This window comes from Sulfurimonas marina (assembly GCF_014905095.1).
Taxonomy (GTDB): domain Bacteria; phylum Campylobacterota; class Campylobacteria; order Campylobacterales; family Sulfurimonadaceae; genus Sulfurimonas; species Sulfurimonas marina.
Genome location: NZ_CP041165.1, coordinates 1,210,255 through 1,267,925, shown reverse-complemented (window position 1 = coordinate 1,267,925; position 57,671 = coordinate 1,210,255). Strand labels below are relative to the sequence as shown.

Below are 57,671 nucleotides of genomic sequence, written 5' to 3'. Positions count from 1 at the left end.
GAGAAAATTATAGATCAGGATTTGAGTATTGAGAAGGGTGCTATTAAGATCGTATACGGTTTTAACAAAGGGTACTACTTTACATTCTTAAAAGGGTTCTGTGAAGCGAATGAGATCGATATCACTATCCCATACTCTGAACTTGAAACGCATCAGCAAAAAGCTATTTTACACGGAACTATCGGTGAAGTGGAATTTTTATGGAAAAAACATAAAGTAAAACGTATCTGGCCGGGAATTGTCCGCATCGCTTACGATATGTTCAAAGATGAGAAAGAACTCAATGATTATATGAGTGAGAAGGTGTGTGATGTTTGTGGCGGACACAGACTTAAACCTGAATCACTAGCGGTAAAAGTGGGTGAGAAAAAGATCCCTGAACTTTTAGATATGCCAATCACCAAAACGTATGAATGGTTTGCCGCAGAGGATAACTTCTCTTACATGGACAAGCAAAATGAGATGGTTGCCGCACCGATCTTAAATGAGATTCGTGAACGTCTTTTCTTTTTACATGATGTTGGACTTGGATATATCACTCTTGGACGTGATGCACGTACGATCTCCGGTGGTGAGGCACAGCGTATTCGTATCGCTTCACAGATCGGCTCAGGTCTGACAGGTGTTATGTATGTACTTGATGAGCCGAGTATCGGTCTGCATGAGCGTGACACGTTAAAACTGATCAAGACCCTTCGAAACCTTCAGGAAAAAGGGAACAGCGTGATCGTGGTTGAACACGATAAAGAGACGATTGAGCATGCCGACTTTATTGTAGATATCGGTGAAGGTGCAGGAAAATTCGGTGGAAGTGTCGTATTCTCAGGGACACTCGATAAGCTAAAAAAAGCAAAAACAACGACTGCTGATTATCTTTTTGGAAGAAAAAAGATCGAGTATTTTTATCGCAGGGAACAAGAGAAGTTTATAGAGATAAAAAATGTAACTCTGAACAATATTCAAGACCTGAGTGTAAAAATCCCTCTTAATAACTTTGTATGTATTACCGGTGTAAGTGGAAGTGGAAAAAGTTCCCTTATTTTACAAACACTTTTACCGACAGCAAGAGAGCTTTTAAACCATGCAAGAAAAGTAAATAAAGTAGCGGGTGTAGAGATCACGGGACTTGAAAATGTAGATAAGGTGATCTACCTCGATCAAAGCCCGATCGGGCGAACTCCGAGATCAAATCCTGCAACTTATACGGGTGTGATGGATGAGATCAGAAATCTTTTTGCACAAACAAAAGAGTCTCAGATCCGCGGTTATACGGCATCAAGATTCTCTTTTAATGTTAAAGGTGGGCGTTGTGAGAAATGTCAGGGTGAGGGTGAGATCAAAATTGAGATGCACTTCTTGCCGGATATTATGGTGAAGTGTGACAGCTGTCAGGGACATAGATACAACCAACAAACTCTGGAAGTATTCTATAAAGGGAAAACTATCTCTGATGTTCTTAATATGGCGGTAGATGAAGCGTATGAGTTTTTCAAACCGATTCCTAAAATTCATCAGAAACTAAAAACACTTGTAGATGTAGGTCTTGGATATATTACACTCGGACAAAATGCGGTAACGCTTTCAGGCGGTGAAGCACAGCGTATCAAACTCTCTAAAGAGTTAAGTAGAAAAGATACGGGAAAAACACTTTATATCTTAGATGAACCGACAACTGGACTGCATTTTGCCGATGTTGACAGACTGACGGGTGTTCTTCATAAATTTGTTGAACTCGGTAATAGCGTGTTAATCATTGAACATAACCTTGATATGATTAAAAATGCCGACTATATTGTAGATATGGGACCTGAAGGTGGTTCAGGCGGTGGAGAGATTATAGATGTCGGAACACCGGAAGAGTTAGCTGCTAATTATGAGAAGTCAGGATCGTATACAGGTAAATATTTAGAAAAAGAGTTGCTTTTACACAAGTAGATGGTATAATAGTTTCTACAAGACCAAAATAAACGGGTAGAAACTATGAGTATCAAAGATGAAATTTTAATTGTTGATGACGTAATTGAACACACGAAGGATATAATCGAACTTCTAAGAGATAACGGATATGGATTCTCCTATGCGTTAAACTCTCAAGATGCTGTAGAACTTTTAAAGACGAAGCATTTTGATCTCATTTTAATAGCTCTAAGGATGTCAGAAGTTGATGGTTTGGAGTTATGTCAAATTATTAGAAGTCATCCTGAACTGCAGGAAATACCTATTGTTCTTATGGTAGAAGAGGATGATTACGACGAGCTTGATGAGGGATTTGAACTTGGTTGTATCGACTATATACGAGCCCCAATCCATAGAGCTGAACTCAAAGTCAAAGTAAGACATCATACAGAATTTTACCGTTATAGAAAATCATTAAAACTCTCTAGTACACAAAACCGTCTTTTATCGGAAACTGAAGATGCTCAAAAAGAGATGGTGTATATACTCTCGGCGATGGTAGAAGAAAACAGTATAGAGGCGGTCGGTCATATTAGAAGAGTTGCTGATTTTGCAAAACAGCTTGCTATTTTAGACGGAACGCTGACAGAAGAACAGATAAAAATGGTTTATTTGGCTGCACCGCTTTACGATATCGGTAAGATTTTTATCGAAGATGCCATCGTTAATAAACCTGACCAACTTACCACGTATGAGTTTGAAGTGATGCAAAAACATCCAAAGCTTGCCTTAAATGTCTTGAAAAACTCAAGTAAAAAACTGATTAATGCTGCTGCAATTATTGCTTATGAACATCATGAAAACTTTGACGGCTCAGGTTATCCTAGAGGGTTAAAAGGTGATGAGATCCACATCTATGCACGAATAGTTGCAATTGTAAGTGTTTTAGATGCTCTTTTAGAGAAAAAGATCTATAAAGAGGCTTGGTCTTTTGAAGATGCTGCGAAGTATATTTTAGATGAGAAAGGGAAAAAATTCGATCCTAGACTCGTTAACCTGTTTGCAGAACATATTGAGGTATTTAAAGAGTTAATTGACGGAGAATAAACTTGATAGATATTGATCTTCCTATTGTAATAATATTAGCCGTTTTTATCATATTTAGCGGGATTATTGTTCTTGTTTTTTTACATAGTACCTCTAAGAAAGATAAAGAGATAGAGCGTTTAAAAGGTGAGATAGTTAGTTTACACTATGAAGATAATCACCTAAAAAAAGAGTATCAGTCAAAAAAATCGTATCAGGGGATGGAAACAAGCCTTATCTCTGAACAGCTGAAAAAGATTGAACACTTGGAAAATGAACTGGAGAGACAACGAGATAAAGTTGAAAATGCCAAGGAGATTGCTCAAGAGGCGGTAAAAGTAAAATACGATTTCCTTTCAAAAGTAAAAGATGATCTGAAATCTCCTGTAAAAACTATTATCGCATACGCTACGATCCTAGCTAAAGACCTGCAAAACGAAAAGCTTAACTCCCACGCAAAAGATATTTTAACATCGGGCAATCAGCTATTGGAATTGATAGAAAGTATGATGGCTCTTTCAAAGATCGATGCAGGAAGTTACGATATCAATGAAAATGCGGTTGAACTCTCTTTCTTATTCAATACTATTGTAGATAGTTATAAAAACAGTGCTGCTAAGAAAAAGATAAAGTTAACGCTCGATATAGATAAAACTCTTCCCGAATCATTAATCTTTGATGCAAGTAAAATAAAGTTGATCGTTGATAATCTTGTAAGTAACAGTATCCGTGCTACAAAAGATGGCAACGTTAATGTTTATGTAAAACCTAACGGAGCTAATATTGCTCATAATACTATCAATCTTCAAGTGATTGTAGAAGACAGCGGTACAGGGATAAAAAAAGAGGATCAGCCAAAAATATTTGAGATGTTTGAAGCTGACGGTTTGGGATTATCACTCAATAAAAAAATTGCTCAATTGATGAACGGGGATCTTACATTTTACAGTGAGTATGGTAAAGGTGCTACATTTATCTTGTCTCTTAATGATATAGAAGTTGTACTTCCAAGTGCAGAACATGAGAATCACGATCTAGAGATAAATTTTGCGCAAATATCACCAGATGGTGCAAACATTTTAGTTATTGATAGTGATCATGATAGTGCACAGGTTATTATGGAGTCATTTTTAGAGAGTCATGTGCGAGTGCTGCACTTTGAAACTCCAAGAGATGCTATTGAAGAGCTCAAGCGCTCCAAGTTTGATATGATACTTATAGATATAGAAGTGCTTACAAGTGATGAAAATGCAATCTCAAAAGTACTCGCAAAAATCAGTGATGCACCTGTTGTAACATTGACCCATTCAAGTGTTAAAGATGCACACATCAGTGAAAATGGAGCAAGAGTTGTAGGACACTTGAAAAAACCGCTTTCAAAACGTGAACTTTTCAAAATCTCTTTAAAAGTATTAAATTTTCCGGATTTGTTAAAGAATAGTGTATAATTCGAAAAAAATTTAAAGGCTAGAATTATGTCAGTATATGCATTTGGACACAAAAATCCAGATAGTGACTCTATTGTAGGTGCAATTTCACTATCATACTTAAAAAATCAAGTAGAAGATGAAGAATATATCCCGGCACGTCAAGGTGATATTTCTGCTGAAACACAGTTTATTTTAGACACATTCGGTTATGCAGACAAAGTTCCTATGTTAAAAACTTCTGTAGCTGGTGAGAAAGTATTTATTATTGACTCAACAGATAAGCCTCATTTTCAAGACGATATTGATGAAGCTACAATCGTGGGTATTGCAGACCACCATAAACTAGGTGATCTTATTACTGATGCTCCACTAGAAGCTTGGATCAGACCAATCGGTTGTTCAAATACGGTAATTTATGAGATGTATAAATCTTACGGTGTAGTACCACCAAAAGATATCGCAGGGATGATGATGCTTGCTATTTTAAGCGATACTGTAATTTTCCGTTCACCGACTTGTACAAAAGTTGACACAAAAGCTGTAAAAGAGTTAAGTGAAATTTGTGGTGTTGAAGACTACAAAAAAATGGCTATGGATATGTTCATTGCAAAATCTGCAGTTGACGGTGCATCTGCTCGTAACTTAAATACACGTGACTACAAAGAGTTCGATATGAATGGTACTAAAGTTGGTATCGGTCAATTAGAGATGGTAGATATCTCTGTACTTGAACCACGTGAAGATGAAATCATGGAAGATATGCAAAAGATGAAAGAAGAGGGTGGCCTACACACTGTTTTAATTCTTTTAACTGATATTATCAAAGAGGGTTCAAAACTTTTCGTAGTATCTGATGATGCTTCTAAAATCGAAGCTGCATTTGATGTAAAACTTGAAAACAACAAAGCTTGGTTAGAGGGTGTTCTTAGCCGTAAAAAACAAGTAGTACCTTTCGTACAACCTCAATTTAAATAATTTAAAATATTATTGGTAATGGACACTGTTTCTTCCATTGTTTTTGGAAGCATAGAGTCCATTATCAGCTTTTGCAATTAAACTCTCTATAGTACTCCCTTTTTGATAAATCGTTGCCCCGATACTAACGGTAATATTGCCTACTGTATCAAAATTATGTTCCTCAATCACCTTACGAAGTCTATCAGCAAACGTTATAATTGCCTCTTGAGAAGAGATCGGAGTTATGACTAAGAACTCTTCACCACCCCATCTGCCGACACTATCACTCTCTCTGATATAGTTTTTAAGAATATTTGAGAACTCTTGTAAAATCTTATCACCCTGGATATGTCCGTAGTTGTCATTGATGTTTTTGAACTTATCTATGTCGAGCATGAGAAGACCGAAATGTGTATCGTATCGCTGAGCTCGATGAATTTCACTATTGAGAACCTCTTCAATTTTATAACGGTTGTACAGATTGGTTAACTTATCTGTAATAGAGAGTTTTTCCATCTGCTGTAATGCTATAGTCAGCTCTTTTGTTCGTTCTATCACTTTTTGTTCTAGTTTTTCATTAAGCTCTTGGAGTGTTTGTTCAGCCTTTCGAATAGGTGTGATCTCTCTTGATACTCCAAGAATTCTAATAATTCCACTTTCCTGATCGGTAACCGGTAATATAGTAGTTATCCAAAACCTCTCGCCACTTTCATCTATGAGATGTTTCTCTTCATAAGTTACAGGCTTGTTTTTTTTAATACACTCGTCATAACGATCTATAATCTTTTTGTAGGTCGTTTCGTCTAGAATCTCTTTAAGCGCTATTCCATCCATTTGATTAGGAAGAAGGTGAAATGTTTGCTCTAAAGATCGGTTGCTCTTTTCACTGATATACTCCCCATTTGTATCTCGTCGTACAATGAAAAGATTGTCGTTTGAAGTATGCCAAAGCGTTCTAAAGAGTTGTAATTCACCCTCTACGATTGCTTCGTTATCAAAATGATGTTCAGTCATTGGAATTGTACCAATCCTCTGTTATTAATTCTGCTTCATTATAGCATTTTCCAAATACGAGTAGATTACGCTGTATAGAGGTAGCGTTTTATCTTCTTCGTAGGAGTTTTTACAAACGGCTCAATCTGCTCAATAAATTTTGTAATCTTAGAAAATGATGCCATTTGCGTATTTACTTCAACTCTCATATTTTCCAAATACTCTGTAATCTTTTGTTTGACAACATCATCTGGTGTATGGTTTGCTTCAAACATTTTATCGATTAACTCATAATCAAGATGAATACGTGCCACTAGTTTTCCGTCCTGCTGCATAACAAGTGCATCTAAAACCGCTTCATTCTGATTAATAATCGATTCGATCTGTTCAGGGTAAATGTTCTCTCCGCTAGGGCCCAGAATCATATTTTTACTTCTACCGCTTATAAAAATGTAACCATCTTCATCTATATAGCCAAGATCACCTGTGAGAAAATAGCCATCCTCATCAAAAACCTCTTTTGTTTTCTCTTCATCTTTATAGTATCCCAACATAACGCTAGGCGATTTCGCGACAATTTCCCCTTCGCCGTCAAACGGGTGAGGGTTTTTAATTTTAATCTCGATACCCGGCATTGCAAGACCTGTAGAACCTATTTTATGCTCCATCCCCATTCTAGTTCCGGCAAGAAGTGGTGCTGTTTCTGTAAGACCGTATCCCACAAGGTAAGGAAAGTCGGAGTCTATTAGAAACTGTTCTACATAACCTGCAAGAGGTGCCCCTCCTACTGCAAACATTCTTAGTCTTCCACCAAAAGTCTCCAGCAGTTTTTTCCCTGCTAGTTTATGCAGTTTTTTACGCATAAATGGAACTTTATAGATATGTTTCAGAACAAAAGAGTGGTGGAATTTTGCAAGAATTTTATTTTTAAATATCTTCTCAATGATCAGCGGTACAGAGAGTATCATTGTCGGGCGGACTACTTCAAAAGCTTTTAAGAGCACTGTCGGAGTAGGTGTTTTATCAATATAAACTACGCTTGACCCGTGAACCATAGGGATTAGCATTCCAACCGTACACTCAAATGTGTGTGCCAAAGGTAAGATAGATAAAAAGATATCATCAGGTGTGATCTCAATATTTTTATATGAAGTAAGTGCATTTGTAACTAAGTTTTTATGTGTAAGCATTACCCCTTTTGAATGTCCTGTCGTCCCTGAAGTGTAAAGAATGGCAGCAAGAGAGTCTTCATCCGGTTTAGGCAACTCTTTTTTTGGAGAAAACTTTTGTTTTATCAACTCCATGTAAGAATGGTTTGTGAGATGATCTACAAGTTTTAGAGTATCGAGCTCTATAACAAACTTTATTTCAGAGTTTCCAAGATCTTCGATCGTCTGAAGATGTTTTTCGGATACAAAAACAGCTTTGGCCTCAGAGTGTCTGATGATATGATGGACATCTGAAGGGTTAAAGTCGGGTAAAATAGGAACTACAATAGCTCCGAAATATGTAATAGCAAGATAGGCAACAGCCCAGTTTGGCATATTTTCACTAAGGAGTGCTACTTTATCACCTTTTGTGATCCCTCTTTCACTTAACAGCTCTACCATCGCTTTGACTTTTTCATCAAGTTCACGATATTTTAACGGCTGTTTTCCTACAAATGAGAGTACATCTTTTTGCCCGAAAAGTGTAGTTGAGCGATCAAGCAGTGCTTTAAGTGTAAAATTTTCTAAGTTTTCATAAGGATAATTCATTTTTATTCTTTGTACATATTTTCAAGTATTATACAAAAAAATTATATTCATGGAACCATAAATGAGATTTTAAAGAGCTTTTAGACGGTTTGTAGTATTATTAAGTAGCAAAACTAAGCAAGTGGGGTGAGAATGCTTTTACTGATTACAATTTTATTGTTGATAATATTACTTTCCCGTTTGACTGAAGAGATGACAAAAATCCCCGCTACTTTAGCAACTATTTTTTATGCCTTTCTCCTTTCTCTCTATTTTCCTCAACTTTTTTCTATCAGCAAGCAGGAGTTTAATGAGGTCCTTTATCTGATGCTCCCCGTTATCTTGCTTCCTGATATTTTAAACATATCGGTAAAAGAGCTGAAAAACTACGCAAAAGAGATATTTTATCTTGCAGTAGTGTCTGTTGTTGTCTCCATAGCTATTGCGGTTTTTGTGACGCCATATCTCTTGCCTGAGTATGGATTTACCATCGGGATGCTTGTGGCACTTTATGCAATGCTAATGGCTACAGATGCAATTACGGTAAGTGCAATTATGTCTAGGTTTACTCTGCCGCAGCGTCTGAAGATCTATGCGGAATCAGAATCTCTTTTTAATGACGTGACAGCCTTGATCCTTTACTACTTCGTAGCCTTGCCTCTTTTACAGGGGAGTTCGGTTGATGTTCTCTCTATCAATTTTACAGTCTTAAAAGTTTTAGTGCTTTCAAGTTTGATAGGTGGTGTCAGTGCATTGTTTGGTTTTTTAGCCCTGAAGATGTTGCGTAACCCTTTTGATCAGTTCCTTGTTATCTATCTGATCGTGATAAGTTCTTTTTTATTAGCTGAACATTTCCACATTGCAGGAATCTTATCTATTGTAGTTTCGGTAATAGTATTTAAAATGTTGGTGGAGCGTGAAAACAGGCTCCATCCTAAAACTTTTGAATTTTCAAATACGGTAAAAACTTACGATGCCTTTATCGATCTGTTGAAAAACATTCCTGCTATTACTAAACATGAGTTCCGTGAATATAAAAAAGAGGCGATGTTTCTGGGAATCTTTGCCAATGCAGTTGTGTTTGTTGTAATCGCAAATATTATAGATTTGTCATTATTAAGTCATTATATCTATGAAATTGTTGTTGTGTTTCTCATCACAACTGTGATCCGTTTTGGAAGTCTGAGTGTTCTGGTAATTAGTTCCAAGCTCCCTTTTTATTGGACATATGCACTTACACTCTCAGGGATGAAAGGTGCACTGGCGATCATTATGGTGCACTCTTTGCCAAAAGATTTTGTATATTATGACCTTTTTACCGCTGTGGTTATCGGGAATGTACTTATTAGTACTTTTCTTTATACTTTTAGTTTGATGTTTCATATCAAAAGATATGCAAAACTTTATGAAAGCGACTCCTCAACGAATGGGACAAAAGATACTAAGATCTCTGAACTCTCTAAAGATCTAGTTGAAGTGCTTGAAAAAGATCCTATCTCTCAAGCCTACAACCGTATCTTTATTGAAGATGTACTTTCACGTGAAATAGCACGTGTACAGCGCTATAAAGTTGAATTATCTGTTATAGGGTTGAAATTTGATTTTTCTGCCATTTCTGAACAACAGCAGAGAGCTTTTCTCCAAAGAGCAGGTGAAATTATTCAAAAAGGTATTCGTCAGAATGACTACTTTGGAAAAGTGGAAGAGGGGCATTTTATAGTTTTAGCAAGTAATACTTCGCTGGGCGGTGCACATCGTTTAGCCCAAAAAATCGCAGAAGAGTTTGTAGAAGTGCTTGATGGAGATATTAAATACAACTTTGGTGTTACGGAACTTAGTGAAACAGATAGCATTGAAACACTTTTTGATAAGCTCAAAGATGCTATATACAAAAGTATCCAAAACAAGCAGACTATTGAGATAGTAGTGTAAAGCTGACTTGTTCAAATTAACCAAAGAATAATGCAATAATTAAAGCATTGACAATGTATGATACAAAAAAATTATATATCCGGGTATAAAATTGAGCAGACGTAATAAAAACCGCAACCAACACAATCAAAACAGAGACACAGTAACATTCAAAGAGAAAGACTTTTTACCGACAACAAGAGCTGAAATGGAGGCTCGCGGTTGGGATCAGTGTGATGTAATCTTGGTAAGCGGTGATGCCTATATAGACTCGCCGTTTATTGGTGTGGCAATGGTTGGGCGTATGCTAGAGCGTATGGGTTACCGCGTAGGTATGATAGGTCAGCCAGATGTTAAAAGCGATGTAGATATTAAACGTTTGGGAGAGCCACGTCTGTACTGGGGAGTAAGCGGCGGAAGCGTTGACTCTATGGTTTCAAACTATACCGCAACTAAAAAATTCCGTAACTCAGACGACTATACACCCGGCGGTGTAAATAACAAGCGTCCCGATCGTGCGACACTTGTATATACTAACTTAATCAGACGCTATTTTAAAAATACAGTACCTATCGTACTTGGCGGGATCGAAGCTTCACTTCGCCGTATTACCCACTACGATTACTGGCAAAATAAACTAAAAAAGCCTATTTTATTTGATTCAAAAGCGGATGTGATGATCTACGGTATGGGTGAGATAGCTCTAGAGCAGCTTACTCGTGCGATCGATGAGGGACGTGACTATAGAGATATACGGGGAATTTGTTACATCTCTAAAGAGCCTGTGCATGAGTATATTCAACTCCCTTCACACCAAGATTGTCTCGATAACAAAGAGAAGTACATAGATATGTTCGATATCTTTTACGACAATAACGATCCGATCTCTGCAAACGGTCTCTGTGAAGAGGTTGACGGCAGATACCTGATCCAAACCCCTCCGTGTGACTACTTAAACGAAGAGGAGATGGATGCAAACTCGAAGCTTCCGTTTACAAGAGAACTCCACCCGTACCATAGAAAAGATGGAAAAGTAAAATGTTTGGAGACTATCAAGTTCTCGATCATGACCCATCACGGTTGTTGGGGTGAGTGTAACTTCTGTGCGATCGGTGTGCATCAGGGGCGTACGATTAGAACCCGTTCAGAAGAGAGCATCCTCGGTGAAGCAAAAGATTTTAACAAGTACAAAGACTACAAGGGAATTATCTCAGACGTAGGTGGTCCGACGGCAAATATGTATGGGTATGAGTGTAATAAAAAACTCAAACTTGGAACGTGTGCACACCAAAGATGTGTAGATGCAAACCACCTGTGTAGCTCTATGAAAGTGGATCACAGCAGAAACATCAATCTTTTACGTCAGGTAAGAGAGGTTGAGGGTGTAAGAAAAGCGTTCGTAGCTTCTGGTGTTAGATATGATCTTATCAATGCAGACAAAAAACACGGATATTCTTACCTAAAAGAGATGGTAAAACACCATATCTCAGGTCAGATGAAAGTTGCCCCTGAGCATACACAACAACGTGTACTTGAACTTATGGGAAAACCTGGTAAGCAAGAGCTGATCGACTTTAAAAAGATGTATGACAAGCTGAATGCGGAAGAGGGGAAGAAGCAGTTCTTAACGTACTACCTCATCGCAGCACACCCTGGTTGTACAGAAAAAGATATGCATGAGTTAAAACGTTTTACGACAGATGAGTTGCAGATGAACCCAGAACAAGCACAGGTATTTACACCGACGCCTGGAACATACTCAGCTGTAATGTACTACACGGAAATGGATCCAGTAACTCGTAAAAAGATCTTTGTGGAAAAAGATACAAAAAGAAAAGAGAAGCAAAAAGAGATCGTTGTTAAAAAAGATAACTTTAGATCGGGGTTTGCTTCTTAAGTTTTAGATATTTAAGTGCCCATAAGGAACAGATGCATAGCGTCTTAGACAATGTTTAAAATGAGCAATCAAAAAGCCGCTTGTAGGTTTTTGATTGCCTCTCCTCTTATTTGTTATAGTTTACTCGGCCATCCACACTAATTTTGCCGTATTTTGAGGTATCTTGACCCACTTTGGCATTTGAGTTTTCCAGAAGATACGAAACTCATCTTGCCACTCATCTTCTTTAGATTTTAAAAAGTGATTTCTTTGATGATCATTGGTGTATTCACAAGGTTTCATTATTCCTTTACAACCTAGTTGCTTGTCTATTTTTCTTCGTGTTTTTTTTAGATTTAAAATCTTGACACATGCCCTTTTCCCAAGTCTTCCAGCTGTGATCTTATCAAAGTGATTGCAGAATGAGAGGATAAGGCCATCCTCGGTATAGTAATTGGCATTATAAAGATCTGGAAGGCGAATTCCATTTGAATAGTTGTCAGTGAAAGTTAAACCTTTAACATTTTCAAAATGGTATCCATGCTGTTTAAGACTGGGAATTGGCACAGCCGACTCATGTACTAAATTTTCATCTGGAGTCATGATTCCTTCTCTGGAATCTGACAAGTATGAGCTTGCGAGGCTTATTGGTATTTCCCCACCTTCAATCCATGCTTCTGTCCAAGCTGGCTCTGTTAAATATAAAAATATCTCCATCTTCTATCCATTGACATATAACTATTTATTCAAGGAATATTATATATAGATTAGCTTGATGTTCACTAAAGAAATACAAAAATGTTAATTATAATTGAATTGTAAAAGAGAAAAAACTACTTTTTCTCTTTTAATTCAGCTCTCATAGTAAGGCGAATGTTTTTTCTTTTGGCGTGGTACCCTTCTGAGTCTCCAAATTCAAGGTAGTTGTCATATCTCTCATGTTCAAATTCTAATTTTTTTGCATGTTTGATCGGACACCAGAACTCTTCGGTTCTAGCGGCAATCTCTGAAACGTATTGCATCACACCGTTAAAGTATCCGCAGTAGACACAAAAGAACTTCTCCATAAAGTTGAGATAACTCAGAGCATGTCTGTCTATAACTATGTACTTTTTTCTCTCTACTAAAGGGATCTCATAAGCTTTAAAATTTATTAGTTGATAGAGTGTAGCCATCATGTCTAAGAAAAATGCAGGTATCACCATGATGACAATAGTCGGTATTGTAATTAAAAAGCCAAATCTGGCTCTTGCGAAAAATTTATATGAAAATACACCTATGTTTGGTTTTTGAGAGTTTTTTATCATCTCTTCCCTTTTGTAATAAAATCGAATGATTATATATCTATTTGATTAATCAAGCACTATTGTTTCTTTAAATGAGACGATGTGTGCATCAAGGTTTAGTTTCTCTTTGAGTGTCTCTTTAAAAGCAGTCTGGCTCTCCAGTTCACCATGTACTAAAAAGACTTTTTTTAGATTTTTAATATCTGAGATCCACTCTAAGATCCCGTCTTGATCAGCATGGGCTGAGAATCCGTTGATGGTATGGATGGATGCTTGGACTATTATGTCCTCCCCTAACACATTGATCCATTGTGCTCCGTCAACTATCTCACGTCCAAGAGTTCTTTCTGCCTGGAAGCCTACAAAAATAACCGCATTGTTTTTGTCCCAGATTCTGTGTTTAAAGTGGTGTACGATCCTACCACCGTTACACATACCCGCACCTGCGATTATAATGGCACGACTTTTGACATCATTGATGCTTTTTGATGCTTCAGGCGTTTCTGTATATGAAAGGAGCTCAAAATTAAAGACACTCCCGTTTTCTTTGATATTTTCCTGACACTTGGGTATTAATTCTCTTGCAAACTGTTTATAGACCTGAGTTGCGCGTGTAGCCATCGGGGAGTCTAAAAATACTTTACACTTTGGCAGTTCACCTTTTTCATACATATCTCTTAATATACATAAGAGTTCTTGTGTACGTTCTAAGGCAAAAGAGGGGATTAAAACATTTCCACCTTTGTCTAAAGTTGCCAAAAGGGTTTCTTTAAACTCTTGTATAGTTGCCTCTATGGGCTGATGATCTCTTTCTCCGTATGTTGTCTCAACATAAAGTGCATCTGTTTTTTTACATTTTGCCAAGTGGGGGAGTACTAAGTCATTGTTGTTCCCTATATCTCCAGAGAAAACTATAGAGCGGGAATCGTTATTTTCCATATATGAGATCTCTATAAAAGCAGAACCTAAAATATGCCCGGCATTACGGTAGACAAAACTGATCCCTTCACACAGATCGTAGTATTGGTCATATTCAGGATTTACCCATTCGACCATCTCAAATGTTTCTTGAACATTAATAGGATCATATAAAGGCTTTTCAATCTTTTTACTTTGACCTTTACGTTGCGCTTTTCTGTATCGTGTTTGAAAATCTTCACTCATGATTTTGGCACTGTCTATAAGGATGATCTCCGCTAACTCCATAGTTGCAGCAGTGGCATAGATCTTTCCTGTAAAGCCCTCTTTTACAAGTTTAGGGATACGCCCGATGTGGTCAAGGTGTGCATGGGTAATTAAAATGTAGTCTATAGTGGAAGGTTCAAAATAAAATGGATCTTTGTTTTTCTCTTCCTCTTCCCCTTGAAACATACCGCAGTCAATCATGATTTTTACATCATCAATCTCAAGAACATGGCATGAACCAGTCACCTCTTTTGTAGCACCGTAAGATCTTACTACTGCCATTGCAGATCCTTTATATATGATTTACTATATAGATTATACGCCCTCAATTCTTAAATTTGCAAAAGCCTTTGGAGATAAACCGAACATTCTTGAAAATTCCCTGCTAAACTGCGAAGGGGATTCATATCCTACCGCAAATGCCACTTCGCTGATCTCTTTGTTTTGTAACTGCAACAGCCGCTTTGCTTCTTCAAGTCTCAGTTTTTTTTGAAACTGTATAGGGGAGAGGGTTGTAATCGTTTTAAAGTGTTGGTAGAGGGAAGACTCGCTCATATCTATACTCTTTGCCAAAGTGTTTATGTTCAGCTTTTCGTTAAAGTGATCTTTGATATATGTTATCACCTGAACTATTTTGTTTGAAACACTTCCCTCCATACAAAACTTGCTTAAAAAAGCTCCCCCTTGGCTTTTGACAAGGTTGTAGAGGATCTCTTTTGTAAGGAGGGGATATAAAAATTCTATATCCTTTTTTGAACGTTCTAAAAGTTTCATAAATCTATAGAGTGATTCGTAGAGCTGTATATTCATATCATCGAAAAACAAACCTTTTTCGGCATTTTCATCTAAATTTGTTTGTTGAGAATCAAGTGCTTTTAATACTTCGTAGATATTTTCAAGTGTAAATTTTATTCGTAGTGAGATGTATGGTGTTTCGTTGGAAGCTTTAAGTATTTTCATTTTTGCGGGAAGGTGGGTTGAAGAGAGGAGGTACATTTTATGATCGTATCCGTAATTGTTCTCTCCAAAACCTACAGCTTTATCCCCTTGGAGGATTACACATAAAGAGGGCTCGTACATAATATTGATCTGTTCTGTAAGCTCTTTGGAAAAGTAAAAATCCAAGTTTGGGATCTCACTTTGTACGGCACCGTTTAGTTCGTACCGACTTGTAATAAGGTTGATCATCTCCGACCTGTAGTTTTCAAACCTTTGATCCATACGTTACCCTTTTATGCTTCGTTCTCACTTATTGAAATATGTACTTTCTGTAATAATTTTAACAACACTTTTGCTTCATCTTCATTAAGATCTTTTGTAAGCTCCTTGTTAACCTCTCGCGCACACCCTATGATCTCTTTTGATAAAGTTATGCCGCTTTTTGTAAGCACTAAACTCTTTTTTCTTTTGTCTTCTGTTGATTGCACACGGTTGAGGTAGCCTTTTGATTCAAGCCTGTCGATAAGTCTTGTAATACTCGCTTCATCCCCATTTATATACTTTAACATCTCTTTTTGTGTTGTTACGTTGTTTTTATAGATGTTGATCAAGATGCTAAATTGTAAATGTGTAAGATTGTAGGGTTTAAGCTTTATTTCCATCATCCGTTTTATATTTACAAAGATGATGTTAAAGTGGTATCCGTATGACTCGGGTAAATTAAACTCTTTATTTTCCATACAAAATTATAACATAAAAAACTAAATACTTGTCTTTAACAAGTTTTAAGAATTTCAGTAATATACTTGCATTTAACAAGTAAATTTAAAAGGATAAAAAATGACAAAAAGAAATGTACTTATCACAGGTGGAGCAAGAGGTATTGGTGCAGCAACTGCAAAAGAGTTAGGAAAAAACGGTTACAGAGTTTTTATTAACTACGTAAATAGTGTTGAAGTTGCAAATGAACTGGCAAAAGAGATCAACTTTGAAGGTGGTGAAGCTTATGCCATCCAAGCTGATGTAAGAGATGATGCTCAAGTGGCATCTATGTTTGAAACTATTGCAAAAGATCATGGCGGTGTAGACATTTTAGTATCAAATGCAAATATGAACTTTACACAAAAACCTTTTGTGGATCAAAGCTGGGAAGAGTTCTCTCAAAAGTTAAACGATGAGATGCATGCATCGTACGTATGTGCAAAACATGCAACAGTTTCAATGATCGAGAAAAAGTTTGGTCGTTTGGTATTTATCTCTAGTACATTATCGGAAACTCCAGCTCCTAGTTTCATCGCTCACGGATCTGCAAAAGGGGCACTTGATACATTTAGTAAGTACCTTGCTCAAGAGTTGGGAGCACACGGCATTACATCAAACATTGTAGCACCGGGCTTAGTTTTAACAGATGCAACAAGTGAAGCTCCAGAGGAGTTTAAAGAGTTTATCCGTTCAATGACACCAACACAGACGATCTCAAAACCTGAAGATGTGGCTAATGCTATCAGTTTTCTTGTAAGAGATGAGAGTGCTCAGGTAACGGGTGCTTATCTTTCGGTAAGCGGGGGAGCATACCTTTCATAATATTAATTTAACCCTTTACTGTTAAAGATTTAAATGCTATACTTCTCCAGAGCCTATTTTTATCTTTTTTGATTTAACACTTAATTAATATTTTCTGCAGCTCAGTCCTTTGGAGCTGCAATATGAAAAAACAACCCACTATTAAACTCGACTCTAGTGAGAGTGATGATTATCTTAATCTAGCCAACTCTTATAAAAATAATAAAGATTACAAAAATGCACTTGTATATTTAAAAAAAGCAATTAAAGTAGATAATAATTGTTATAAATGCTATCACCAAATAGCTGACGTCTATGATAAACTTAATAAGTACGAACAGTCTCTTTTTTATTTACAAAAGGCAATAAAAATCTTCCCTGATTTTTATGATGCTCTTTTTTCAATGGCACAATGCTATAGAAAAATGAAAAATGAACAAAAAATGCTCGAGTATCTTCATAAAACACTAGAAAAACGACAAGAGCATCCAGGAGCAAATCATCTATTAGCATCGCTAAATAGAGAAACAAGCAGTAAATACTCTTCAGAATATGTTGAAGATCTATTTGATCGTTATGCTGATCATTTTGAAAACCATTTAATGAATTCACTAAACTATCAGGTACCAACTATTATAAGAAAAAAATTACAGTTTTTAAATCCTCCTAGAGATTCAAAAGTTTTGGATTTAGGATGTGGTACCGGACTATTAGGAAAAAACATTGTAGATTTGTTTCCTAATTTAGTTGGGGTAGATATATCTACTAATATGATAGAGGAGACAAGAAAAAAAGAGATCTATACTACACTTTACATAAATGATATTCATGATTTTCTTTTTAAAAATGTAAAAAAATTTGACCTAATTATAGCAGCAGATGTTTTCATATATATTGGAGACCTGCAAGGTGTTTTTTCTAGTGTGAAAAAATCTCTTAGCAATAATGGTTATTTTATATTTACAATTGAACTTTCATCAGAAACCAATACATCAAATCATCAATTAGCAAAAAGTGGAAGGTTTTCTCACACTATGGAGTATGTGGAATCTTTATGTAAGGAGAACGGGTTTGATGTAATAGGTAAAGAAGAGATTATACTAAGACAGGAAAATAAAACTGGACAAAAAGGGGTAATTTTTACATTACTGTAAACTATACAAATTTAATATATTGAGATAGTTTTAATCAAACAATTAATTCAGTAAGCCTTCATCCGATAAAATCTCATGGAAACGTTCAGCCATCACCTTATAACCTTGATCGTTAGGGTGAATCCTGTCACTTTTTAGTTTGTTCGTTCCCAAAACATCACTTAGTACATTTTCGGCAAACATAAGATCATACTCATCTGCAAGAACTTCATATTGTGGTAGTGGAGAGAAACCAAATAAACTAAGATTGGGAACAGCGACAAGCAGTACTTCAGCACCATTGTTTTGAATTAAAATTATCATTTGGCGAAGATTCTCTTGTAGTTGGTGCATCGATTTTTTTCGCAAAATATCATTACCCCCGTGACAAAGTATGACCACTTGAGGTTTATACTGTTCAAGCAACTCTGGAAGCCGCTTTAAACCATCAGCAGAAACTTCTCCCGATATACCGGCATTAATAACCTTTATGCCACTAAGACGTTGAAGTTGTGAAGGGTAGTCTTTACCTTTAGATGCTCCGTATCCAGCGGTCAAGCTGTCACCAAAAGCAAGGATAATCGATTCTTTTGATAAAGGTTGTTTATCTGTATCATCTCCGCTTTTTACAAAGATCATCAGTATTGTTAGAAGCACTAATGGAAAAAAGAGAAGACGGATAATATTCATGTGATTTTAGAACCCTTTTTAATTGTATGAATCGATTATTACTAGTTTTATCCTAAATGGATTATATAATAATTATTAGAAAATCAACTTAGCCAAAATCTACTGTTTTAGTAACAATCTATTTTATTGGGGACATTATAGTTTTTCTATTCATTTTTTTTAAAAATATTATTATAAATTGTAGATATCAATATCTATTTCAGCATTAATAGTATAGATAAAACTAATGAGTTCTTTTGTAAGATGTATTGAAGGTATTCCTTCTTTTAAATAGGCAGCAATACTTAATTCAATATCATACTTTTCTCCTATCATAATTAGTTCTTTTTTCCTTGGTTCAAAAAATTCTAGTATGTTTTCACATACAGATTCAAGATGAATTATATTTTCAAAAACACTTTCATATTTCCAGATATTGCGTTTATAGAAGATAGTTCCTTTTTGGGTAATCAACTCTCCTTTATTAGCACTTTTCGTTGGAGTTATTTTTAAAAGGTTTGTTATTTCTTCATTATTAGCATCGTAGATTGAAAGGCTTATATATATTTCATTTTTCATGTTTAGTCTTTTATATCATCTATACATGCTTTGTATTTATAAGTAATAGCAGTTAATATTGTATATACTCCAAATACGACAGTAATGAAACCTATTGGCCAATGCAAATATGGATCTGAAAAATCAACATAGTAGCCATGCATATAAAATTTTTGAACGTATACAATAAGGTACCCAATATAAACCATTGAAACACCTACGAATAATACAACTAATCTTTCACTTAACCATTTCATTCTTTAATCTCCGCCACCAATATTTGATACAGGGAACTCTGCTTGATAACCATCATTACTATTACCTATTTCTTTATCAAGATTTGAGCTTACTTTAATCATGAATGGTAATAGTAAGAACTTGATAAGTAAAACATACTTTTGAAACTTTTCTGATAAGACTAAAGGTTCATCATTTAGAAAATGGGCGATAAAAGCTGCTCCCATAAGCGGTATAATCCATAGAATTAAAATTTGAACAGACTTTTGAAAAGAATCATACATATCTGTTTTAAAAAGTCTGAATGTAGTAATAATGTTAAACAAGAATAGATAGATAACTAAAATTATTAGAATACCATTCAAAATTTCTCCTTGTGAATATTATTTGTCTTTTTTTGGTCTAATTTCTAGTAAATCCAGAAGAATTACAAATAAATTTTCTTTTTTTATTAATCTAATTACTATTAAAATCAGAATTAAAAATGCATAGTTAAATATTATGTCAAAAAAACTTATTACTTCTAAAGCTTGTAATGATTTATATAATGCTTTAGTTTCGAAAAATAGAAATATCCATAATAAAAACATATCTATGTTCTGAACAAAAGTCTTCTGCATTTACTTTTACCTTATCATGGGTTTTCTTATTGTAGCAAAAAATATGAAATAATATTTTTTTATAATTCTTTTCTGCTATACTCTTTTTGTATTAAAGAAAAAGGGAATAAATGTTTGAATTATTGATGAAACTAATGGGCTTAACTGATACGCAATTAAAGAAAAAATCTTCATATTACTTTAGTATAGGAAGTATTATATTCAGTATTGTTTTATTCATTGCAATAATATTTTTCAATTATTCTTATCGTCCTCAAATTGAAGAAAAAATCGATAAAAGCTATGTTCAAGTTAAACTGCTAAAAGATATCTATAAAGAATCTAATATAGAAGAACTAAACTGTATAGCTAATAATTTCTCCGCTTCTTTAGATGTTACTAATAATTTTATGGGAACAGCTATTATTATTTTTCTTTTATTGGCAATATCAGCTTTATATGAGTCAATATTGCGCATAAAAATGTATAAGAAATTAAATGAAGTAGAAGAAGAAAATAAAGGATAATTTATGAATACAAGACAAATCCATAAACGTAAAATTGCTCTTTTTAACACAATATTATCTCTTGAAAACTTGATAAAAAGTGGTAATACAAAGGAAAGTGATTATCAGCATTGTTTTGAGCAAAATCCTATTTTATATGAAAATTGTCTGCATAAGGAATAGATATGATGTTTGAAAAAGAATGCCCATGTTGCGATTATCAATATAATATTTGGAACTATCATCTTCATACACAAATGCTTCCAGAAGAAGACTCAAATTATAAGAGTTTACACTGTCTTGAATGCAATCACAAAATACAGAAAGAAGAAACCGTAACATTTCATTATTTAAAAGTACTCATTACCTTTATTGGAAGTATTATTTTTGCATATTCTGTACGAGAAGTTTTTGGACTTTGGGAAGATATTGATATGTTTGAGATCAATATCCCTTTTATGATTCTTTTTTATATATTGGTCTATATCTACAGTTATACGTTTAGTTCATTAGAATGTTATACTGAGAAAACAAAAGTTTTAGAGGATAGTAGTGAACAAGGTGGCAATATAAATGGCATTTTCGGTCAGAAGGAAAAGGAAATTGCCAGTAAGAGTAAGAATGTTATATTTTGGATGGGTACAGTTGTTGTATTATTGATTTTATTTATTGTTCTTGGAATATCCTCTATAAAGTAGATGCCTATTGATACAACAAACTCTTATATTTGAAGCAAAAAAGTATGTTAGAAACCTTGTTCAATATAGACTTGAATTTTAGAACATGTTCCAAAAGATACAGGTTGTGGTACAAGTTGTTCTGCAGTCATTTCGTAATAATCCCGCTATAATGCTACACTCGTTTGTATCTGCCCGAGATATTTTTTTAAGGACACCCATGTTATCTTCTATTACCATCAAGCGCAACAATCACTGGTTGTATCATTGTGAACCTGCACGCAAGCAAGAAATGTTGACACAGCTCATTTCACATTATGCCGACAAGTCTATTCTCATTGCCGTTTCAGATAAGGCGAACCTCTCGCTTGAAGAGGTTGAAAATATTACTGTCATGACCGATGATGAAATCATGGACGTAGATGCACAACAGTTTGATCTCATCATCCATGCGGATCTTCCTACAAAAGCTTCGCATTACATTAAGCGTTTGTCATGTGCTAAAGAACTTTCTATCGGATTGCTGCTTGCAGAGGAATCACAGCTGCTTTACCAGATCGAAACAATGTTAGGTCGGACTATTCCGCAAAAATATTTAGAGGGGTTTGAGCCTGTTAAAACAGTTGAAGAAGAATCTCCAAAGCGAACTGAACGTACTTTCAAAAACCGCTCAGAACGTGATCAAAAACCACGCTATGAAAAGAAAAAATTTGGTAAACCGTCAGATCATAACAAGCGCCGTCAGCGTAATCATCATAAAGACGGAACGGTCCGCACCGAAGAAGAGCGTGCGGAGTATCAGTCTCGCCGTGCCGAATCTGGAAGGAAGTATAAGTCTTACCAGGACAAAAAAGCCTCGGATGAGAAAGGGGACAGAAAACCTTTTGGCGATAAGAAAAAGTATGATAAAAAAGAACGTTCTGAGAGTGAGTATAAAAAAAGAAAGCCGTTTGATAAAAAACGTGACTTTGAGAGCAAGAAGAATGAACGAAATTCTGATAATAAACTTGCACAACCAAAGAGAAAGCCACGTACGTTCATGATAAAAGCCTCGAAAAAAGATGGTGAAAAATAAGAATGGATGGGAAAAGAAGAGCAGATATAAAATCAGGTTGTAATGTCAGTATTGTTTTAAAGCAGGACCAAAGAAGTGGTAAATTGACAGAAGGAGTTGTAAAAGATATCCTTACAAATTCTGCGACACACCCACATGGCATCAAAGTAAGATTAACCAGTGGGCATATTGGAAGAGTTAAAATAATTCATTCATGAAGTTTTTTATTCTTAGTTTGGATTAACTAGCTTTTTTATATTGCGAGGAAGGTGTGCAAAAGGAAACTCTTGTATACCTTGTTTAATATTGTCTTCAAAAATCATCACATCCAATGTCATTTTTGAAGGGTAAAAACGGATCACTTCGAAATCTCTGTTTTCAAGACTGAAAGTTATATTTTGGTTTTTAAGTTCTACACTTTTTTGTTTTTTCTTTGCCATTTTTTATACCATTGTGAAATTGTAAACTATACAAATTTAATCTATTGAGATAATTTTACTATATTTTTGCATCTATTTTCCACATTTGAAATACTTTACTGTTTTTATGTAGACTTGCTACAATATGTCATGTTAGAACTCAATTTCAAGGAGTTAAAATGTCAATTACAGTTCAAGAGAGGGCAGTGGGAGCGATAATAGGAGCATTTATTGGTGATGCATTAGCTTTAGGACCTCATTGGTATTATGATATAGAGCAACTCCATCAAGATTATGGAGTATGGATAGATACTTTTACCGAACCTAAAAAAGGGAGATATCACGAAAATGAAAAAGCAGGTAATTTCTCTCAATCAGGCTATATACTAAAATTAATGATACGCTCCATCATAGATCAAGGTGGATATGTTCAAAAAGACTTTTGTAAAAAACTTGATGAAGATCTTCTTCCTAAAATAGATGGCACACCTATTAGTGGTCCGGGAGGATATACATCTCAATCGATTAGAGCAATATACAGACAAAGGATTGAACAAAAATTGTCTTGGGATGAGGTTGGAAGTAGAGCAGATACAACTGAGGCAATTGAGCGAACATTAGCCTTAGCTGTACGATATGCTTTTGATCCAAAAGAGCTTGCAAGATCAATTTCGAACAACACTTTTTTGACACAGGTCGATGATATAGTGGGATCTATTACAGTAGCTTACGGAGCAGTTTTAGCACAGCTAATACAAGGGGAAAAGCTTGATAAAGATATCTCTACTAAACTAATGAGGTTGGTAAAAAGTGGTGACCTTCCTTTTCATACTGTAACATCAAATAATCTACAGCCTCCTAAAACAGGAAGTAAAGACCCTTCCAATATTGGACTATTTGCATCTCCGGATGCTTTGCTTACTCCCTCTTTTATAGCACAAGCCGCAAATGATCCCGATATTACTATTGAGCCTGCATGGAAAGCATCGCTTGTGTATGGGATGCCTTGCGCTATTTATCATATTGTACCTGCAAGTTATTATCTTGCATCTAGATTTCATAATGACTTTGAATCTGCTATTTTACATGCTCTAAATGGGGGTGGTCAAAACCAGGCAAGATCAATTTTGACGGGTGCATTAGTTGGTGCTCAAGTGGGTATAAACGGTATTCCAAAAAAATTTATTGATGGTTTGAATGAGAAAGAAGAAGTCTTAGCACTATCAAGCAAATTAGCTGCATTAATTTAGTGTAGTGTATTTCACTATAACAAAACTAAATTTGGAGAATTAGGCATCTTATATGGATTATTTGTATATTCGATTTTTTTAATTCGTTTTATAATAGTGAAATATGAAAACCAAAGAAAAGGATCGCATGATGGAAACAGTGGTTAATAATCAATCTCGGAGAGATTTTATTAAGTATTCGGCGGCAATTGGTGCGGGAATAGTACTTTGGAGTCCAGCTTTAGCAACAGAGAAAGGAATGAAGATGAATAATTATGTAAAAACAGAGGGGTATGCGGTATTTGATACTTCAGGAGTTTTCAAGCCATGGAAGTTTGAGAGACGTCCAGTAGGTGATAATGATGTTTTAATAGATATCAAGTTTGCAAGTATCTGTCATTCAGATATACACCAGATGAAAGGGCACTGGGGACCACAACAATATCCTCAGGTTCCGGGTCATGAGATCGCAGGTATCGTAAGTGCAGTCGGTAAGAATGTAACCAAGTTTAAAGTGGGTGATCGTGCAGGTGTCGGTTGTATGGTTGACGGATGTACTACATGTGAGAATGAAGAGCAGTACCAAAGCGATACGTTGTTTACATACGGTTATCCAGATAAAAGAGAACCGACGGGAATCTCTCAGGGCGGGTACTCAAAACAAATCGTTGTAAGAGACCACTATGTTGTACATATCCCGGATAGTCTTGAGCTAAAAGAAGCGGCACCTCTTTTATGTGCAGGTATTACAACATATTCACCTATTATGAGAGCAGACTTTAAAAAAGGTGACAAGGTGGCTGTTGCAGGTATTGGCGGATTAGGGCATATGGCTGTAAAATTTGCAGTAAGTAGAGGTGCCGAAGTTTATGCTTTTACAACAACTGCCGATAAGGCGGAGGATATTAAAGGTTTTGGTGCAAAAGAGGTGATCGTAGTAGATGATACTAAAAAGCTTTATACCTATGCAGGGCAGATGGACTATATGATATGTACGATCCCTTACCAGTATGACGTAGCGGCATATGCTTCAGTTGTGAAACCGTATGGGTTTTATACACAAGTGGGGATGCCTGTTGGATTTGAGATCACTTTAAATGCTTTAGGATTATCTGCTAGCAGAGTTAACTTCAACGCTTCACTTATCGGCGGTATGAAAGAGACTCAGGAAGTGGTAGATTATTGTGCCGAAAACAAGATATATCCGAAGATCGAGATCATTAAAGCGGAAGAGATTACCGAAGCTTGGAAAAAAGTGGAAAACAAAGAAGCAAGATATAGATACGTAATTGATTCTGCTACAATTTAAGTATGATATTTATAACAGGCTCAACAGACGGTTTAGGTCTATTGGCAGCTAAAGAGCTAATACGATTAGGGCATGAAGTGGTTTTACATGCCCGTAGCAAAAAGCGCTTAGAAGAGGTTGCTAATGCTCTGCCAAAATCAGCTAAAGTGTTAGTAGCTGATCTCTCTAATATGCAAGAGGTGAAACACTTGGCAAAAGAGCTTAATACTCTTGGTTCTTTTGATACCATCATTCATAATGCCGGGGTATATCAAGCTCCAAAAGATCTTATCTTCAAAGTCAACGTATTGGCACCTTTTATACTCAGCTCTTTGCTCAATAAGCCAAAACAGATGATATTTATCAACTCAAATATGCATCCTCACGGAAGTATTTCGTTTGAGAATCTTTCTCTTGAAAGCGGGGTGGACTACTCAACTTCCAAACTGCAGCTGCTTATGTTAGCGTTGGCAATTGGAAGAAGAGTGCCTGAGCTTTATCTAAATAGTGTTGATCCCGGCTGGGTACCTACAAAAATGGCAAACTATAGTGCTCCAGATAGTTTGGAAGAGGGGAGTGCTACACAAGTTTGGCTTGCTTCAAGCCAAGATGCAGACTTAAATAAAAAATATTTTTACCATATGAAAGAGGCAGCATATGACTCTAAAGCCGATAATATAGCTGCACAAGATCAACTAATAAAAAAGTGTGAAGAGATGAGCGGTGTCGAATTTCTCTATTCTTATAAAGGTTTGATCTAGATCCTTTTCCTCAGAGCTATTTAAGTGAGAAAAAACTATACTTCTTTTAATTGACTGACGGTCAGTCATTTTTTAAATAGGAAAAAATATATGGCTAGAATTGTAGATAAAGAGCAAAAAAAGCGTGATATTGCCCTTGCATGTAAAGATATGGTTGTAAAAAACAATATCAATACATTAACGGTATCAAGCCTTGCAAAAGCTGCGAAAGTGGGCAAGGGGACTATATATGAGTACTTTCAAAACAAAGAAGAGATAGTTTTTGAGATCATTACTATTATGATGGAAGAACACCGTATAGCTCTTACTAAAAAGCTTGAAAGTGTAGAGAGTACAAGAGATAAAGTTAAAAAGTTTTCAGAGTTCTTTTACAGTGAAGAGGATTATGAACTTAGAGAGATGTATAAAGAGTTTACAGCGATCTCTTTGATGACTCCGACTGATGAGATGATTGAGTTTCAAAGCAATAGTATCTCTACCTATTATGAATGGTTTGAATCTATTGTACAAGAGGGTATAGACAAAGGTGAACTGATTCCAGACGCCATCAACTTGTCTCGAGGTTTATTTGTAGTTGGAAAAGGGATGTATGTTACTGATGTGGTAAGTACAACTATATATGATTTAGAAGAGGAGTTTAACCTCTTTATTGACTCTGTATTTAGTTTATTGGAGGTGAAGTAGATGAAAAAGACATTGTTATTGCTAAGTGTTCCTTTGTTTTTGTATAGCGAATCTTTAAAAGATTTGATCGTATATGCAAAACAAAACAACGACTTGCTGCAATCAAAATCTTTACAAAAAGATGCAAAATCTCAAGAGTTAGAGAGTAGTAAAAGCGCTTACTTTCCAACACTTGATTTAGGAGCGAACTATCAGAGAAATGATGACCCGCAACCGTTTTCACCTGGGACTACATACTCAGGTTATGCAAAGCTGTCACTTGACCTTTATAGCGGCGGGGCGAAATACTATACTCAAAAACAAAAAGAGGATGAGTTAAGCTCAAGCAGTTCTATCTATGAGGCGAGTAAAAAGAGTTTAGCCCTGCAGATTGTACAGAATTTTTATACGCTTAAGAGTTTGGAAGCTACACTGATTGCACGTGAAGAAGCTGCAAAAGCGGTTAATGCTCAACTTCAAAGAATACAAAGATTTTTTGAAGCGGGACTCTCAACAAGCGATGATGTAGACAGACTGCAATCGGCATACGATAAAAACATCTATGCTATAGAGTCTTTAAAGTTTGAGATCCTTTCACTTAAAAAACAGTTGCAACTGCAAGTGGGGAAAGATATAAACGGTTTTGAAGCATCAAGTTTTAAAAAGTTGACTCAAGAGAGCGAACAGCTAGATAGTATCGAAGCACTGAAATACCAAAAAAGCTCTATTATAAACGGTTCTGAAACTATAGACAGTTACTACTATCCACAAGTAAAGTTGGAAGATACGTATAGTGTTTTCGGGTATCAGGATAAACCATTATTTAATGGACAGCCTATACCTCTTTTAGATAATCAAAACACGCTGATGTTAAGTGCAAATATCCGTTTGTTTGATTTTGGAATGTTAGGTGAGCAAAAAGAGGCACTGGTTTTACAGGCAAAAGCTTTAGAGAGTGAGATAGCGTACAAAACAAAAGAGCAAGAGATAAATATTGAGCTTTCATATGAGCGCATAAAAACGGCAAAGTTAAATATTACAAGTGCCGCAAGTGCATTAAAAGCTTCAAAAAGTGCCCTAAAAACAATTACGGAAAAATATAACCACAAGATCGTAGACAATGTGGTGTATCTCGATGCACTGAGTTCACATACGGAAGCTGAAGCTACATATAACGAAGCGTTAAACAACTTAGAGGTTGCCTATGCTTTATATTACTTTTACAACGGAAAAAATTTAGAGGAGTTTTTAAATGAATAAGATATTTATAGGTTTAGTTGGTCTGGCTTTTAGTTTATCGGCAGGCGAAGTGTATGCGACGTTTAATGTTCTGGCACAAAAAAGTGCATCTCTGGCGTTTGATGCAGGCGGAATAGTAGAGCGTGTCAACGTAGATATCTCAGACACTGTTAAAAAAGGAGAGGTTTTAGCTTCTTTAGAAAACAGAGATGCAAAAGCAAATCTTGAGAGTGCAAAGGTTGTGTATAAATATGCGCAAAAAGATTACGAAAGACAGCAAAAGGTTAAAAATCTGATCGATGCCTCTGAGTTTGATGCGTATGCTTTAAAGTATGAGAGTGCAAAAGCAAAGCTGGACTATACACAGTCATTATTTGACAAAACATATCTTCGTGCTCCGTTTGACGGGGTGATCTTTTTTAAAGAGATTGAAGTGGGTGATACCGTAAACGGGATGATGCTAAAAACCGTATTTAAGATCCAAAGCAAGCATGAGAGAAAACTTGTTTTAGAGTTTGACCAAAAGTATTATAAAGATGTAAAAGTGGGTAATAAATTTCAGTATAAGATAGATGGAGAAGATACAGTATATACAGGTGTTATCTCAAAAATATATCCGCTGGCAAACAAGAACAACCGTAAAGTACAGGCTGAGGTAAAAGCAAAAGATCTTATGGTTGGCCTTTTTGGTGACGGTACGATCATTACACAAAGTAAATAGGTAAAAAAGTATGTATAAATTAGCAATTAAAAGACCTATAGCGACACTGATGTATGTAATTACATTGGTTATCTTCGGGTATATGAGTTTTAAATCTATGCCATCGGCACTCTTCCCGAATGTTGATTTCCCGTTGGTAACTATTAAAACGGCTTATCCGGGAGCTGAACCGAGTACGATCGAGTCTCAGGTAACGGATAAAGTGGAAGAGGCGATCTCTAGAATCGGCGGTGTTGACAGTATCACTTCACAAAGTAGTGATGGTGTAAGTATTGTGACCGTAAAGTTCTTCTTGGAGCGTGACATTGATGAAGCGGCGAATGATGTAAGGGACAAAGTATCAGCAGTTGAACTGCCGCGAGATGCGAAAAAACCGCTTGTAAGTAAACTGGATATCGGCGGTGCGAGTGTTATCAATATCTTTTTAACGGCAAAAAGCGACACAATTCAAAACCTTATGGTGTTTGCAGATGAGAAAGCAAAACCTGCATTGCAAAAGATTATGGGTGTAGGTGCTATTAATATCATTGGATACAGAGACAGAGAGATCAAGATCTTTCCAAACATTCAAGCGCTTAACAAGTACGGTATTACGGTTTTAGAACTTAATGATGCTGTGCAGAAAGAGAATGTAAAGATTGGTGGGGGTAAAGTTATTACAAACACTAATGAGTTTATTTTAAAAACAAAAGCGGATGCTTTAAGTGTAGATGAACTTAAAAACATCATCATTAAAGATGACGTAAGACTTAAAGATATTGCAGAGGTAAAAGATACACTCAGCGATCCGAAAAGTTATGCATCTTTAAGCGGTGTACAGGGTGTTACTCTAGAGGTGCAAAAGATCTCCGGGACAAATACTTTGGATGTTGTAAAAAGTGTTAAAGAGGTTGTGCCTGAGCTGCAAAAACTTGCAGGGGATCGTTTTGAAGTAAAGATGCTTCAAGATACAACTCCGTTTATTATCCATTCACTCGAAGATGTTGAGTTTGACCTTATCTACGGAGCTATTTTAGCGGCTATTATCGTATTTCTGTTTTTGCGTAACTTTACGATCACATTTGTTTCGGCTCTAGCGATTCCTTCATCGATTTTCGGTACGTTTGCATTGATGAACTACATGGGGTATGAACTCAATAAAATGACACTGATCGGACTTACTCTGGCGATCGGGATCATCATCGATGATGCTATCGTTGTTGTAGAAAATATCTATAAGAAGCTTGAATCGGGTATGGGTAAATTTGAAGCTGCATATGAGGGTGCTAAAGAGATGGCATTTGCCATTTTAGCGATCTCTGCTATGCTTTTAGCGGTATTTATCCCTGTAAGTAATATGACGGGTATCGTTGGAAAATTCTTTGAATCGTTTGCAATGACGGTTGGTTTTGCGATCATCATCTCATATACAATAGCTATGAGCTTTATTCCGAGTTTAAGTGCAAGAGCTTTACATAAAGGGGAGAGTAGATTTTATGACATTACTGAACCGATATTTAAAGTGATTGACAAAATATATGAAGTGCTTTTAAAAGGTGCATTAAGATTTAAATTTTTAACAGTAATTGGTGTTGTAGGGATATTTATAGCATCACTAAGTCTTTTCCCTGCCATAGGAATGGATTTTATCCCTAAAGAGGATAAGAGTGAGTTTGAGATTAAGCTCAAAGCGGATGCCGGAATCTCTTTAGAGGAGATGATCAAAAAAAGTAAAATGATTGAGGCTATGGTTGAAGAGGATGAAAATGTAGAGTTTACCACTTTAAACGTGGGATATACATCTTCACAAGAGATCAATAAAGCACTGATCTATGTAAAATTGGTAGAGATGCAAAAAAGAGAGCTTAACCAAGAGCAGATTATTCAGAACTTCAGAGAGAAACTTTCGGTATTTTCAAAAGATCTTTTCATCACTGCTGCAGCTATTCCAAATATCAAAGGAGCAGGGGCTAGTGTACCGTATCAGATTGTACTTAAATCTGATTCGTTTGAAGATTTGAGAATGGCAAAAGAGAATCTTGTAGAGTATTTAAGAGCAAAAGATGGTTTTAAAGATGTCGATACAAACCTTGACGATCCAAAGCCTGAGTACTCGGTGAGAATCTTGAGAGAAAATGCAAATCGTCAAGGGATTACCGCTTCACAAATAGCACAAGCTGTTTCGGTGGCATTTTCAAGTGATATGGAGATCTCATACTTTGAAGACAATGCAAAACAGTATAATATCACTTTACGCTTTAATGATGAAGATAGAAAAAGGGTAGAGGATCTTAAAAAGATTCAACTGCGTTCAAACAATGGAGAGTTAGTGTACCTAGACGGGCTTGTAGAGATTGAAAAGTCAACAGCTCAAGCTACGATCTACCATTATGACAGACAAAGACAGGTAAGTATATATGCCGATCTCTTTGGGCTTGACCTCGGTGGTGCTATTAGTTATACACAGGCAAAAATTGATGAGTTGATGCCTGAGAGTGTAACATACCGTTTTACGGGATTTGCCGAAGAGATGGGAAAAACCGGGCAGGCATTTGCAACGGCGATAGGGCTGAGTATTATACTTATGTATATTATCTTGGCGATTTTATACGAGTCTCTAATACAACCGATCATCATTATGGTTTCCCTGCCGCTTAGTATTATCGGTGTGATGTTGGCACTATATCTTAGCGGTTTACAGTTCTCGCTCTTTGTAATGATCGGTTTTATGCTGCTGATGGGTATGGTTGGAAAAAATGCCGTACTTCTTGTTGATTTTGCCAATGCTGCTATGCAAAAGGGTAAAAGTGCAGATGAGGCACTTATTGAAGCGGGAGAGAAAAGACTCCGTCCGATACTTATGACGACATTTGCGATGATCTTTGCGATGATACCGTTGGCAATTGCAGATGGACTTGGAAGTGAAACAAAAGCACCGATGTCTATAGCGGTTATCGGCGGGCTTATCTCTTCGATGTTACTGACTCTATTTATAGTGCCGGTACTTTATAGACTTATTAACCCAATAGACTTATGGTTGAGAAAGTTTTATAAAAACGGAGAACTTGATTAATAAGTGACTTGTTAGGAACTTTCTTATTGTTGATAATAACTTTTAGAATTATTATGCTATTATAATCTTATGAGAATGTTATTAAAATTTATAATAATTCTATTAGTAACAACCTCTCTTTTTGCAGAGAAAGAGAAGATATCTTTACAGTTAGAATGGTTACATCAGTTTCAATTTGCCGGTTACTATATCGCTAAAGAGCGGGGGTATTACGATGTAGTTGGACTAGATGTAACTATAAAAGAGATGAAAACGGATGTTGATGTAGTAAAGGAAGTTATCTCTAAAAAATCGGAGTACGGCATAGGACGTTCCTCTTTACTGGTTGATCGCGCAGAGGGTGATCCGGTTGTTCTCTTAGGTGCTATCTTTCAACATTCACCATCTGTACTTATTACTACAAATCCTAAAATTAAAACTCTTAAAGACCTTAATAATAAAAACATAATGATAACTAACGACGTGGCAAACGGGGCTACTATTAAAGCTATGCTGCTCTCAAAAGGGTTATTGTATGAAAATATAAACTTTCAACAGCATAGTTTTAAGCTCAAAGACCTTATAGACGGTAAAACAGATGCGATGGCCTGTTATCTTTCCAATGAACCTTTCTTTCTTAAACGTGCAGGGATACCGTACAAAGTATTTGATCCAAGAGATTACGGTTTTGATTTCTATGAAGATATCATTTTTACATCCGAAGATGAGCTGAAAAATCATCCTAAACGAGCAGAAGCATTTTATAAAGCTTCTATAGAGGGATGGAAATGGGCTTTTGCACATATAGAAGAGACTGCAAAAATAATACACGATAAATATAACTCACAAAACAAATCTATAAAGAGTCTCATTTTTGAAGGGAAAGTTCTAAAAGAACTTGCCCTCAATAAAAATGGCGATATCGGAACTATCAGTATGGAGCAGATCGATAAGATTACTAATTGGTACAGAGTAACCGGTCTTTTAAAAGAGAAGTATGATTTTTCACCTTACATTGATCCTTTGGGGTTTAATAAAAAACGATTAAATATCGGAGTTCTTGCAAAAAGGGGTGAAGAGAAAACTTTAGAGAGATGGGAACCTTTAGCTACTTACCTAAATCGTAGTTTAGAGGAGTATCATGTTGTGATTCATCCACTCTCTTTTGACGAAATAGAAGAGCATATCAAAAATAAAAGCATTGATTTTTTACTTGTAAACACCGTGAACTATGTACAGTTTGAGAATCAGTACGGGATCTCTAGAATCGCTACTGTAAAAAGTAGGGGGATGCAAGGGGAAGCCTGCAGCTATTTCGGCGGTGTTATCTTTACGAAAAAAGACTCTAAAATTAAAAATCTTAACATGCTCAAGGGAAGAAAATTTGCTGCCGTAAACGAAGATTCGTTCGGCGGATGGATTATGGCGTATGAATTTTTACACGATATCGGTATAGATCGAGATGATATTAAGTTGAAGTTTTATAATACGCACGATGCCGTGGTTCATGCTGTTTTAAACTCTGAAGCAGAGGCGGGAACTGTTAGAAGTGACACGCTAAAACATATGGCGATGGAAAAGCAGATAGATTTTGATAAGGTGAAGATTTTAGAGCCGAAACAATATGAAAATTTTCCATATACGGTATCGACTAAACTTTATCCGGAATGGCCGTTTGCAAAGTTAAATCATGTCTCTGAAAATGCGGCAAAAGAGGTTATGACTGCACTTATTAGAATGCCTGAAGATTCTGTAGAAGCTGTTAAAGCAGATATAGGGGGATGGACAGTTCCTCTTGATTATTCATCGGTTCATGAAGTGTTAAAAAAACTGCATATAAAACCCTATGATAAGATTGATATAACTCCTTTTGAGGTACTCAAAAAGTATGCTATTTGGATATATGTTTTTATCTCTATCCTTATTGTAGGTATTATCCAATTTATCCATATCAGAAAAGTAAATCTTGAGTTGGATAGAAAAGTTCATGAAAGAACAGAAGAGTTGTATGAAGCAAACCATAGATTAAAAGAGTTAGCACATACAGATGCATTGACAGGGATACATAACCGCGGGTATTTTATGGAATTAGCAGAGCAGTTATTTAAAGTTGCTAAACGTAATCAGTCTCCATTTCAAATACTCTCTCTTGATATCGATTACTTTAAAGACGTAAACGATACTTACGGTCATCAAGTGGGAGATTCAGTACTAAAACTTTTTACGAAAAAAATCAGTTCACTTTTAAGAGAGAGTGATATTTTCGGTCGTATCGGTGGTGAAGAGTTTGTTATATGTTTACAGAATACTACTCATGAAGGTGCCCTTGCATTTGCCGAAAAAATTTTAAAAGAGATAAGAGCTTTAGAATATAAAAACAATAAAGGGGATCGTATCTCTTTTACGGTCAGTATAGGGGTTGCAGAACTTGAAGGGGATAAAACCCTTACACAGTTGCTCAGTGAGTCTGACGAAGCACTTTATAGAGCAAAAAGAGCAGGGCGGGATCGTGTTGAAAGTTAGAGGTAACTCTAAATAATATACGCAATCTCGGCTTGAGAACCAAGACGCATAGGTGGTCCCCAAAATCCTATCCCTGAATTTACATAGATCTTCCCGCCGTAATCTAAAGTATGTAAACCTTTTAGGTACGGTTGTTGTAGCATCACCAAGTGGTTAAAAGGCCAGATCTGCCCTCCGTGGGTATGTCCGCTTAAAATAAGTTCAGGTTTGAAAGGGCCTAAATTTTCGATCGATTTTGGCTGATGTGAAAGCAAGATCGTAGGGTACTCTTTATTTATATGACTGAATGCTTTAAAAAAGTCCGGTTTTAAGACACCTGTGCGGTATCCAAAGAGGTCGTTTACACCTACAATATTCGCTTGCAATGCTTCGATCGTAACAGATTCATTGAGAAGCAGTTTGACCTTTGTATTTGTTTTGATAAAGTCTATAATTTTATAAGGATTATGAAAATATTCGTGGTTTCCTAAAACCATATAGATTCCATATTTAGATTCGATTTTATTTAACTCTAAAATGATATCTGCAATAGCTTCTATCTTAGTATCGATCAGATCACCTGTAATCATTACAAGATTAGGGTTGAGCGTATTGATCTTGATAACACTCTCTTTTACATACCCTTGATCTATTAAGCCGCCAATATGCAGATCGCTTATCTGTACAACCGAAAAATCAAAAAGATTTGCTTTTACAACATTGATAACAGGTTCTTTACTCCCCTCATATACTCCTGCCGTTACATAGGAGGTTGCAAGTGCGAGCAGGGCTCCATCACCTGTTTTTTTCATAAAGTCCCTTTTTGAACGCTGTACTTTTTTGAGTGAAAAATGAAAAACATTGAGTAATTCATGCAAAATAAGATACAAAAGCAAGACGAAAGTAATTCCAATCGACGTTGAAGAGAGGTATAAAAGCTCATAAGGAAGTAGATCACTATATCGTATAAAAAAGTAGGAGAGGTTGAGTAAAAAATTTAGAATGAGTAAAGAAGTTAGAGTTTTTTTTATTTGAGAACTTACGAGAAGCCTTCGTATCACTCTAAGGTAGAAAAGTGCATGGAGTGATACAAACAAAATAGATAAGACGGAGAAAAATATGTAACTTTTCATATCACTTCCTAATTGATGTAGCTGTTAAAAAGATGTAATCCTTTCCTGTTATAGTAACACGAAATTTCTTTTGTTGCAGATATTTTTTACAAAATACTACATCTTTATAAAGGTTTGACATCTCAGAGTAGTTGTAGTTGCGCATCATAGCTCCGTAGATCATCTCCCCGTCGATCCAGCGGCAGTTTGGAAATGCCAAGATTAGTGCACCCTCAGGACGAAGTTGGTTTTGTACAATGGACATAAACGTTTTATTGAGATTTAGGTTTGAGCTTTGCAGTGTCCCAATGCTGATAATAAGGTCAAACTCTCCAAGCTCTAAAGAGTTTAGCTTATTGATATCGGCTTGTAAAAATTGAACATTCTCTTTTCCTTGAAATTTTACTTTTGCATCTTTGATCGCAGATTCACAGTAATCAATCCCTAAAAGTTCTAGATTTTCAAAGTTTGTAGAGAGTTTCTCTATCACTTCAAACTCATCGCCGTTATTGACACCGAGATTTAAAACTCTTACCCTTTGATCGAGTTTTACATTTTCCAGAGCTTGAACATAGTGGTATATAAACGATGCCTCTTCGTTCTTGTTGATCTGGGCAAAAATAGAATCACTGCCGTATTTTTCCTCTTTATCGGCATCTACAGCATGAAAACTGTCATGTGAGAGTTTTTTATATCTGATCGCAACATACTCCTCATCTATAATCTGTGGCGTCAACATCCTACATTTTAATATCTGAGCCAAATCTACCCATGTTTTATAAGTATGGATTATAATCGAGTCTGAACTTTCTTTGTCAGGATTATAGACCTTAAAAGCAATGGTATCATGCTCATTTATAGTATCTATTTTATTTTTTAATATTTCAATAATTTCTAAAAGCGGTTTTGAGTATATACTTAACATAAGCGGTAACATGCAAAAAACATTCCTGAATCTAAAAGTCGGATTGATAAAAATGTGATACAATAAGTAAAAGTTATAAATTATGGAAAAAATTAATGAATGAAAATATAAGTTTTTATAAATTTATGCACCGACAAATTTTGGTTGTTATAGCACTTTTGGTCGGAACCTCTCCCGGATATCTTATAACAGGATATATTTATACCGATATGATTGTGGAACTGTGGTGGTTTTTTTCAATCCTCGTAATCTCGGTATACGGGTATATATTGTATGAAAAGTACAAAAAATGTGAGACAATAGAGCAACAAGAGATGTGGTTAGGCAAAGTACGTCGTTTTATGTTCCTTTATTTCTCTGCTTGGACCGTGATGTTTGCTTATTATGTCAAGCATCCTATTATAGATATGCACTATATGGCAATAGCTACACAACTTGGCTGTACCGTTGTTGCCGCTACAATCTTGGCATCGCAGAAGAAACTGGTTATCTCAACCGTAATTACATTAATGCTGCCTATTACACTTTATCTTATTATAGTTGGCTCTACATATAGTTATATTCTTGCATTTTTTACAGTGATCTTGAGTATTGTATTACTCTATGCTGCAAAAAACACACACGAATACCTTACAAAAAGCAGATTTCAGGCATACCATGATTATTTGACAGGTCTTGGAAACAGAAGGTTTTTTATAGAGATGTTGGAGAGCTCCGTAAAGGAGAATAAAGATCGTTTTACATACCTTTTGCTCATTGACCTTGACCACTTTAAGACGATCAACGATACACTCGGACATGATGTAGGTGATGAGCTTCTAATAGAAGTTTCTAAAAGAATGACAGGGCTTGCAAAAGGGGGAAAACATTTCGTAGCTCGTTTGGGTGGGGATGAATTTTGTATCTTAAGTCGAGGGTTTAATACAAACCAAGAGTGTCTTGACGATGCTAAAGAGTTTGCGCAGGAGCTGCTTGATATGATCAAGTGCTCGTACATAATTGATAATAACCATCTTTTTATCAGTTCAAGTATCGGTATAAGTATTATAAACAATCCAAGACTTCAGGCAAACGAGTTTTTAAAAGAAGCAGATATTGCTATGTATGAAGCAAAAAATAAAGGTCGTGACGGGATTATAATATTCAATGACGAACTTTGTAAGATCATAGAGAAGAAACTTGAAATTGAAAGATATCTACATTTTGCAGTTGATAACAGTGAAGTAAAACTGCAGTACCAGCCGCAGGTAAATGCACAAGGCAAGGTAATAGGATGTGAGGTACTTGCAAGATGGCATAATGAGCATATAGGGGATGTATCACCGGATGTTTTTATCCCAATAGCTGAAAATACCGGCTATATTATAGAACTGGGTGAGTATATACTTGAGCGTGCACTTCAAGCACTTGTAAAATGGGATCGCAGTGGTATAAGACTCGCACAGATTTCGGTAAATATCAGTATGAGACAGTTTTTGGACAACAGTTTTATAGATATGGTGGAAAAACTTTTTGACCGTTACAATATTTATAGTTTTAAAACACAGGTGATTTTTGAGATTACAGAAACAAGTACGTCAGATAATCTTAAAAAGATTGTAGATGTTATAAATAAACTCAAAAACTTCGGTATTAAGTTCTCTATGGATGATTTCGGGACTGGTTATTCATCGCTTAGTTATCTTCGTGAGATGCCGATTGATGAACTCAAAATAGATAAATCGTTTGTTTCGAAACTTGATGATGAACAACAAGCATTACTTGTAAAAAGTATTATAGAGATCTCGAGAAATATGAATCTCTCGATTGTTGCTGAAGGGGTGGAGGAAAAATATCAAAAAGATTTCCTTGAAGAGTTAGACTGTGACCTCTATCAAGGATATCTGTTCTACAAACCTTTAAATCAGGAGGATTTTGAAGCTCTTTTTTAGAATGAATAAGTTTGAAATAGCTTATTCAGCTCATCAGTGCTTAAAACTCCAATGTGGCGATATACCTCTTTTCCATTTTTATCAAAAATTATTTGAGTAGGTATCATTCTAACCTTTAACTCATAAGCAGCATCTCTCTCTTTTTGAACATTGATAAAATGGATATTATACTCAGGATGCTTTTTTACTACCTTATAAAGCGTTTTACCCATCACTACACAGCTATGACAGCTCTCTGCACCAACTTCTAAGAAAAAGGGTTTTCCTTTTCCAATGCTCATCTGAACATATTTATATTTACTCTCTTGTAACATCTGCTCATCTGCCATGGCATTGAGGCTCAAAAGTAATAACAGTATTGAAAACAATTTCATCTTTTTCTCCTAAAACTGTAAATAGGCTTGCCATGCAAAATAGATACCTATACCTATGAGCATAAGGGCAAAACCTTTATTAATGTAATTTGATACATTTGCAAGAACTCGGTTTGATGTAATACTTTGAGTAAAACCTACTGAAACCCCCGCTATTAAAAGCAACAGTGAGTGACCCAGTGCAAATGTCAATATAAGCCCGTAGGCGTATATATAGCCGCTGTTTGCAGCAACGGTAATAATAGCTACAAGGGGAGCAGAGGCACACGGAGTACTTACTAAACCAAAGACAATACCTATCAAAAAACCACCGAAAAGTCTGTATTTTATAAGGTGTGTCATTATTGAGGATTTATTTACTTCTCCAAAAATCCCCCATGCATATAACCCAATCAGTATACTGAAAATTCCAGCTAAAATATACGCCCATATAGGGGCTATTGAGAAAAAGCCGCCAAATTTTGCAACAATAAAACCTAAAATTGAAAAGCTTACCATAACACCAAGGGCAAACAGTGAGGCAAATAGATATGTATATAAAACTTTCTTTTTACCCTCTAAGTCTTTATTTAGAGCTACTGAAGTACCTACTAATAGTGGTACTGAGACCAGTGAACATGGTGCAATGGCAGTGATACTGCCCGCACCAAATGCACCGATAAATGCTAAGATTGAATTTGATTCAAGAAGGGCTAGAACAGCTTCTTGCAAGATTATGCTTCCATTAAGGCAAGAACTTCGTCTACACTTAGAACTTTTCCGGTACTTACCACTTTTCCATCAATGACCAGTCCCGGAGTACTTATTACCTGATACTCCATGATTTTCATGATGTCATCTACTTTTTCTATCTGAACAAATTTACCGCTTTTAGCAACTGCTTCTTTTACTACTGCTTCTAATTGAGCACATTTTGAACATCCTGTTCCTAATATTTCTATTTTCATAATAAACACTCCTTCATCATTGGTTCTAACTCTTCGGCTTTTACATCACCCGTAATTGTAATGCTTGCTCCGTTTTCTTCACTTGATACTTCGATGTTTTCGATTTTTTCCATCATCTGCGGATCGCAATTGCAACTGCAGTTTCCATCTTTACACTCTTGAACTTTTACATTTACATCCTCAGCTTTGAAGCCGCCTAGAAATGCTTTAACACCGTTTTGTGTATTGTTTACTTTAAACATGATTTTCCTTTATAAAATGATATTAAATAGATACCCGATAGCAATGATCCCACTGCCTACAATGGCAAAAAATATACCGATAAGTTTGAGTGAAATGATTTTTTTTAGTATCAATGCTTCGGGCAGACTCAGTGCTGTAACTGCCATCATAAAACTTAGCGCTGTCCCCAAAAGCATCCCTTTGCTTGTCAGAACTTCAACTAACGGCATTACACCTGCTGCATTTGAATACATCGGTATCCCCATAAGTACAGCGACAATTACTGCAAACGGATTTCCTTCACCTGTGTATGTAGCTATAAAGTCTGTCGGGATATAACCGTGGATCCATGCACCTGCACCTACACCAATCATTACATAGATATAGATTTTTTTGAAAATATCTAATGTGTAATTCCATGCTTCTTTGGCTCTGTCTTTAAAAGAGAGTTTTACCAGTGTAGCTTCAAGTTCACCTTCGATCGGCTTGACATCCATGAGTACCTCTTTTTCCATACCCAGTCTTCCTATGAGCCAACCGCCAAGGATAGCAACCGTTAAACCAAAAGCGATATAGATAGACGTTATCTGCCAGCCAAAGATACCAAAAAGCATAGCAATGGCAATCTCATTATTCATAGGTGCTGAGATCAGATAACTAAAAGTAACCCCGATAGGTATACGTGCCTGAATAAAACCTAAAAATAGAGGAATCGCAGAACAAGAACAAAACGGTGTGATGATTCCAAAAAGTGAAGCACCTACATGACCATAAAGTGCAGATTTTCCTTGCAGGTGGGCACGTACATATTCGGTATTTACCCATGTACGTAAAAAAGAAACGGCAAAGATGATTGTTAGAAGTAAAAACCAAATCTTTATCGTGTCATAGATAAAAAAATGAGTAGCATCAGCTAACTTGCCTTCGAGCCCTACGACATTGTAAATAAATTCTTTTGAGAGCTCATACCACATTTAGCACAGCTCCTCTTTCACTACAGGTAAAAGTTCTTTCTCAATTAAATTGAGTGTTTTTTCATACTCTTCTACCGCTTTACCTGAAGGATCATCAAAACCTATGTGTATAGTTTTAACGGCTTTTGGAAACATAGGACATGTCTCTTTCGCATGATCACATACAGTTACAACTAGGTCAAATGGAGTATCTAAAACCGTCTCGATTACTTTTGAGTGATACTCATCTCTCCAGTATCCTTTTGACTCTAGTAGAGCTTGTGCATTTGGATTTACCGTACCGCTTGCTTTTACACCCGAACTTTGAGCTTCTACGCACTCACCTAGTTTCGCATTTATCAATGCTTCTGCCATAATTGAGCGGCAACTGTTTCCTGTACAGAGTATTAAAACTTTTTTATTCAATTTCACAACCTTTTTTTAATTGAGGGATTTCAAGATCAAGACAAGCGATCTCGTTTAAAACATTTTCTCGAAATTTATCTATAGGAGAACGTATAGAGTAGTAAGCCCAGCGTCCTTCACGTCGAACTTTTAAAAAACCGCCGTCCCTTAAAATCTTAAGATGTCTCGATATACGTGACTGAATCATATTAAAAGAGCTTTCTATGTCACAGACACACACTTCACCGTTTTCGTTGATAAATCTCAGTATTTTAATTCTGGTTTCATCATTAATAGAGCCGATTGTTTGTAAAAATATTTCCATAAAAAGAGTATAGCACAATACTATTTATATATCAAGATATATTGATATGTGTTGTTATAGCAAAAAAAGTTCCAACACTTACGAAACTTTTAGTTTTTTTTCCCTACAATAAGAAGGAAATAATAGCGACTTGTTTCAAGCTCTCTTGCGAAGGCAAATCCTCCCTACGGTCTGAGCTTCACAAGAAAGCTTGAAAAAGTTTATAGACGAAGAACTGGATAAATTAGATACATGAGAATAGATAAATTTTTAAATGCAGTAAATATTACAAAAAGACGATCCGTGGCCCAAGATATGATAGCAAACGGTGTTGTGCTTATAAATGAGATTGTAGTAAAAGCGAGTAAAAATGTTGAAGTTGGAAATATTATTACGATTAACTATTTAAAAGAGCCGAAAAAATATAAAGTATTACAGATACCTACAACAAAATCAACACCAAAATCATTACAACATCAATATGTAGAGGAACTCTAAGATGACTTATGAAGAAGCAAAAATAAAATTTACCCAACTGTTTGAGCATCAGATGGATGATGCGCAGATGAAAGAGTTTTTAGAGAGTATGGCTCTTGATGCTACTACACCGGTTGATGAGATTGCAGCAGCTACTGAAGTGATGCGCGCACATGCTGTTAAACTTCCTGTATCTGAGGAGATTAGAAATAGAGCGATCGATATTGTTGGTACAGGTGGAGACAAGATAGGGAGTTTCAATATCTCCTCTACAACTTCAATACTCACAGCTGCTTGCGGCGGTATGGTTGCAAAACACGGAAATCGCTCTATCACTTCAAAAAGTGGAAGTGCAGATGTTCTAGAGGCTTTAGGTGTAAATCTCTCTTTAGGAATAGAGCAAAACGCAAGATTACTCGAAGAAGCGGGCTGGTGTTTTATGTTCGCTCAGAACCATCATCCGGCAATGAAATTTATTATGCCTATTCGTAAGTCTATCGATCATAAAACTATTTTCAATGTTTTAGGACCTCTAACAAATCCGGCAGATATCAAAAAGTATATGCTGGGAGTATTCGATAAAAGCTTTACGACAAAAATGGCTGAAGCACTAAAAATGAATGGTGCTACATCAGCTTTAGTTGTAAGTTCTAAAGAGGGGATGGATGAGATAGGAATCAGTGATATTACCTATGCAACACGCTTAGAAAACGGTATGATTAAAGAGTTTGAAATAGACCCTCAAAATTATGGTTTAGAAGTCGCACCGTTAGAAGCTATCAAAGGGGGCGATGCTAAAGAGAATGCAAAGATTATGCTTGACATCTTCAATAACAATGCAACAACTGCACAAAGAGACATTGTGCTTTTAAATACTGCAGCATCTTTGATGGTTGAGGGGCTTGCACGTGATATTCAAGATGGTTTGGAGATGGCTAGAGAAGCACTTGCAAACGCACGTGCAAAGAAAAAATTAAAACAGATTGTTGAGATATCAAATAAGCTGTGAAAGAGTAGGCTATGAAAGAGACAACATATACATTGGGATTATCGGAATTAGATGGATTTGCGTCTGAGTTTTTGGACCGTTTTAGTGAAGGTGTCGTGATCTTAAAAGGTGACGTTGCTGCAGGAAAAACGACTCTGGTAAAAACTATAGCAAAACTCAAAGGGATTTGTGATGATGTTACATCACCTACATTCTCACTCCAGCAATGTTACGGAGAAGATACGTACCATTACGATATCTATAACAAAGGGCTTGATCATTTTGTAGCTCTGGGGATGCTTGAAGAGCTTGAAAAGCCGGGACTACATTTTATAGAGTGGGGCAATGACGAGCTAGAAAAGATACTCGATGCAGCGGGATTTGACGTAGTTTCGATCGATATAGACAAGATTTCAGATGATAAGAGAGAGTACACTGTATGCATACGCTAAAAGCGGTTGAATTAAAAAAGAGTATTAAAGACCTTAACATTGTTAAAGGGATTAGTTTAGAGGTAAAAAGCGGTGAAGTTGTCGGGCTTCTTGGACCAAACGGAGCAGGGAAAACTACAACTTTCTATATGATCTGCGGGCTTGTGGCTGCAAGTGACGGAAAGGTGTTCTTTGATGGAGATGAACTCACGGGTATGCCACTGCATCAAAGAGCTCTAAAAGGGATAGGGTATTTGCCTCAGGAGGCTTCTATCTTTAAAGACCTCAGTGTTGAAGACAATCTTATGATCGCTGCACAGGTTGGGATCAAAGACAAAGCTGCGCAGGAAGCGCGTATTTTAGAACTGCTTGATATGTTCAATATTGAGCCGATCCGTTACCGTAAAGGTATATCTCTCTCAGGTGGTGAGCGCCGTCGTGTTGAGATCGCTCGTGCATTGGTAAACCATCCGAAGTTTTTACTTCTTGATGAACCTTTTGCGGGGGTTGACCCAATCGCGGTTATGGATATTCAAAAAGTTATCCATCAGCTTGTTTCTTACGATATCGGTGTACTCATCACTGACCATAATGTTCGTGAAACGCTTGATGTATGTGATCGCGCGTATGTTATTAAATCGGGTGAACTGCTTGCAAGCGGAACAAGTGAAGAGATCGGACAAAACGAAGATGTTCGTACACACTATCTCGGTGAAAACTTCAAGTTGTAGGGTGAACGTTGGCAGTTCTTAGGCAATCGCAAAGTGTTGAAAACAAGCATAAACTCTCAAATACACTGAGAAACTGGCTTCCTATCCTTCATTCGAGTCTTTCAGACCTGGGTGAGGCTATGGAGCCCTTTGTCAGTGCAAATCCTGTTGTAGAGGTAAAGTCGGGATATGAAGAGGATTTTGAAAAGAAGATCCCAAAAAAGATCGTATCTGGCAGCGGTGTAAACAACTCAAGAACTGAACAGATAGAAGCGCTTACTATTCAGAGTAAAAGTTTGTATGAGGTGTTGGATGAGCAGCTTGAAGCTCCACTATTTCCTACGCCTATCTCTCAAGAAATAGCACAGTTTGTAGTAGCAAATCTGGATGAAAACGGTTACTATGAAGGGGAGAGTGATGAGTTTTGTCAAGAGCATAATATAGACCTTGATGCTTTTGAAAAAGTTCGTCTGCGATTTGCACATATTGAGCCTATGGGAATCGGTGCAAAAGATCTTTCAGAGTCATTTTTATTTCAGCTTGATAACTCGGAGATCTCAAATGAAGCTTATCCACTTGGCGTAGAGATGATAAACGATCTGCAAAATATCCATAGCTATTCAAACAGAGAACATTTCTCAGAGGTGATGCATATCATCTCTACATTTAAAAACCCACCGAACATTGAGTATCAGGAAGATTCCAGCCACGTTGTACCCGATCTTATGATCTACTTTAACGATGAGCAGCAGATCGAAGTAAAGCTTAACGATGCTTACTATCCTGCGATCAACATAGATACATCTTACGGAGTTGAACACGACTTTGTAAGCCAGAAGATAAAAGAGGCGAAATCGTTGGTAGATGCCCTTGAGATGAGAAAAGCGACACTCTATAAAGTTGGACTTATGATCGTCGAGTATCAGTACGACTTTTTTATCGGCGGGCAGATTATGCCGCTTACTCTTAAAACTTTGGCAGACGAGTTTGGGCATAATCCTTCAACGATCTCGCGTGCCATTGCAAACAAATATATCGCCTGCGATCGCGGTGTACTTGCGATGAAAGACTTTTTTACTACGGCAATTGACGAAGATGTCAGTAACGCGGCAATCAAAGAGTTTTTAGTAGGGCTTGTAAAAGCGGAGAGTCGTGAAAAGCCTCTGAGCGATATGAAGCTGCTTGATCTTATCCAAGAGAAGTTCAAAGTAAAAATGGTGCGCCGTACGATCGCAAAGTATCGTAAACAGCTCAATATCGCGGGTTCAAGTGAGAGAAAGAAACTCTACCAACTAGGTCTCTCTTGAATGTAAAAGAGCTGCTCGATCGTGAGGTCGCACTCCGTAACTCTTATGAAGAGGTGTGTGAGGAGAAGCTTGATCCCATTATAGTTGCACGAAAATACAATAGCGATGTAATAGCCCTAATATGCTCCCTTTTTGCCTATGGAAACGTAAAGCAGATCGTAAAATTTTTAGACTCTTTAGATTTCTCACTGTTACAAAAGAGCGAGCAGGAGATCGAAGAGGGGTTAAAAAAACACTACTACAGATTTCAAACAAATGCTGATGTGATCGCTTTGTTTATAGCGCTCAAGCGTTTAGAGGAACACACCACTTTAGAGGATGTTTTTGTAAGAGGATACAAAAATAATTACAGTGTTATAGAGGGGATCAATGCGATCATAGAAAAACTCTATGAACTTTATCCATACAGCTCAAGAGGCTATACTTTTTTGGTTGGAAAAATAACAACAAAAACAAAGGGTACCGGAGCACTAAAGCGTTGGATGATGTGGCTGCGATGGATGGTTCGTTCAGATGAGATAGACCTTGGGTTATGGAGCAGGGTAGATAAGGCTCACCTTATTATGCCGCTAGATACCCATACTTTTAACGTAAGTCGTAAACTGGGTTTGCTCAAGAGAAAAACGTATGATCTTCATGCTGCGATTGAGTTGACGGAGACACTTAAAGGGTTTGACAATGAAGATCCGTTAAAATACGATTTCGCGTTGTACCGCTTAGGGCAAGAGAAAATAGTTTAAAGGGAAATATTTGGAGTTTTTAATACACTTTCACCTCATGGCAGCTATGGCTTGGATCGGCGGTTCGATCTTTATGTTTGTTTTGGGAGTATCGCTTCGAGATAAATCGAAACAAAAAGAGGTGTATCCAAATATTGGCCCGATTTTCGGCTATTTTGAGATTGTATCACTTGTAATCCTGCTTGTTAGCGGTATCTTAATGGCAGATGACAAAGGGCTTATATATGCACTCTTAGATGGTGATACAAGCCCGCTAGGAACTGTCTTTTTTAATAAAATGATGCTTGTAGCCTTTGTAATACTTTTTACTATCATACACTTTGTCGTGGCCTTTAAAACAAACGGAAAATGCCGCACAAAACTGCAAAACTTTCTTTCACGCAGTTCCTCTTTAATGGTACTGTTTTTAAATCTCGTAGTACTGCATTATGCGATCATACTTCGAAGTATGTTGTAAACTATATACTATTTTAAATATTTAAGTTGGTATTTTTGGAGTGCTAAGGGGAGTAATGGGTTCAAGTGTGATTGCTTCATCGGTAGCGATCATAGTACTTCCAAGTTCCAATTCACCGTCACTTAAAACTCTTATGCGCAGACCGCCTCGACCTTTCATAAGTTTGTAGGTATTTTTTGCGATCACGGCATTCATCCAGGTACAGGGTGCACAATGCGCTAACCCTTCACACTCTACATTTCCAAGTTTAAATCTTTTTCCGATCAGAGAATTTAGATGTATTCCGCTTATGATAATGTTTCGGCGAAACAGTTTCGGATCTACCTCAAAGTCTAACTCTTTAGAGATTTCATTTATTACTTCGGCAGAGATGAGTGTGATCGGATACTTCGAAAACTCAAATCGGTCACCCTCTAGCCCTTGATCTTTAGTAAGTTTTATTTTTGAGTGTTCTATGGTCGGTGCATCGCCTACGTCAAACTTTTCTCTTGTAAAGTAGTTGTGTTTGGGAGATGTAAAAATATGGTGGATAAAAACTGGATACGAATGGTTATACATCTTTGAAGTATAGCATAGATAAGGTATAATCAAACCAATGAAAAATATCTCTAAAAAACGATTAAGACTGGATATAGCAGGGGTGGTACAAGGTGTCGGATTTCGCCCGTTTGTATATCAGCTCTCACTTAAGCACTCATTGTCAGGATATGTATTAAACAGCGGCGAGGGTGTAGTTATAGAGGTTGAAGGGCTAAATAGCTCTATAGAGAGTTTTTTAGAAGAGCTAAAAGAGAAACACCCGCCATTGGCTCGCATAGACAGGATCGAGCTACAAACACTTGAACTCCAAAACACGCAAGAGTTTTCAATTGTCCGCTCAAATAATACCGATGTCACTACAATGCTCTCGCCAGATATCTCAATGTGCCAAGATTGCAGGGATGAGATGCAAGACCCTACAAACAGACGTTACAAATACCCCTTTATCAACTGCACAAACTGCGGACCGAGATACAGCATAGTTAAAGAGCTGCCCTATGATAGAAAGAACACCTCAATGCAAGAGTTTGAGATGTGCTTAGAGTGTCAAAAAGAGTATGGCGAGCCGACAGATCGCCGTTTTCATGCACAGCCGATATCTTGTTTTCATTGCGGGCCTGCACTAAACTTTTCTATAGAGGAGTTTGTCAGTTATATTAACGATGGCAAAATCTTGGCGCTCAAAGGGTTAGGCGGGTTCCATATAGTGTGTGATGCTACAAACGATCAAGCGGTGCAGGAGCTAAGAAAACATAAAAACCGTCCGACGAAACCTTTTGCGGTGATGTTTAAAGATATTGAAGCAATTAAAAATGTAGCTTACTTGAGCGAAAAAGATGAGGAGCTGATCCTCTCAAAAGAGCGCCCGATAGTTATAGTGAGAAAAAAAGAGAATAGCTCTCTATCCTCTCTCATAGCGCCGTATATTGACAGAGTAGGGGTGTTTTTACCTTATACCCCTCTGCATGAGCTGATCCTAGAAAAGCTTGAGCATCCTATAGTGGCAACTAGTGCAAACTTGGGTGATGAGCCTATCATTACCGATGAAGAGGAGTTGTACAAAAAGCTTCCGTTTCTTTATAAGGCACTTTCACACAACAGAGAGATAGTAAACGCCTGTGATGACAGTGTGGTTTGCAGTATTGAAGAGAAGCAGATGGTTTTACGAGATGCCCGCGGATTTACACCGCAGAGTTTTCATCAAAAGCACACCTCTGCTAAAAAGATACTCGCTCTCGGTGGGCATCAAAAAAGTACCATCACTTTGGCGTTTGAAAACCATATGATCCTCTCTCCCCACATAGGCGATCTAAATTCGCTCGAAGCTTTTGAGTACTTTTTACGTACACTAGATACTTTTAAACGACTTTACAACTTTGAACCCGACATCATTGTATGCGACAAGCATCCACACTATGAAACGAGTAAATGGGCAAAAAGCTACATTGCTGAGCATAAAGATGTGGAGCTTTTGGAGGTGCAACACCATTATGCACATGCACTGGCGTGTATGGCAGAGTATAACTTGGAAGATGAGGCTTTAGCATTTTGTTTTGACGGTACTGGTTACGGGGATGACGCTACTTTGTGGGGCGGTGAAGTTTTACGTGTGAGCCCAAGTGAGTATAAACGCCTCTATCATCTTCAACAGTTATCACTGCTAGGCGGGGAAAAGGCTGTAAAAGAGCCCAAACGTGTAGCACTTTCATTGTTGTTTGAATCTTTTACTAAAGAGGAGATCTTGAAGATGGAGCATGAGGTAGTTAATTCCTTTTCAAAAGAGGAGATAGAAAATTACCACCTCATGCATACAAAACAGCTAAACTCTCCAAAGAGCAGTTCGATCGGCAGATTGTTTGATGCTATCTATGTTTTTGGCGCTAACCTAAATGACCTAAGTTATGAGGGGGAAAGCGGGCTGATCGTTGAGAAGTGTGCACAAGAGCATAAAAGTGATGCAAGTTACCCCTATAGAATCAACAATGAGATAATAGAGTTTAAAGAGATGGTTGTGGAGATATTAAATGAAAAAGAGAAGGCTCTGATCGCCTCAAAGTTTATAAATACACTCAAAAACATTATAGTTGAGATCGCACTTAAACATCCAGAGTTGCCTGTGATTTTGAGCGGCGGTGTATTTCAAAACAAAACCTTGCTTGAAAAAACTATTGCAGCTTTCGAGAAGAACAATATACGCTACTATTTCCAGAGTAAAACTGCGATCAATGACGGTGGTATATCTCTTGGTCAAGCCTACTATGCACTCCATATGGCAAAAGAGAGATAAGATGGGAAAAAACATAGTACTGGTGGGTTCGGGAAACGTTCTTTTTAAAGATGAGGGTATAGGCGTGTATGCCGTGCGCTATATAAAAGAGAACTACGACTTTTCTATCCCCTTTGAGATAATAGAGGGCGGGACTTTAGGACTTAAACTCTTAGAGCTGCTGCAAGAGTATGATGAGGTGCTTATCGTTAATACCTCTTCGGAGCAAAACAGAGATGCAGGTGAGATAATCATAAAGAACACGGAACAGTTCTTAGAGGGTGACATAGTCAAAAAGACGGCAAGTGAAGTTGAAATAGCAGAGATGTTGCAAGTATGCTCTTTATCCGGAACTGTAGCTAAAACAACAGTTATAAGTATAGTTCCTGATGATATTATGAGTGTAGAGGTTGGAGTGAGTGACGTTTTAAGAAGAGAGTGGAAAAAGTATATTCAAAGTGTGCTTGGGCAAATGAAATTGTTGGGAATTGAAGCCAAGCAAAGAGAAAATGTTATAGAATTGGATGAGATAGTAGCGAGTTACTTTAATTCTTGATACAATAAGAGCATAGAAATGTTATATGAGGTGAGTCATGAGAGTTGTAATTATCGGTGCGGGGATTGCAGGTGCTTATATTGCAAATAAACTGATACAAGAAGATATCTCTTTAGATATAGTTCTTTTAAGTGATGAAGAGTATCCCTCGTATGACAGAATCCACTTATGCCGTTTGGTAGACGACTCTGATGAGGTTGATGATATTGCCATCCCGCTCCACCCTAAGATAAAACTGGAACTGCGTCAAAAAATTACATCTATTGACAGAGAGCATAAGCGTGTACTAACCGAGGATGCAATGTACGGTTACGACAAGCTCATTATCGCTACAGGCTCTTTGCCTATTACACTCTTTGATATACAAAATATCTCAAATGCTACCGTTTTTAGAAGTGCCCGTGATTGTAAAAAGATCCATGAGGGTGTCCAGGGCAGAGAGGTTGTGATCGTAGGTGCCGGACCGATAGCACTCGAACTGCTTGAAACATTGAGTGATATGGATGCGGTCAAGCATATTACACTTCTTGTGCGCTCTGACGCTCTTTACAGTAAAGACCTCTCGATCGATGCTATTAAAACTATAGAAAACTCTTACACCGACAATGGAAAAGTCTCTATCTCGTATGAGGATGAGATTGTAGATAAAACAGTAGAAAACTCTGAGATAACTTCGATCCAAACCAAGAAGATGAAAATTGAAAATCCTTTTGTTGTTTTTGGAGTGGGAATAAAACCAAATATAGAACTATTCCGTGATGTCCTCAAGTCCAACAAAGGGCTTCTTACAAACAACTATATGCAAACCGAAGATGAAAATATCTATGCCATAGGTGAGTGTGCCGAAGTGGAAGAGTTTAACTTTATAGCGGGGCATGTAAAAGCGTGTACACTTCAGGCTGATTGTGCCATTTCACACATATTAAACCTGGAGAAAAAAGAGTTCAAGCGTGAGATCGATGTAGATATGCTCAAAGTTGGAAACTTCGATCTTATAGAGGTACGTTCTCCCACATTTACGAGTGAGTATGAAAAGGTTTTAATAACATCGAAAAAAGACAACCGAATAGATGAGTACTTTTTCAACGGGGATAAACTGACACGCTTTATAGGGATAAACTCAAATGTTGATGTAGGGTATCTAGAGACGCTTATGGATAGCGGACAAAAAGTAGATATTAACTACCTTTATGAGAACAGACTTGTAGGTGAGCGCGGAAGACTTGTATGTAGTTGTGAGCATGTGTATCAGCAAGACCTTGTAGATATTGTAAAAGAGACAGGAATCGCTTCATTTTCTGAGTTGGCACCGTTTTCCCAGGCGGGTCGTGTATGTGGAAAATGTAAGGTGATGGTACAAGATATCATAAAAGATTCGCAAGATCTAATTGATCCAAATATGGTGAGAAAAACACCCGAAGAGCTACAAAGAGAAAAAGAGATACAAGCTGTACAAAAACGTCTTGATAAATTTAACACTTTACATCCGAGAAACAACTTATCTGCAGAGAATTTGGAGAATGCTTTAGAGTCGATAGAGATCGAGAAACATCAAGTAAACAGTTGGATCTCTATGGTAACTGCAAATATGCAACTGCACCCCAATTTTGAAGAGGTTGTAGAAAGAGGGATCAAAACACTCAACCGCGTACCCATTATTTGGCTGGAGCTAGCTGACTGTAGCGGGAACTCGGAAGCTTTTATAAAATCGGAAAACCCGGCAATAGAGGATCTGATATTTGATTATGTATCGCTGGATTATCATGAGCTGTTAATGAGTCCAAGTGGTGATCAGAGTGAAACAGTTTTAGAAGATATCGTTAAAAATCAAAAAGGGGAATATGTCCTTATAGTAGAGGGGGCTGTTCCGCTTGCAATGGATGGAAAGTATCTAAGAATAGGTCCAAACGGTACAACGGGACTTGAGCTTTTACAAAATACGGCGAAGGATGCGGCACTCATTATGGCGGTTGGGAGTTGTGCTTTTGACGGCGGAGTGGTAGCTGCTGCTCCAAATCCAACAGGTGCTGTCGGAGTGGCTGAAGCACTTGGGCGTGACGATGTTATAAACATACCGGGTTGTCCTACAAACCCGACAAATATTGTGGGCACGCTTCTTTCGTACCTGATGTTTGAAGAGTTGCCGCCGCTGGATTCGTTCAACAGACCTCTGTGGGCTTATGAGGGGAGAATCCATGACAACTGTGAGAGACGCGGACACTATGAACTTGGTGAGTTTGTAAAAGAGTGGGGCGATGAGGGTGCCAAAAAAGGGTACTGCCTTTTTGAGATGGGATGTAAAGGTCCTTATGCAAATGCAAACTGCCCGACTATGAAGTTTAACGGTGGTACAAGTTGGCCTGTTCAAGCGGGTCATGGTTGTATGGGGTGTGTAGAGGCCGGTTTTTTTGACAAGTTTGCCAATGAGAGAAAGTATGAAGAGGAAGTAGAAGATGAGTCTTAAAAAAATTGTTATCGATCCAATCACGAGAATAGAGGGACATCTGCGTGTAGAAGTTGAGGTGGATGAAAATAATGTCGTTCAAGATGCCTGGGCTAGCGGACAGCTGTTTCGAGGAATAGAGACCATACTACAAGGTCGCGATCCAAGAGATGCGGGATTGATGGCGGGGCGTATTTGCGGTGTGTGTACAAACTCCCATTTTCGCGGGGCTATAACGTGTGTTGAAGATGCATACTCTCTTAAGATTCCTAAAAATGCCGAGATCATTCGTGATCTTATGGCTATGGCACTGTTTATTCAGGATCATGTGGTTCATTTTTACCATCTGCACTCTTTAGACTATGTGGATGTAACAAGTGCCCTAAAAGCTGATCCGAAGATGACATCCAAAGAGGCACACAAGTACCATGAAAACCCTTTTAGAAACTCCCATGCTCACTATGAAGAGACACTGAAAAAACTGGACACTTTTGTAAAAAGTGGAAAGCTCGGACCGTTTGCCAACGGCTACTGGGGACATGGTGCATACAAGCTCTCGGCAGAGCAGAACTTAATTCTTATTTCTCATTATCTTGAAGCGCTCAAATTTCAAACAAAGATCTCCAAAGCGGTAGCGATTTTCGGCGCTAAAACTCCCCATCCTCAAACTTTGGTAGTCGGCGGGGTGACAAGTGTAGCAGATATGTTAAATCCGCAAAGGGTGAATGACTATCTTTTTATTATGAAAGAGGCACAGGAGTTTATCCAGCGGGCATACCTTCCAGATGCAAAACTCTTGGCGATAGTGTATCGTGATGAGATAAAAGCGGGCATCGGAAGAGCGAACGGGAACTACATGTCATCGGGCGGTTACAGCTTTGAAGGGGAGAGAAAACTTTTTAGCGACGGTGTAATCTACAAGCACGATTTTGAAAATATACAAGATTTTGATCCGAGTAAGATCACAGAAGAGGTAGATCGAGCTTGGTATGACGGCAGTACTCCAGAACAGGAAGTAAAATATACCGATCTAAACAGTGACGGCTCTTTAAAAACGGCGAAAAATGATGACAAGTACTCGTGGATCAAAGCACCGCGCTACGATAAGCAACCGATGGAGACGGGGCCGCTTGCACGACTGCTCATAAGCTACTCTAAAAAGAATCCTTTGATTATCTCATTTGTAGATGAGTTCTTAAAAGAGACCGATTTGGAACTCATCGATCTTTGTACATCTGTAGGGAGAAATGCAGCCCGCGCAATTGAGAGCATTTATGTATGTGAGTATATTTTCAAGATTGCTTCAGAGTTACTGCAAAATATAAAATACTACGATACCGATACTTGGACAAAGTACAGTTTTGAGACCTTGGAAACACAAACGCAGGGAAGGGCATTTTTGGAAGTGCCAAGAGGGATGCTTTCTCACTTTATCAACATAAAAGATGCAAAGATACAAAACTATTCGGTAATAGCACCGACAACCTGGAATGCTACACCGAAAAACTTTGACGGGCTCAGAGGTGCATACGAAGAAGGGTTAATCGGTTTAAAGATAGAAGACAGAGAAAAGCCGTTAGAGGTTTTACGTGTAATCCACTCTTTTGATCCATGTCTGGCATGTGCCGTACATGTTATAGATGCAAAAGGGAAAGAACTTGCGAAGTATAAAACTACTAATGTAGCTTTCTAGGGTTAGTAAACTTTTCTAACGTTTAAAATGATCAATTAAAAATTCGCTTATGGATTTTTGATTGGTCTCCAATGTCTTGCTAGATGTCCACATTAAATGGCCCACCTGCTATCGCTGTTATCACAGACACATCTTTTTCTTTAGAACCCATGTCTACAACAAAAGCGTATCGAGATTTATTGTCCTGAACGAAAGTAGCATGTATCTGTAATAAAGACTTTATTCTTTGAAAGTTTTCCGGCATATCATTAGCTAAATTCAGATATCCCTTGTCATTATCCCAAGGGTTATCTGAATGCAGGAATTTTCCGAGCCTATCATAAAGATTACTATACTGTTTCTTGGTTAAATAACCAGAACTAAGCCTATCAAAGTGCCACTGCCTTTCAGCAACTAGTTTTGGTTTAACCAATGGAAGTGGATAAAAATCTTTATTGACACGTTCTAATTGTTTGAGGATTTTTCCTCCATGATAATCTTTTCTAAAATCTGCTGGAATTTTAGCTTCAGAACGGAACTTTGAATAGGCATTTTTATTAGGTGCGATAGAAGCATATGCGATACATTCAAGAGCTTTCCTAGTGTGTAACAATGCATTTTCCAATAGAAGATAGTCATGTGTTGTGTTAAATACACTCAGCTGGTTTTCGGCATATTCAATTCTTTTTTTGACATCTCTCATGTTATTAAGATATATTTCTACTGCTTCAGCTTGGGACATTATCTTCTTTCATATCTAACTATTTATTCAATAAAGATTATATATAAAAACTTAAAAAAACAAAAATAACTTACAGAGGCAAATTTGGGGTGCTAGCTCTAGGGTTATTAAACTTCTCGATCACATCATCAAGGGAGAGGTTGGCATCGTTCTTTACAGCCTCTATATTAAGATCTTTTAAAACAGCAACAAGCGTTTGGATATAGGTGTCAAACTTTGAGTAGAGTGTGTCGCTTAGACCTATATGTGTATCTATTTTATGTGGTACGATCCCGAGAACACTAGACTTTGGTGCCTTTTTTCCCATCAGTTCCAAAAGTTCAAAGCATTGAAGTACTCCGATGTCGTGCGCACTGCCGGAATTCACTCCAAAACCTGTAAGCTCCTCTGAGGGGATATGGTAAATAGCTCCCGCTTCATCTTCTATCTCTATAGCATCAAGGATGAGGATGTATTTGTATTCCATAAAAAAGTTGAGAAGGTTTATACCCTCAACACCGCCGTTTATAATATCTATGTCGGGTGAAAAAGTGTAGTTGTCGCTTATATACTGTGAGGCATATACCGCTATAGCGTCATCATGCTGTAAGATATTTCCGACACCTAAAACTACTAACTCTTTCACATTTTTCCTTTGAGATGCTGTTTTATTAAAAGTTTAACTACTTATACCTAAGAAATTGGCTTTTTTATGTTTGTTTTACGTAATGTAATATAAAATCTTTTAAAATTGAATATATACGCACGCGGTATAAGGACTCATATATGGAAACGGCTTATTTTCTCATGCTCTGGTATGGAATCTTACATGCATTTGGAGCGGATCACTTAACTGCTATAGCCGATTTTTCCATAGGAAAATCCATCAAAAAAACGATGATGATTACGATCATGTTTGCTTTTGGTCACGGGATCACACTTTTTCTATTTGCAAAAATTTTACAGAGCTATAATTTACCCGAAAATGTTACTATGTACGGAGATATAATAGCTTCAAGCGTAATTATCGCTATGGGTGTATATCTTTTGTATATGGTTGTATCAAACAAAATACATCTCAACAAACACACCCATGATGACAAAGAACATATGCACATCTATTTTGGAAAAGAGCACTCCCATAACAGTTCCTATGCATCGACATCGGCATGGACTATGGGCGCACTTATGGGAATAGGCGGAGTTCGCGGAATGCTTGTCACTCTGGGCGCTTTGGAAAATCAGGTGGTAGATTTTTCTATGGTACTTGCTTTTGTATTTGGTGTAAGTGTTGTTTTTTTAAGCTTCGGGGTAGTTATTTTATATATCAACAAAGAGTTTTTGACAAACCAAAGAAATGTAAGAAGAGTGTTTGCAACGGCCGGAATAGTTTCTGTGGCAGTTGGAACAAATATGCTTTTGGCATAAATAATTAAAGGGATTAAAATATATGTGTGCAGATTGTGGATGTAGTATAACAGGAACAACTTTAGGAGATGGGCACGAGCATCATCATCATCATGAACATACTCATGATCACTCACACGAGCATCAGGCTGCGCATGAAACACTGCACCATAACCCGCAGTTAAACGATGCGAAAACTATAAGTGTCATTACAAAGATTTTAGATAAAAACAACCATGAAGCAGCGCATAACCGCAGCCACTTTGATAACCACAAAGTTCTCGGCATTAACCTTATGAGCTCACCGGGAAGCGGAAAAACTGCACTGCTTGAAGCTATGGCGGATTTGGCAGAGTTTAAATTTGGTGTGATTGAAGGGGATTTGGAGACTTCACGTGATGCCGATCGAATGAAAGCAAAAGGGATCCCTGCCTATCAGATACAAACAGGCTCAGCATGCCATTTGGATGCTTTCATGGTACATAAGGGATTGCATGCGATGCCGCTGGATGAGATTGATCTGTGTTTTGTAGAGAATGTCGGCAATCTTGTGTGTCCCGCTTCGTATGATGTCGGAACCCATTTAAACATTGTTCTGGTTTCAGTTCCCGAGGGCAGCGACAAGATAGAGAAATACCCCGTAATGTTTCGGCAGGCTGATCTGATCTTAATAACTAAGATGGACCTAATAGAGCACTTTGATTATGACCTCGAACATGAAAAAAAAGAGGCACGAAAAATCAAACCGGGTGTTGACATTTTAGAGGTAAGCGTAAAAGACCCTTCATCTGTTCAAAGAGTGATAGAGTGGATCGAATTTAAACGTAAAATGAGAGCTTAGGATGTGCCTTTCAATTCCAAGCAAAGTTGTAAAGATAGATAAAGAGAGAAACGTAGTAACGGTAGATACTATGGGTATTACTCGTGAAGCGGGTTTGGATCTGATGGAAGAGGATGATGTAAAAGTAGGGGATTATGTACTTTTACACATCGGTTTTATTATGAACAAGCTAGATGAAGCGGATGCTCTGGAGTCTTTAAAAGTGTACAGCGAACTAGTTGAGAAGATGGATGAACAAGAGCGGCAAAACTTGGTCGAAGAGGATGATAATTGTCCTAATAGAGGCAGATAATGGGTGAGTTACAGCTCAAAGACCTCTATACGGGTTTTAGAGATCCTGAGGTTATCCAAGGGTATGCAAAGCTGATCGAAGAAGAGGCAAAAAAACTGCCAAATCTCATAAATATTATGGAGGTGTGTGGCGGTCATACACATACGATCATGAAGTATGGATTACAACAGCTGCTGCCTGAAAATATCAACTTTCTCCATGGGCCTGGATGTCCGGTTTGCATAATGCCCAAAGAGCGGATAGATCATGCCTATATATTGGCAATGCAGGAGGATGTAATCCTTGTCACTTTAGGGGATATGATAAAAGTCCCGGGTTCTAAAGGGAGTTTGCAAGATGCACGTGCACGCGGGGCTGATGTGCGTTTTGTATACTCGCCGCTTGATACCTTGAAAATTGCCAAAGAAAATCAAGATAAAAAAGTAATCTTCTTTGCGATTGGTTTTGAAACAACTACACCGATGACTGCGGCACTTTTAGATGTAGTTATAAAGCAGGGGATTGAA

The 57,671-nt window shown here is 37.1% G+C and carries 62 protein-coding genes (2 of these 62 only partly in view); 37 read left to right on the top strand and 25 right to left on the bottom strand.

Going from position 1 to position 57,671, the window contains the following annotated elements; genetic code table 11:
* The 4 genes in view from uvrA to FJR03_RS06505 are tightly spaced (at most 45 nt apart) and all read left to right on the top strand, a layout consistent with a single transcriptional unit that may run on beyond the window.
* On the top strand, positions 1-1,935 hold the 3' portion of the coding sequence (uvrA, locus tag FJR03_RS06520) for an excinuclease ABC subunit UvrA (RefSeq protein ID WP_193112726.1). 891 nt of this gene lie to the left of the window's left edge; only the last 1,935 of its 2,826 coding nucleotides appear in the window; its start codon lies beyond the left edge, outside the window; it ends in the stop codon at positions 1,933-1,935.
* A 45-nt stretch (positions 1,936-1,980) separates the two neighbouring features.
* A complete protein-coding gene (locus FJR03_RS06515; protein ID WP_193112725.1) occupies positions 1,981-3,003 on the top strand; it encodes an HD domain-containing phosphohydrolase in 1,023 nt (340 codons plus the stop codon).
* Positions 3,004-3,005: 2 nt separating this feature from the next.
* Positions 3,006-4,430, top strand: coding sequence for an ATP-binding response regulator (locus FJR03_RS06510; protein ID WP_193112724.1), 1,425 nt, complete (start codon positions 3,006-3,008; stop codon positions 4,428-4,430).
* A 27-nt stretch (positions 4,431-4,457) separates the two neighbouring features.
* The gene (locus FJR03_RS06505) at positions 4,458-5,387 is read left to right on the top strand and encodes a manganese-dependent inorganic pyrophosphatase (RefSeq protein WP_193112723.1); all 930 of its coding nucleotides are present in this window, start codon (positions 4,458-4,460) and stop codon (positions 5,385-5,387) included.
* A 9-nt stretch (positions 5,388-5,396) separates the two neighbouring features.
* Here the strand turns inward: FJR03_RS06505 and FJR03_RS06500 are convergent, their stop codons facing one another.
* Both FJR03_RS06500 and FJR03_RS06495 read right to left on the bottom strand, forming a co-directional pair.
* On the bottom strand, positions 5,397-6,383 hold the full coding sequence (locus FJR03_RS06500) for a sensor domain-containing diguanylate cyclase (RefSeq protein ID WP_193112722.1): 987 nt from the start codon (positions 6,381-6,383) through the stop codon (positions 5,397-5,399).
* A 65-nt stretch (positions 6,384-6,448) separates the two neighbouring features.
* A complete protein-coding gene (locus tag FJR03_RS06495) occupies positions 6,449-8,119 on the bottom strand; it encodes an AMP-binding protein (protein ID WP_193112721.1) in 1,671 nt (556 codons plus the stop codon).
* Positions 8,120-8,278: 159 nt separating this feature from the next.
* Between FJR03_RS06495 and FJR03_RS06490 the strand changes: the two genes are divergently transcribed.
* Entirely contained in the window at positions 8,279-10,030 is a 1,752-nt protein-coding gene (locus FJR03_RS06490) for a cation:proton antiporter (RefSeq protein ID WP_255524245.1), read from the top strand.
* Positions 10,031-10,121: 91 nt separating this feature from the next.
* Positions 10,122-11,906 (top strand): YgiQ family radical SAM protein, encoded by a 1,785-nt coding sequence (locus FJR03_RS06485; RefSeq protein ID WP_226962090.1) that lies wholly within the window; start codon positions 10,122-10,124, stop codon positions 11,904-11,906.
* A gap of 120 nt (positions 11,907-12,026) precedes the next feature.
* Here FJR03_RS06485 and FJR03_RS06480 read toward each other — a convergent pair whose 3' ends face one another.
* The 5 genes from FJR03_RS06480 to FJR03_RS06460 form a co-directional block, all read right to left on the bottom strand.
* A complete protein-coding gene (locus FJR03_RS06480) occupies positions 12,027-12,602 on the bottom strand; it encodes a hypothetical protein (protein WP_193112719.1) in 576 nt (191 codons plus the stop codon).
* A 116-nt stretch (positions 12,603-12,718) separates the two neighbouring features.
* Positions 12,719-13,192 carry a hypothetical protein gene (locus FJR03_RS06475; protein WP_193112718.1) on the bottom strand — a complete coding sequence of 158 codons (474 nt, stop codon included), beginning with the start codon at positions 13,190-13,192 and terminating at the stop codon, positions 12,719-12,721.
* A gap of 45 nt (positions 13,193-13,237) precedes the next feature.
* Positions 13,238-14,638, bottom strand: a complete 1,401-nt coding sequence (locus tag FJR03_RS06470; protein ID WP_193112717.1) for an MBL fold metallo-hydrolase RNA specificity domain-containing protein — start codon at positions 14,636-14,638, stop codon at positions 13,238-13,240.
* 33 nt (positions 14,639-14,671) lie between these two features.
* Entirely contained in the window at positions 14,672-15,577 is a 906-nt protein-coding gene (locus FJR03_RS06465) for an AraC family transcriptional regulator (protein WP_193112716.1), read from the bottom strand.
* An 11-nt stretch (positions 15,578-15,588) separates the two neighbouring features.
* A complete protein-coding gene (locus tag FJR03_RS06460; RefSeq protein ID WP_193112715.1) occupies positions 15,589-16,035 on the bottom strand; it encodes a MarR family winged helix-turn-helix transcriptional regulator in 447 nt (148 codons plus the stop codon).
* 100 nt (positions 16,036-16,135) lie between these two features.
* Here FJR03_RS06460 and FJR03_RS06455 point away from each other — a divergent pair, with 100 nt between their 5' ends.
* Positions 16,136-16,879, top strand: coding sequence for an SDR family NAD(P)-dependent oxidoreductase (locus FJR03_RS06455; RefSeq protein WP_193112714.1), 744 nt, complete (start codon positions 16,136-16,138; stop codon positions 16,877-16,879).
* Between the two features lie 122 nt (positions 16,880-17,001).
* On the top strand, positions 17,002-18,012 hold the full coding sequence (locus FJR03_RS06450; RefSeq protein WP_193112713.1) for a methyltransferase domain-containing protein: 1,011 nt from the start codon (positions 17,002-17,004) through the stop codon (positions 18,010-18,012).
* A gap of 42 nt (positions 18,013-18,054) precedes the next feature.
* Here the strand turns inward: FJR03_RS06450 and FJR03_RS06445 are convergent, their stop codons facing one another.
* The 5 genes from FJR03_RS06445 to FJR03_RS06425 form a co-directional block, all read right to left on the bottom strand.
* Positions 18,055-18,681 (bottom strand): arylesterase, encoded by a 627-nt coding sequence (locus FJR03_RS06445; RefSeq protein WP_226962089.1) that lies wholly within the window; start codon positions 18,679-18,681, stop codon positions 18,055-18,057.
* A gap of 171 nt (positions 18,682-18,852) precedes the next feature.
* On the bottom strand, positions 18,853-19,239 hold the full coding sequence (locus FJR03_RS06440) for a DUF4279 domain-containing protein (RefSeq protein WP_193112712.1): 387 nt from the start codon (positions 19,237-19,239) through the stop codon (positions 18,853-18,855).
* Positions 19,240-19,241: 2 nt separating this feature from the next.
* Positions 19,242-19,427, bottom strand: coding sequence for a hypothetical protein (locus tag FJR03_RS06435; RefSeq protein WP_193112711.1), 186 nt, complete (start codon positions 19,425-19,427; stop codon positions 19,242-19,244).
* 51 nt (positions 19,428-19,478) lie between these two features.
* Positions 19,479-19,820 carry a hypothetical protein gene (locus FJR03_RS06430; RefSeq protein ID WP_193112710.1) on the bottom strand — a complete coding sequence of 114 codons (342 nt, stop codon included), beginning with the start codon at positions 19,818-19,820 and terminating at the stop codon, positions 19,479-19,481.
* Between the two features lie 18 nt (positions 19,821-19,838).
* Positions 19,839-20,075: a hypothetical protein gene (locus FJR03_RS06425; protein ID WP_193112709.1), complete on the bottom strand. Its 237-nt coding sequence runs from the start codon at positions 20,073-20,075 to the stop codon at positions 19,839-19,841.
* Positions 20,076-20,185: 110 nt separating this feature from the next.
* Here FJR03_RS06425 and FJR03_RS06420 point away from each other — a divergent pair, with 110 nt between their 5' ends.
* The 5 genes from FJR03_RS06420 (at position 20,186) to FJR03_RS06400 (ending at position 22,509) form a co-directional block, all read left to right on the top strand.
* The gene (locus FJR03_RS06420) at positions 20,186-20,581 is read left to right on the top strand and encodes a hypothetical protein (protein WP_193112708.1); all 396 of its coding nucleotides are present in this window, start codon (positions 20,186-20,188) and stop codon (positions 20,579-20,581) included.
* Positions 20,582-20,584: 3 nt separating this feature from the next.
* The gene (locus FJR03_RS06415) at positions 20,585-20,743 is read left to right on the top strand and encodes a hypothetical protein (RefSeq protein WP_193112707.1); all 159 of its coding nucleotides are present in this window, start codon (positions 20,585-20,587) and stop codon (positions 20,741-20,743) included.
* A 2-nt stretch (positions 20,744-20,745) separates the two neighbouring features.
* Positions 20,746-21,258, top strand: coding sequence for a hypothetical protein (locus tag FJR03_RS06410; protein WP_193112706.1), 513 nt, complete (start codon positions 20,746-20,748; stop codon positions 21,256-21,258).
* A 199-nt stretch (positions 21,259-21,457) separates the two neighbouring features.
* On the top strand, positions 21,458-22,312 hold the full coding sequence (locus tag FJR03_RS06405; protein WP_193112705.1) for a DEAD/DEAH box helicase domain-containing protein: 855 nt from the start codon (positions 21,458-21,460) through the stop codon (positions 22,310-22,312).
* 2 nt (positions 22,313-22,314) lie between these two features.
* On the top strand, positions 22,315-22,509 hold the full coding sequence (locus tag FJR03_RS06400) for a YwbE family protein (protein ID WP_193112704.1): 195 nt from the start codon (positions 22,315-22,317) through the stop codon (positions 22,507-22,509).
* Positions 22,510-22,521: 12 nt separating this feature from the next.
* Here FJR03_RS06400 and FJR03_RS06395 read toward each other — a convergent pair whose 3' ends face one another.
* A complete protein-coding gene (locus tag FJR03_RS06395; RefSeq protein ID WP_193112703.1) occupies positions 22,522-22,731 on the bottom strand; it encodes a hypothetical protein in 210 nt (69 codons plus the stop codon).
* A gap of 158 nt (positions 22,732-22,889) precedes the next feature.
* On the opposite strand from FJR03_RS06395, the gene FJR03_RS06390 reads away from it, so the two are divergent.
* The 8 genes from FJR03_RS06390 (at position 22,890) to FJR03_RS06355 (ending at position 34,165) form a co-directional block, all read left to right on the top strand.
* Positions 22,890-23,960, top strand: a complete 1,071-nt coding sequence (locus FJR03_RS06390; protein WP_193112702.1) for an ADP-ribosylglycohydrolase family protein — start codon at positions 22,890-22,892, stop codon at positions 23,958-23,960.
* A gap of 130 nt (positions 23,961-24,090) precedes the next feature.
* Positions 24,091-25,248 carry an alcohol dehydrogenase catalytic domain-containing protein gene (locus FJR03_RS06385; RefSeq protein ID WP_193112701.1) on the top strand — a complete coding sequence of 386 codons (1,158 nt, stop codon included), beginning with the start codon at positions 24,091-24,093 and terminating at the stop codon, positions 25,246-25,248.
* 2 nt (positions 25,249-25,250) lie between these two features.
* Positions 25,251-25,988: an SDR family NAD(P)-dependent oxidoreductase gene (locus tag FJR03_RS06380; protein WP_193112700.1), complete on the top strand. Its 738-nt coding sequence runs from the start codon at positions 25,251-25,253 to the stop codon at positions 25,986-25,988.
* 90 nt (positions 25,989-26,078) lie between these two features.
* The gene (locus FJR03_RS06375; RefSeq protein ID WP_193112699.1) at positions 26,079-26,672 is read left to right on the top strand and encodes a TetR/AcrR family transcriptional regulator; all 594 of its coding nucleotides are present in this window, start codon (positions 26,079-26,081) and stop codon (positions 26,670-26,672) included.
* On the top strand, positions 26,673-27,911 hold the full coding sequence (locus FJR03_RS06370) for a TolC family protein (RefSeq protein WP_193112698.1): 1,239 nt from the start codon (positions 26,673-26,675) through the stop codon (positions 27,909-27,911).
* Entirely contained in the window at positions 27,904-28,611 is a 708-nt protein-coding gene (locus FJR03_RS06365; RefSeq protein ID WP_193112697.1) for an efflux RND transporter periplasmic adaptor subunit, read from the top strand. Before FJR03_RS06370 ends, FJR03_RS06365 begins: the two co-directional genes overlap by 8 nt.
* Before the next feature lie 10 nt (positions 28,612-28,621).
* Positions 28,622-31,663, top strand: a complete 3,042-nt coding sequence (locus tag FJR03_RS06360) for an efflux RND transporter permease subunit (RefSeq protein WP_193112696.1) — start codon at positions 28,622-28,624, stop codon at positions 31,661-31,663.
* A gap of 75 nt (positions 31,664-31,738) precedes the next feature.
* Positions 31,739-34,165 carry a diguanylate cyclase gene (locus tag FJR03_RS06355; RefSeq protein ID WP_193112695.1) on the top strand — a complete coding sequence of 809 codons (2,427 nt, stop codon included), beginning with the start codon at positions 31,739-31,741 and terminating at the stop codon, positions 34,163-34,165.
* 8 nt (positions 34,166-34,173) lie between these two features.
* On the opposite strand, the gene FJR03_RS06350 is transcribed toward FJR03_RS06355, so the two are convergent.
* Together FJR03_RS06350 and FJR03_RS06345 are read right to left on the bottom strand one after the other, a co-directional pair.
* Positions 34,174-34,956: a metallophosphoesterase gene (locus FJR03_RS06350; protein ID WP_226962088.1), complete on the bottom strand. Its 783-nt coding sequence runs from the start codon at positions 34,954-34,956 to the stop codon at positions 34,174-34,176.
* Between the two features lie 322 nt (positions 34,957-35,278).
* A complete protein-coding gene (locus tag FJR03_RS06345) occupies positions 35,279-36,193 on the bottom strand; it encodes a methyltransferase domain-containing protein (RefSeq protein ID WP_226962087.1) in 915 nt (304 codons plus the stop codon).
* A gap of 83 nt (positions 36,194-36,276) precedes the next feature.
* Here FJR03_RS06345 and FJR03_RS06340 point away from each other — a divergent pair, with 83 nt between their 5' ends.
* Positions 36,277-38,112, top strand: a complete 1,836-nt coding sequence (locus tag FJR03_RS06340; protein ID WP_193112693.1) for a putative bifunctional diguanylate cyclase/phosphodiesterase — start codon at positions 36,277-36,279, stop codon at positions 38,110-38,112.
* Here the strand turns inward: FJR03_RS06340 and FJR03_RS06335 are convergent.
* Genes FJR03_RS06335 through FJR03_RS06305 form a run of 7 tightly spaced genes read right to left on the bottom strand, consistent with a single transcriptional unit; the run spans position 38,109 to position 41,338 of the window.
* A complete protein-coding gene (locus FJR03_RS06335; RefSeq protein ID WP_193112692.1) occupies positions 38,109-38,486 on the bottom strand; it encodes a thioredoxin family protein in 378 nt (125 codons plus the stop codon). The two genes, FJR03_RS06340 and FJR03_RS06335, sit on opposite strands and share 4 nt — an antisense overlap.
* A gap of 9 nt (positions 38,487-38,495) precedes the next feature.
* A complete protein-coding gene (locus tag FJR03_RS06330; RefSeq protein ID WP_193112691.1) occupies positions 38,496-39,197 on the bottom strand; it encodes a cytochrome c biogenesis CcdA family protein in 702 nt (233 codons plus the stop codon).
* A gap of 2 nt (positions 39,198-39,199) precedes the next feature.
* Entirely contained in the window at positions 39,200-39,433 is a 234-nt protein-coding gene (locus tag FJR03_RS06325) for a thioredoxin family protein (RefSeq protein WP_193112690.1), read from the bottom strand.
* Positions 39,430-39,675 (bottom strand): hypothetical protein, encoded by a 246-nt coding sequence (locus FJR03_RS06320; protein WP_193112689.1) that lies wholly within the window; start codon positions 39,673-39,675, stop codon positions 39,430-39,432. The genes FJR03_RS06325 and FJR03_RS06320 overlap by 4 nt, the downstream gene beginning before the upstream one ends.
* Before the next feature lie 9 nt (positions 39,676-39,684).
* Entirely contained in the window at positions 39,685-40,629 is a 945-nt protein-coding gene (locus FJR03_RS06315; RefSeq protein ID WP_193112688.1) for a permease, read from the bottom strand.
* The gene (locus FJR03_RS06310; RefSeq protein WP_430739129.1) at positions 40,630-41,034 is read right to left on the bottom strand and encodes an arsenate reductase ArsC; all 405 of its coding nucleotides are present in this window, start codon (positions 41,032-41,034) and stop codon (positions 40,630-40,632) included.
* A complete protein-coding gene (locus FJR03_RS06305; protein WP_193112686.1) occupies positions 41,027-41,338 on the bottom strand; it encodes an ArsR/SmtB family transcription factor in 312 nt (103 codons plus the stop codon). Before FJR03_RS06305 ends, FJR03_RS06310 begins: the two co-directional genes overlap by 8 nt.
* 231 nt (positions 41,339-41,569) lie before the next feature.
* Between FJR03_RS06305 and FJR03_RS06300 the strand changes: the two genes are divergently transcribed.
* Genes FJR03_RS06300 through FJR03_RS06270 form a run of 7 tightly spaced genes read left to right on the top strand, consistent with a single transcriptional unit; the run spans position 41,570 to position 46,427 of the window.
* A complete protein-coding gene (locus FJR03_RS06300) occupies positions 41,570-41,815 on the top strand; it encodes an RNA-binding S4 domain-containing protein (protein ID WP_193112685.1) in 246 nt (81 codons plus the stop codon).
* Between the two features lies 1 nt (position 41,816).
* Positions 41,817-42,803, top strand: coding sequence for an anthranilate phosphoribosyltransferase (trpD, locus tag FJR03_RS06295; RefSeq protein ID WP_193112684.1), 987 nt, complete (start codon positions 41,817-41,819; stop codon positions 42,801-42,803).
* 11 nt (positions 42,804-42,814) lie between these two features.
* A complete protein-coding gene (gene tsaE, locus FJR03_RS06290; protein ID WP_193112683.1) occupies positions 42,815-43,234 on the top strand; it encodes a tRNA (adenosine(37)-N6)-threonylcarbamoyltransferase complex ATPase subunit type 1 TsaE in 420 nt (139 codons plus the stop codon).
* Positions 43,222-43,944 carry an LPS export ABC transporter ATP-binding protein gene (gene lptB / locus FJR03_RS06285; RefSeq protein ID WP_193112682.1) on the top strand — a complete coding sequence of 241 codons (723 nt, stop codon included), beginning with the start codon at positions 43,222-43,224 and terminating at the stop codon, positions 43,942-43,944. The genes tsaE and lptB overlap by 13 nt, the downstream gene beginning before the upstream one ends.
* A gap of 8 nt (positions 43,945-43,952) precedes the next feature.
* Positions 43,953-45,230, top strand: a complete 1,278-nt coding sequence (locus tag FJR03_RS06280) for an RNA polymerase factor sigma-54 (RefSeq protein WP_193112681.1) — start codon at positions 43,953-43,955, stop codon at positions 45,228-45,230.
* Entirely contained in the window at positions 45,227-45,970 is a 744-nt protein-coding gene (locus FJR03_RS06275) for a TIGR02757 family protein (RefSeq protein WP_193112680.1), read from the top strand. Before FJR03_RS06280 ends, FJR03_RS06275 begins: the two co-directional genes overlap by 4 nt.
* A 10-nt stretch (positions 45,971-45,980) precedes the next feature.
* Positions 45,981-46,427, top strand: a complete 447-nt coding sequence (locus FJR03_RS06270; protein WP_193112679.1) for a hypothetical protein — start codon at positions 45,981-45,983, stop codon at positions 46,425-46,427.
* A 21-nt stretch (positions 46,428-46,448) separates the two neighbouring features.
* Here the strand turns inward: FJR03_RS06270 and FJR03_RS06265 are convergent, their stop codons facing one another.
* Entirely contained in the window at positions 46,449-46,985 is a 537-nt protein-coding gene (locus FJR03_RS06265; protein ID WP_193112678.1) for an MOSC domain-containing protein, read from the bottom strand.
* A gap of 37 nt (positions 46,986-47,022) precedes the next feature.
* Between FJR03_RS06265 and hypF the strand changes: the two genes are divergently transcribed.
* The 4 genes from hypF to FJR03_RS06245 are packed head-to-tail and all read left to right on the top strand — an operon-like array spanning position 47,023 to position 53,925.
* A complete protein-coding gene (gene hypF / locus FJR03_RS06260; protein ID WP_193112677.1) occupies positions 47,023-49,254 on the top strand; it encodes a carbamoyltransferase HypF in 2,232 nt (743 codons plus the stop codon).
* Between the two features lies 1 nt (position 49,255).
* Positions 49,256-49,789, top strand: coding sequence for a hydrogenase maturation protease (locus FJR03_RS06255; protein ID WP_193112676.1), 534 nt, complete (start codon positions 49,256-49,258; stop codon positions 49,787-49,789).
* Positions 49,790-49,826: 37 nt separating this feature from the next.
* Positions 49,827-52,253: a hydrogenase small subunit gene (locus tag FJR03_RS06250; protein WP_193112675.1), complete on the top strand. Its 2,427-nt coding sequence runs from the start codon at positions 49,827-49,829 to the stop codon at positions 52,251-52,253.
* Positions 52,243-53,925, top strand: a complete 1,683-nt coding sequence (locus FJR03_RS06245) for a nickel-dependent hydrogenase large subunit (protein WP_193112674.1) — start codon at positions 52,243-52,245, stop codon at positions 53,923-53,925. Before FJR03_RS06250 ends, FJR03_RS06245 begins: the two co-directional genes overlap by 11 nt.
* 79 nt (positions 53,926-54,004) lie before the next feature.
* Here FJR03_RS06245 and FJR03_RS06240 read toward each other — a convergent pair whose 3' ends face one another.
* Both FJR03_RS06240 and FJR03_RS06235 read right to left on the bottom strand, forming a co-directional pair.
* On the bottom strand, positions 54,005-54,646 hold the full coding sequence (locus FJR03_RS06240; protein ID WP_193112673.1) for a hypothetical protein: 642 nt from the start codon (positions 54,644-54,646) through the stop codon (positions 54,005-54,007).
* Positions 54,647-54,716: 70 nt separating this feature from the next.
* A complete protein-coding gene (locus FJR03_RS06235; protein ID WP_193112672.1) occupies positions 54,717-55,271 on the bottom strand; it encodes a HyaD/HybD family hydrogenase maturation endopeptidase in 555 nt (184 codons plus the stop codon).
* A gap of 140 nt (positions 55,272-55,411) precedes the next feature.
* On the opposite strand from FJR03_RS06235, the gene FJR03_RS06230 reads away from it, so the two are divergent.
* The 4 genes in view from FJR03_RS06230 to hypD are tightly spaced (at most 22 nt apart) and all read left to right on the top strand, a layout consistent with a single transcriptional unit that may run on beyond the window.
* Positions 55,412-56,053 carry a hypothetical protein gene (locus FJR03_RS06230; protein ID WP_193112671.1) on the top strand — a complete coding sequence of 214 codons (642 nt, stop codon included), beginning with the start codon at positions 55,412-55,414 and terminating at the stop codon, positions 56,051-56,053.
* Positions 56,054-56,075: 22 nt separating this feature from the next.
* Entirely contained in the window at positions 56,076-56,873 is a 798-nt protein-coding gene (gene hypB / locus FJR03_RS06225; RefSeq protein ID WP_193112670.1) for a hydrogenase nickel incorporation protein HypB, read from the top strand.
* Between the two features lies 1 nt (position 56,874).
* Positions 56,875-57,165 (top strand): HypC/HybG/HupF family hydrogenase formation chaperone, encoded by a 291-nt coding sequence (locus tag FJR03_RS06220; protein WP_193112669.1) that lies wholly within the window; start codon positions 56,875-56,877, stop codon positions 57,163-57,165.
* Positions 57,165-57,671, top strand: partial view of a hydrogenase formation protein HypD gene (gene hypD, locus FJR03_RS06215; protein ID WP_193112668.1) — the start only. The gene runs 618 nt beyond the window's last position; 507 of the gene's 1,125 nt are visible here — the first part of the coding sequence; its start codon is at positions 57,165-57,167; its stop codon lies off the right edge, out of view. The genes FJR03_RS06220 and hypD overlap by 1 nt, the downstream gene beginning before the upstream one ends.

Bases quoted from the DNA above. Each gene is read 5' to 3' on its own strand.
- FJR03_RS06515 (WP_193112725.1), top strand. From the start codon at position 1,981: ATGAGTATCAAAGATGAAATTTTAATTGTTGATGACGTAATTGAACAC.
- FJR03_RS06505 (WP_193112723.1), top strand. From the start codon at position 4,458: ATGTCAGTATATGCATTTGGACACAAAAATCCAGATAGTGACTCTATT.
- FJR03_RS06500 (WP_193112722.1), bottom strand. From the start codon at position 6,383: ATGACTGAACATCATTTTGATAACGAAGCAATCGTAGAGGGTGAATTA.
- FJR03_RS06495 (WP_193112721.1), bottom strand. From the start codon at position 8,119: ATGAATTATCCTTATGAAAACTTAGAAAATTTTACACTTAAAGCACTG.
- FJR03_RS06480 (WP_193112719.1), bottom strand. From the start codon at position 12,602: ATGGAGATATTTTTATATTTAACAGAGCCAGCTTGGACAGAAGCATGG.
- FJR03_RS06475 (WP_193112718.1), bottom strand. From the start codon at position 13,192: ATGATAAAAAACTCTCAAAAACCAAACATAGGTGTATTTTCATATAAA.
- FJR03_RS06470 (WP_193112717.1), bottom strand. From the start codon at position 14,638: ATGGCAGTAGTAAGATCTTACGGTGCTACAAAAGAGGTGACTGGTTCA.
- FJR03_RS06465 (WP_193112716.1), bottom strand. From the start codon at position 15,577: ATGGATCAAAGGTTTGAAAACTACAGGTCGGAGATGATCAACCTTATT.
- FJR03_RS06460 (WP_193112715.1), bottom strand. From the start codon at position 16,035: ATGGAAAATAAAGAGTTTAATTTACCCGAGTCATACGGATACCACTTT.
- FJR03_RS06455 (WP_193112714.1), top strand. From the start codon at position 16,136: ATGACAAAAAGAAATGTACTTATCACAGGTGGAGCAAGAGGTATTGGT.
- FJR03_RS06450 (WP_193112713.1), top strand. From the start codon at position 17,002: ATGAAAAAACAACCCACTATTAAACTCGACTCTAGTGAGAGTGATGAT.
- FJR03_RS06445 (WP_226962089.1), bottom strand. From the start codon at position 18,681: ATGAATATTATCCGTCTTCTCTTTTTTCCATTAGTGCTTCTAACAATA.
- FJR03_RS06440 (WP_193112712.1), bottom strand. From the start codon at position 19,239: ATGAAAAATGAAATATATATAAGCCTTTCAATCTACGATGCTAATAAT.
- FJR03_RS06435 (WP_193112711.1), bottom strand. From the start codon at position 19,427: ATGGTTTATATTGGGTACCTTATTGTATACGTTCAAAAATTTTATATG.
- FJR03_RS06425 (WP_193112709.1), bottom strand. From the start codon at position 20,075: ATGCAGAAGACTTTTGTTCAGAACATAGATATGTTTTTATTATGGATA.
- FJR03_RS06420 (WP_193112708.1), top strand. From the start codon at position 20,186: ATGTTTGAATTATTGATGAAACTAATGGGCTTAACTGATACGCAATTA.
- FJR03_RS06415 (WP_193112707.1), top strand. From the start codon at position 20,585: ATGAATACAAGACAAATCCATAAACGTAAAATTGCTCTTTTTAACACA.
- FJR03_RS06410 (WP_193112706.1), top strand. From the start codon at position 20,746: ATGATGTTTGAAAAAGAATGCCCATGTTGCGATTATCAATATAATATT.
- FJR03_RS06405 (WP_193112705.1), top strand. From the start codon at position 21,458: ATGTTATCTTCTATTACCATCAAGCGCAACAATCACTGGTTGTATCAT.
- FJR03_RS06400 (WP_193112704.1), top strand. From the start codon at position 22,315: ATGGATGGGAAAAGAAGAGCAGATATAAAATCAGGTTGTAATGTCAGT.
- FJR03_RS06395 (WP_193112703.1), bottom strand. From the start codon at position 22,731: ATGGCAAAGAAAAAACAAAAAAGTGTAGAACTTAAAAACCAAAATATA.
- FJR03_RS06390 (WP_193112702.1), top strand. From the start codon at position 22,890: ATGTCAATTACAGTTCAAGAGAGGGCAGTGGGAGCGATAATAGGAGCA.
- FJR03_RS06385 (WP_193112701.1), top strand. From the start codon at position 24,091: ATGGAAACAGTGGTTAATAATCAATCTCGGAGAGATTTTATTAAGTAT.
- FJR03_RS06380 (WP_193112700.1), top strand. From the start codon at position 25,251: ATGATATTTATAACAGGCTCAACAGACGGTTTAGGTCTATTGGCAGCT.
- FJR03_RS06375 (WP_193112699.1), top strand. From the start codon at position 26,079: ATGGCTAGAATTGTAGATAAAGAGCAAAAAAAGCGTGATATTGCCCTT.
- FJR03_RS06370 (WP_193112698.1), top strand. From the start codon at position 26,673: ATGAAAAAGACATTGTTATTGCTAAGTGTTCCTTTGTTTTTGTATAGC.
- FJR03_RS06365 (WP_193112697.1), top strand. From the start codon at position 27,904: ATGAATAAGATATTTATAGGTTTAGTTGGTCTGGCTTTTAGTTTATCG.
- FJR03_RS06360 (WP_193112696.1), top strand. From the start codon at position 28,622: ATGTATAAATTAGCAATTAAAAGACCTATAGCGACACTGATGTATGTA.
- FJR03_RS06355 (WP_193112695.1), top strand. From the start codon at position 31,739: ATGTTATTAAAATTTATAATAATTCTATTAGTAACAACCTCTCTTTTT.
- FJR03_RS06350 (WP_226962088.1), bottom strand. From the start codon at position 34,956: ATGAAAAAAACAGGTGATGGAGCCCTGCTCGCACTTGCAACCTCCTAT.
- FJR03_RS06345 (WP_226962087.1), bottom strand. From the start codon at position 36,193: ATGTTACCGCTTATGTTAAGTATATACTCAAAACCGCTTTTAGAAATT.
- FJR03_RS06340 (WP_193112693.1), top strand. From the start codon at position 36,277: ATGAATGAAAATATAAGTTTTTATAAATTTATGCACCGACAAATTTTG.
- FJR03_RS06335 (WP_193112692.1), bottom strand. From the start codon at position 38,486: ATGAAATTGTTTTCAATACTGTTATTACTTTTGAGCCTCAATGCCATG.
- FJR03_RS06325 (WP_193112690.1), bottom strand. From the start codon at position 39,433: ATGAAAATAGAAATATTAGGAACAGGATGTTCAAAATGTGCTCAATTA.
- FJR03_RS06320 (WP_193112689.1), bottom strand. From the start codon at position 39,675: ATGTTTAAAGTAAACAATACACAAAACGGTGTTAAAGCATTTCTAGGC.
- FJR03_RS06315 (WP_193112688.1), bottom strand. From the start codon at position 40,629: ATGTGGTATGAGCTCTCAAAAGAATTTATTTACAATGTCGTAGGGCTC.
- FJR03_RS06305 (WP_193112686.1), bottom strand. From the start codon at position 41,338: ATGGAAATATTTTTACAAACAATCGGCTCTATTAATGATGAAACCAGA.
- FJR03_RS06300 (WP_193112685.1), top strand. From the start codon at position 41,570: ATGAGAATAGATAAATTTTTAAATGCAGTAAATATTACAAAAAGACGA.
- trpD (WP_193112684.1), top strand. From the start codon at position 41,817: ATGACTTATGAAGAAGCAAAAATAAAATTTACCCAACTGTTTGAGCAT.
- tsaE (WP_193112683.1), top strand. From the start codon at position 42,815: ATGAAAGAGACAACATATACATTGGGATTATCGGAATTAGATGGATTT.
- lptB (WP_193112682.1), top strand. From the start codon at position 43,222: ATGCATACGCTAAAAGCGGTTGAATTAAAAAAGAGTATTAAAGACCTT.
- FJR03_RS06265 (WP_193112678.1), bottom strand. From the start codon at position 46,985: ATGTATAACCATTCGTATCCAGTTTTTATCCACCATATTTTTACATCT.
- hypF (WP_193112677.1), top strand. From the start codon at position 47,023: ATGAAAAATATCTCTAAAAAACGATTAAGACTGGATATAGCAGGGGTG.
- FJR03_RS06255 (WP_193112676.1), top strand. From the start codon at position 49,256: ATGGGAAAAAACATAGTACTGGTGGGTTCGGGAAACGTTCTTTTTAAA.
- FJR03_RS06250 (WP_193112675.1), top strand. From the start codon at position 49,827: ATGAGAGTTGTAATTATCGGTGCGGGGATTGCAGGTGCTTATATTGCA.
- FJR03_RS06245 (WP_193112674.1), top strand. From the start codon at position 52,243: ATGAGTCTTAAAAAAATTGTTATCGATCCAATCACGAGAATAGAGGGA.
- FJR03_RS06240 (WP_193112673.1), bottom strand. From the start codon at position 54,646: ATGTCCCAAGCTGAAGCAGTAGAAATATATCTTAATAACATGAGAGAT.
- FJR03_RS06230 (WP_193112671.1), top strand. From the start codon at position 55,412: ATGGAAACGGCTTATTTTCTCATGCTCTGGTATGGAATCTTACATGCA.
- hypB (WP_193112670.1), top strand. From the start codon at position 56,076: ATGTGTGCAGATTGTGGATGTAGTATAACAGGAACAACTTTAGGAGAT.
- FJR03_RS06220 (WP_193112669.1), top strand. From the start codon at position 56,875: ATGTGCCTTTCAATTCCAAGCAAAGTTGTAAAGATAGATAAAGAGAGA.